This window comes from Fusobacterium sp. FSA-380-WT-3A (genome assembly GCF_012843705.1).
GTDB lineage: Bacteria > Fusobacteriota > Fusobacteriia > Fusobacteriales > Fusobacteriaceae > Fusobacterium_B.
Window position 1 is genome coordinate 346,027 of record NZ_JABAFQ010000001.1, and the last position, 47,320, is coordinate 393,346.

The window sequence follows — 47,320 nt, forward strand, 5'->3', positions numbered from 1 at the left end:
TAAAAAATTTAAATAGAAATTTTGATAAAAAACATTTTGATGAAATGTTTGCAGAAATTAAAAAACTTGGCTTTGTGGTTAATATGGACTTTATAATTGGACTTCCTGGAGAAAATATTGAGGATATATTAAGAACTTTTGATGAGGTTAGAAAATATCCTATTGATAATCTAACTATACATTTCTTAGCAGTAAAAAATGGTTCTAATTTAATAAAGGATAAATATAAAATAACAGAAATAGAAAGTCAAAAAATAGAAGAAAAGATAAAAGAAGTTATAGAAGAAAAAAATATGAATCCTTATTATCTTTATAGGCAGAAAAATAGTATGAATTGGGGAGAAAATGTAGGATACTCTGTTGAAGGAAAAGAATCTATATTCAATATTGAAATGATAGAAGAAAATCAATCTACCATTGCACTAGGTGGAGGAGCCATAAGTAAAAAAGTTAAATACATAGATGAAACTAGAGTATCTATTGAAAGATATATTAATCCAAAAGACCCATATATGTATATTTGTGAAATGAAAGATAGAATGAAACAAAAAGAGGAATTTTTCTCAAGTTTGTAGGAGGAAATTATGATAAAAAAGATAATTTTTTCTATGATATTTTTTATTATGAGTTTTCTAAGTTTTTCATTAGAAACAGAATACAAAGTAATTTATAGTGATAATAATTTTGGAAAATTGGATATTAATAAAGTTACTCAAGAAGAGATGCTTAAAGCTGGTGTTGCTCCTAGTTATGTTTCTAAAATAATAAATTTTAGAGATATAAAAGGAGGAATAGAATCTATTGAGGAATTAGATAGAATTAATGGAATTGGTAAAAAAACTTGTGAAAAATTAGAAAAATATTTTTTTATCAAAGAAAATTATCAAATAAATCCTTTAGAGATAAATAAAGCAGATGAAACAACTCTTGTTTATTATGGATTTTCTAAAAAAGAAATAAAATCTATATTGAAATACAGAGAAGAAAATAGAAGAATAGATGGAAATATTCAGTTAAAGAAACTTATTTCACAAAAAAATTATGAAAAATACAAAGATTTAATTAAATATGATATATTTTAGGAGGAAAAATTGAAAAGTAGAATAATAAGAGGAGTTAGTAAAAATGCTAGATTTTTTGTTGTAAACTCTACAGATGTTGTTCAAAAAGCTTTGGATATTCACCACTGTAGTCCTACATCAATAGCAGCTTTTGGAAGACTTTTAACAGCTGGACTTATAATGGGAGCTTCTTTAAAAGGAGATGATTTATTATCTCTTATAACTCATACAGATGGTCCTGTAAATAATATGGTTGTAACTGCAAATGCTAAAGGGCAAATAAAAGGTTACCTTTCAAATCCACAGAAAGATTTACCATTAAAAGCTATTACTGGGCAACCTGATATAGAAAATCTAATTGGAAAAGGAAGTCTTAGAGTTATAAAAGATATGGGATTAAAAGAACCTTATGTGGGACTTTCTGAAATTCAAAAGGGAGATATAAAATCAGATATGGAATATTACTATGAAACATCTGAGCAAACTCCAACTATAATGGAATTAGGAATAAAATTATCAGAAGATAAAAAAACAGTTAAATTTGCTGGTGGATATATGATTCAATTATTTCCTGGAGCAGATAAAAAATTTATTGCTTCTATTATAGAAAAAATGGATGCAATTAGAAGTGTTACAGAATTATTTGAAGGTGGAATGGACTTAGAAAGAATCGTAAAACTTCTATATGAAGATATGTCTGATGAAAAATTAGAAAGAGTTGTAGAAGATTATGAAATATTAGAGGAGAGAGAAGTTTCATATTACTGTGATTGTAATAAAGATAAATATTACAGAGGACTTATAACTTTAGGTAAAAAAGAAATTCTTTCATTATTAGAAGAGCTTGATGGAGTTATTGAAACTCAATGTCAATTCTGTGAAAAGAAATATCAATTTACTAAAGAAGATTTTAAAGATTTATTTGAAGATAAATAATAATTGACATTATATAAAAAATATAGTATCATACTAAAATGAAAAAACATTGCTGAAAGACCCTTAAAATGAGCCTGTTGCAGTGCAAGGATAAATTAACCGTTTTGAGAGGTTTTTCTCAAACGGTTTTTTTTATCAAGTTATTTTAGGAGGGATAATGTACTCATTTTATAATCCAATAGAAGCTATTGAAGTTATTGGAAGAACTAATCTAAAAAGAGCTCAAGAGGAAAAAAACAAAATTTTACTAACAGGAATTTTAGGAGGAATGTTTATTTCTTTAGCTGGAATTGGACAACTTACTATATTACAAAATATTAATCCTCAAAATGAAACTATGATAAAGTTTTTAGGAGCAGCTATATTTCCTGTTGGTTTATTACTTTGTTTATTATTAGGAGGAACTTTATTTACAGGAAATTCACTAATAATTTTAAATCTGATTAACAAGGAAATTGGATTAAAAGAGGTTGTGAGAAATTTATCTATCACTTGGATAGGAAATTTTATAGGTGGTGGAGTTGTAGCTTCTATAAGTTATTTTGCTGGAATTTTTAAAACTTTGCCTATGCAAGCTGCGTCTATAAATATAGCAATGACTAAATTAAGTTTAAATACTTATGAATGTATATTAAGTGGTTTTTTATGTAATATATTAGTTATTGCTGGAATTTGGTTATCTACATCATCAAAAGATTCTAGTGGAAAAATTTATGGTTGTTGGTTTCCAATTATGTTATTTGTTATAAGTGGTTATCAACATGTTGTAGCAAATATGTTTTTTATAACTATAGCAAAGTTAATTTCTCCAGAAAATATAAATTTTTTACAAGTTTTATTAAGTCACTTTCTACCTGTTACTGTAGGAAATTTTTTATCAGGAGGAATTTTCTTCCCAATTGTTTTTCATTATTTATATGTTCATAGAAAATAAAAGGATAAGGGAAATTTATGAGAAAAAAAGTCTTGAATATATTTTTGGTTTTTGGATTTATTTTTATACTAAATGGTTGTACTGTATTGGATAATTATTTAGGAAAGAAAAATATAAAAAGTGCTACTGAAATATATAATGAAGAGGGCATTACTTTAAAGGGAGTTGAAAAATTAGTTGATGGCTTAGAAAATGTACCACATTCTTTAGAGGGAACAACTCTTTTTAATGTACAATACTCAAAAATAATAGCTGATAAAAATAATGTTATGAAAAAATCTAATCTTTCTTTTGAAGATATTGAAAAATTAAAATTATATGTATTTTCAAATGAAGAGGCAAAAAAATTATCTCTAAAAAATAAAAGTATAATTTATGATAGCAAAGATTACAATAAAGATAAAAATATAGTTATAAAAAAAATTGAAAATTTTATACTTGCTGAAAAAACAGATTTTTATTCAAGAGATATGAAAATAAAAAAGATAGAAGAATATCAAAAATTTTTAGAGTATGTACCTAGTAATAAAATTTTTGAAAAAAAAGTTACTTTAGAAAAAGAGGTCACTATTGAAATAGGTCTTTTAACTGATAATTTTGGTTTTGATACTATTTCTAACATAGTTAGAGATGAGGTAAATAAAATCTCTAATAGAAATTTTAATTTATTACTAGATAAATATATTTATTTTAAGGGGGCCAGTAGATTTTATAACTCTCTAAACACAGATTATATAATTGAAATGAGCATTACAAGAACAAATATATTCCCCTTCTCTATAACTACTGAAGAAAGAGATGGAAAAACAATAATTATAAAAGAAAATAGAATTTCTGTAGATGGATATTTTAATCTTTTTAAAGTTTCTGATAGAAAGCTATTAAATAGAAGACATTTTTCTTTTGACACTGATTATATAGTTCGGACTATAAAAGGAAATGGAAATGTAATTTTTGAAAATGAAAGACAAATTATAGAAGATGAAATAAGAAGAAAATTTGACCTATTTTTCTTAGATGATATACGAACTCTTGTAAGAACTACAAAATTTTAAAATAAAAAAGGGAGATTACACTCCCTTTTTTTCTTTTAATTTAGAATATATCATTGTTCCTGCACCAGAAAGAAGTCTTTCTCTTATTTCTTCATCTGTAGGATTTATATATCCTGTAGCAATTAGAGTAGAATATCCATGAGCAAATATCCAACAATCCATTAAAAGGTCTTCTTTAAACTCTGTAGGTAATCCTTCAAATCTCTCATCTTTTTCTATTTCTTCTCTAGTAGCATTTCTAAATCTTCTTATTAAATCTGTAAAAGATTGCTCTCTTAAAAATATAGATGTGAAAAGTTCTTTATTTTCTCTAGCAAATACACAAATTCCCATACCAATATTAAGATATGTAAATTCAGTAAATGGTTTTTTTATATATTCCATAAATCTATTTTTAGCTACTGAAATTAACTCTTCTTTTAACTCATCAATAGAACCATAATTTGAATAGATAGGAGCTGGTGAAGCTTTTAATTCTTTTGCAAGATTTCTAGCTGTAATGAAATCTAAACCATGTTTTTCAAACATCTCAAAAGCTTTATCAAATACAATCTCTTTTCTAAAAACAACTTTTTTTGGCATAGCCAACCCTCCAAAAACTTATTACATGATTATTATAATACTACATTTTTATAAAAAAGTAAACAAATTTTTTTGCTTTTTTTAAGATAAAATTTTATTTAGTCATTAAAAAGATGAGGTAATTAACCTCATCTAAATAATTTTTTATAAAATTAGAATTTTTTTACGAAGTTAAATCCTATACTTCTTATATCTTTTTCATATTTAATTCCATTAAATGTAGTAGAATCATAGAAGTAGTGGCTATAACCTATTGTCCATTCTGTATTTTCATCTTGTTTAATTTTAAATCCTGTTCCAAGCATTATAGAACCTATTGAATATTCTGTAGCTGCATATGTAGTTTCTTTTGCTCCTGTATCAGCATAGTTAATTCCTGCTAACCAAGATACTTTATCATTTAATTTATATTCAGAACCTAAAGAAATTTCCCATCCATTGTCATAAGCATATCTTCCAGGATTAGTTCCAACTCTATCCATTTTTGCGTCTTTATTGAAATAGTAGTTTCCTCCAATAAATGCTGTCCAATCATCAGTTACTTTATATGAAGCTCCTAAAGCCATTAAAGCTGGTAAATCTCTTCTAGTTTTTAATCCATCAGCATAAACAGGATAAATTCCTAATAATCCTCCTGAAATACTGTAATCTTCTCCTAAAACTAAAGTATCATCATTTATAGTTGCATCAGTTTTAAAATCTAATTTTACTCTACTATCATATCTAAAACCAATATTTAATCTATCATTAGCAGTATAGTTTAAACCTAATTGAACTCCTACACCAAAGGCTGTTCTTTCAGAATCTATTGATGCTTTTTTTCCAGCTCCTAATATAGGAAAATTAGTATTTGTAGTAGTATTTGCTTCTAAAGTTCTTAATCCATAAACTGCTCTTAATCCTAATGACATTGATAATTTTTCATTTACATTCCAAGCTTTACCAATAGTTGTTTGAGCATATTGATTTGAACCTTTTATATTAGTTCCATCTAACATTCCATTCATCCCTGCTGGTAAAGGAATACTATTTTTATATTCTAAAGAAGCTCCTCCAGCTACTGCACCAAAAGTCCAGAATAAAGCTCCATCATCAGTTTTTTTATAAACAGCAAAGTTAGGAATTGGAGATGATAAATCTGAATCAAATTCTTTTCCATTTTGAGTCATTGATTGGTCTCCAAAAGCATATTGAAGCCCACCAGTGAAATATGTTCCATTTTCTAATCTCATTAATCCTGCTGGGTTGAAGTTAACAGTTGTTCCATAGTTAATTGCTCCTTGTTGAGCTGGGTTTGCTCCATACTCAGCTGTATAATTTTGTACATGGTCTATTGAAGCACCAAAAGCTGTTGCACTAATTAATAAAGATGCTATAGTTAATTTTTTTAAAATCATTTCTATATTTCCTCCATAAAATAACATTCGTAATCGTACATATATAATATAACATATGTTTCTATAAAAAATCAAGAAAAATTTTTTTAAATTCAAAAATATTTTTAATTTTTTCTTATTATTAAATAAAAAAATATATCTAACAAAGTTAGATATATTCCCTATAAATAAAATTATTAAATTTTTTTTCTAAAATTATTTTATAATCTTTAAAATTAATCTTTGGAAAATAGGTGTCTCCTAAAAAATCTCCATCAATATGAGAGATACAAAGTTTATGAAAATTTTTCTTTTGAATAAACTCATTATATATACTTCCACCACCGATTATATAAATGTCTTTATCATAATTATTTTTAAAATTAATTTTTTTATAAAATTCTAGTCCATCTTCAATATTAGAAAAAACTATAATTTTATTTAATAAATCTTCAAATTTATAAATTTTATTTTCTTCTATTTTAAAATCTGAATTTAAACTTTTACTTATAACTATATTTACTCTATTAGGTAATGGTTTTCCTATACTCTCAAAGGTTTTTCTTCCCATAAGTAAAAAATTATCAGTAGTTTTTTCTTTAAAAAGTTTCAAATCTTCTGGAATATTCCAAGGAATTTTATTTCTGTTTCCAATAAGATAATTTTTATCTATTGCAACAATAATATTTATCATATTATTCTCCAAAATTAAAATCAGTTTGTCTTAAAGCTTCATATAATATAATTGCTGCTGAGTTTGAAAGATTTAAAGAACGTCCCATTTCTATCATAGGAATAGTTATACATTTATCAGGATTAGCTTCTAAAATCTCTTTTGGTAATCCTCTTGACTCTGGTCCAAATATTATAAAATCATTTTCTTTAAACTTTACATCACAATATCTATTTTTACATTTTGTAGTTGCATAGTAGAAATTACCATCAGGATTTCCTTTTAAAAAATCCTCATAACTATCCCACTCTTTAATTTTTACTAAATGCCAATAATCAAGCCCTGCCCTTTTAACATTTTTTTCATCTAAAGAAAATCCTAAAGGTTTTATAAGATGAAGAGTAGAGTTTGTAAGTACACAAGAACGTCCAATATTCCCTGTATTGTAAGGAATTTCTGGTTCATATAAAACTATATTCATATATCCTCCTAAAATTAATTGTTTTATTATTTTTACATTACATTTTATCATATTTTTTAAATAATATCATTAAATTTTCTAAATTTATACTAATAAATAATTTACAAAAAATAAAAAAGGTGCTGTATTTTATAGATTGTTAATAATAAATAAAATTTACAACACCTTATTATTAAAAATTAATTTTTATCCTATACTTCCAAATATCATACCAAGAATTAATACTAAAGCTGTTCCAGGTACAAATATATATTTTCCAATAGTTAAGACATATTTTCCTTTTTTAGAGTGAGCTCCTTTATCTATTTCAGCTATAATTTTTTGATTATCTATAAAGAAATAATAGAAGAATAAAACAATTAAAGCCCCTAAAGGAATTAAAATTACAGACATAAAGTCAGCAAATTTTCCAAATAAATCCATATTTAAGTCAAGAGGAATTCCTATTAAAACTAAAATAGTTCCTACTATAACACTTGCTTTTTTTCTTGAAACATTAAATTTATACATAAATGCTTCTACAGGTACTTCCAATTGATTTATAGCTGATGATACAGCAGCAAATATTACACTTAGGAAAAATATTCCAGCTAAAATTTTTCCTCCAGCTATTTGAGAGAAAATTGCTGGTACTGTGATAAATAATAGTCCTGGCCCAGCTCCTGGATTATGTCCCAAAGCAAAGGCAGCAGGAATAATTACAAATCCAGCTAGTAAAGCTGCTATAGTATCTAATACACAAGTATGAAATACTCCATTTGTAATATCCATATTATCATCAACATAGCTTCCATAAACAAGTAAAGCTGAACCACTAAGTCCAACTGTAAAGAAAGATTGTCCTAAAGCCATAACCCAAGTCATTGGATTTGCTAGAGCTTCCCATTTTGGAGTAAGTAAATATTTTATACCTTCTGTTGCTCCTGGTAAAGTTATAGATTTTATCATAAGCCCTATAAATATAATAAACATTAAAGGCATTATGATTTTATTTAATTTTTCTATTCCTTTAACAACACCTAAAGAAATAACTCCAATACTTATTACACCAGCTAATATATGCCAAATAATTGAATCAGGTGTCCCTACAAAGTTTCCAAAATATTCTGGATAATTAACACTATTCATATCAATAGTTATATAAGAATAAAAGTATTTTATTATCCATCCAAAAACAATTACATAAAATGTAAAAATTCCTGAAACAGATATTATAGATATAAGTGGTAAATATTTAGCAAGAGGGAATTTTTTTTCTTGCATAAGTTCAGAAACTCCCATTACACCTTTTTTTATCATTCTTCCAAAAGAAATCTCTGATATAAGTCCAACATAAGCAAAGAAAGCCATAAATAAAAAGTATGGAATAAGGAAAGCTCCTCCACCAAAAGTACCTAGTTTCCAAGAGAACATCCAAATGTTTCCAAGCCCTACAGCTGCTCCTACACATGATAGAATGAATCCAAGTCGGTTACTAAATTTTTCTCTTTTCTCTTTCATTTTTCTGTCCTCCATTAAAATTAAAATTATATATAAAAAAATGACTATCAAATGTATCTGATAGTCATTATTAATTACTTTAAATATTACACACAGATACAAATTATTGAAATTTCCAAAACAAAATTAGTTTGTATCTGTTTTATCAAACAATTACAAACTTATCTTAGAAACTCCACCACCAAAATGTATCTACAGAGGAAATATTTTGTCTAGTATTTAAATTGTAAATTTTCATAAATATCCCTCCTTTTAGTTTGTAATTTTATTTCTTGTATTCTATCACTATGATATTTCATTGTCAAGTTTTTTTTGTTTAATTTAATAATTTTTTTTGTCCTAATCTAATTCCAATAACTCCAATAGGAACAGAAACTATTATAGACAAAACTCCAATAGCAAGTAATATTTCTCCATGTGGTACTCCCATCATCAATGGAATTCCTGATATAGCTGCTTGTACTGTAGCCTTTGGAATATAGGCAAGTCCACAAAAAAGTTTTTCATTATTAGTTAAATCAGAACCAAATAAGGCTACACGAACTCCTATCATTCTCCCAATAAGTCCTATTATAATTATTATAACTCCTACAATACTAGAAGCAAATACAACTTTAATATTTACAGCTGCTCCTATTAAGACAAATAATAAAACTTCAGCAAATACCCAAATTTTATTAAATTTTAATGAAAGTCTTTGGGCAAGTTCTGGATATTTTTCTAAAATTATAAATCCCATTGCCATTATTCCTAAAAGACTAGCCATTGGAAATAAATTTAAAACTTCTATTTGATGAAAAACTATGGCAATCATTAAAAATAAAATTGCTTTTCTTGTATCTCTTATATGATAAGTTTTAAAAAGTTTAACAAGTAAGATTCCTACTCCAATTCCTAAAACTAATCCACTTATAATACTCATAGGAATTTTTAAAAGTTCTTTGTAAATATTTACACCTTTTCCTAAGGCTATTGATAAAAATGATGAAAATAAAGTTATAGCAAATATATCATCTATTGAAGCTCCAGCCAAAATTATAGTTGGAATTTCTCTCTCTTTTCCTAAATTCTTTTCTTTTAAATTTAACATCTCTGGTACAACCACAGCTGGAGATACAGCTGCTATTATAAATCCTAAACATCCTGAAATAGCAAAAGAATATCCAAGTAAAATATGAGTGATTAACATAATAGTAAATCCTTCAAAAAGACAAGGTAAAGCAGCCATTTTTATAGCTGTTTTTCCAATTTTCTTCAACACTTCCCTATCTATTCCAAGTCCTGCTCTGATTAAAATCACAATTAAAGCACAAAGTCTTAAGTCAGGAGAGATTTCTAATATTTTATCTGATATAAAAAATGACTCTAAAAATTTTAAATTTAAAGTATTTACAAAATAATCTCTAGAATATTCTCCTAATAAAATTCCTGTAAAAAGCATTCCTAAAAGTCCTGGAAGTCTTAATTTTTCAAAAACTTTAGCTAAAGATATAGCTATTAAAATAAAAACTGCTAAACTAAATAACATATTTCCTCCTTTAAAATAAAAAAACTTCTACAAATGAAAAAAACATTTGTAGAAGCTATCATCTTAGTTATAAGCATTTTACACAAAAGTGTTTGGAGAGCCTCATCTCCAATTATTAATTTTTACAGGATTATTATATCTTATTTTTTTTAAACTTACAAGTAAAAATTTTTTATAAAAATAAAATCATTGGAAATCAATAAGTTTGTTTAGTTTTAAAAAAATATATTGACAAAAAATAAAACTTTTGATAAAATTATTTTGTTGCGGGAATAGCTCAGTTGGTAGAGCGTCAGCCTTCCAAGCTGAATGTCGCGAGTTCGAACCTCGTTTCCCGCTCCATTTTTTATAATTAATATTCACAATCATCTCAAAAGAACTAAATATTTTAGTTCTTTTTTTATTTTTTGAAAAAATATAAAAAACTACACTTCCATTTTTAATTAAAATTGAAAGTGTAGTTTCATACATTCATTATAATAAACTTCTATTTATTTTTTATTTTTTGATTTTCTTCTTTTAGAATTATCTCATATTTTTTTAATTCTGATATAGCTTCTTTTGCTATTGGTGTTAAACAAATAATATTTATAACTGTCATTATTCCTAAACCAAAATCTGCTAATGACCATACAAAGAAGTTTTGTTTTATTCCACCAATATAAACCATTAAAATAATAAGAATTTGATATACAATATTTATTCCTGTTTTTTCTGTCAAATAGTTAAGAGCATTTCTTCCATAGAAGGTTACAGCAAGAATTGTACTTAGTGAGAAAAAGAAAATAACAACAACAGTAAATGGAAGTCCAACTATTCCTATATGACTTTTTATAGCTTCTTGGAATAAAGCCATTCCACTTAATTCTTTTCCATTCAATACCATTCCTTGAACTCCAACTACATTTTTAGCCCCAGCTAAAAGAACTACAAAGGCTGTAGCACTACATACTAATAAAGTATCAACAAAAACTCCTAAAGCTTGAACCATTCCTTGTTTTGCTGGTTGGTCTATATCAACTACAGCTGCTGCATAGTTAGAATCTCCGCTTCCTGCTTCATTAGAGAATAATCCTCTTCTAACTCCTTGCATTATTACAATTCCTATAGCTCCACCAGCTACCTCTTTTGTTCCAAAAGCTTTTGAGAATATGTCTACTATCATCATTGGAATTGAAGATATATTTGTAAGAATTATATAAAGTACAACTCCTAAATATAATCCAGCCATTACAGGAACTATTTTATTAAGTGATGCTATAATCACATCTTTTTTTCCTCTTCCAAATATAATAGCTGCCACTATTATTGTTAAAGCTATCGAAACCCAACTTTGTTTTATATTATAAGCACTAGCCACAGATTCTGTTATAGAGTTTGACATAACTTGAGTAACTCCAATATAACAAATTATAGAAGCTATTGCATATAATCCTCCAAGCCAACCAAGTTTTAATCTTTGTTTTATAATCCATGGTGTTCCACCAATATAATTTCCATCTTTATTTTTCTCTCTATAAATAACTGATAATGTTGATTCAATAAAAGATGTTGCTGCTCCAAATAAAGCTACTAACCACATCCAAAATAATGAACCAGGTCCTCCTACTGTTATTGCAGCCACTACTCCAGCTATATTTCCAGCTCCTACTCTACAAGCTGTTCCTAAAAAAAATGTTTCAATAGAACTTATTCCATCTTCTCTTTTCTCTTCATTTGTAAACACTGATAATATAGGTTTAAGTAATCTAAATTGCATAAATTTTGTTCCTAATGTAGCTAACATTGCTGCACCTATTAATAATACAACTAAGATGTTTTTCCCCCATAACAGGTTATTAACTCCTTCAACTAAGTTTTTAAAAATTTCCATATAAATCCCTGCCTTTTATAATATTTTACTATATAAGTATATCATCATTAAAATTAAAAAAAAAGATAACAATATTTTTTATTTTTTGTTCGGTTAACAATAATTTTTTTATTTAATTTCAATATTTTTTATTTTTTTTATTCTATTATTTGTTCGTTTTGATTTTTCTTTTTCTAAATAAAAATAAATATTAATACAATTTTTTCTACATAATATATCAAATAAAAAATATTTTTTATAGAAATAAATTTTATATAAAAAAAGAAGATATTAATTTATTAATATCTCCTCTAATTTTATTTTAGCTTTTTTAATTGTATTTTTTTCAAAAATTTTAATTCTAATTTTCTAGGGATAACTTTTCCTATGAATACCAAAATTTTATTGAAAAATCCTGGTATTGAAATTTCTTTTTCATTAAAAAAATCTTGTACTATAATTTTAGCAACTTTTTTCGCTTCCATAGTATAAAAACTTTTTTCTTTTTCCATTCCCACAAATTCTGTTTTAGTTGGTCCTGGATAAACTCCCATAACTTTAAAATTTTTATCTCTTAACTCTTCTGTAATACCATTTGTAAAAGATGAAACAAAAGCTTTTGTTCCATAATACACTGCAAAATATGGTCCTCCACTTTGAAAGGCTGCTGTTGATGAAATATTAATTATTCCTCTAATTTTCTCAATATTTTCTTCTAAAGATTTATTTATAAATTTATAAGTTATATGCATAAGAGATTTGATATTTAAATCTATCATTTTTTCATTACTTTTATAATCTATATTATAAAACTCTCCCAAAAATCCAATACCTGCATTATTTATCAATATATCTATAGATATACTATTTTCATCTAAAACTTTAAAAATTTTTTCAATATTTTCTTCTAAAGTAATATCATAATTTAGAGGAATAAAGTTCTCACCATATTTAGTTTTTAATTCTAAAAGTTTTTCTTCTGTTCTTCCAATTCCAAATACTTTATGATTTCTTTTTACAAATTCAGATACTAATTGATATCCTATTCCCTTAGTAACTCCTGTAATTAAAATATTCATAATATACCTCTTAGAAAATTATAAACATAACATTTTCTTGTGGCCTTTGATAATTAGAATTTTGATTTCTCTCATCTCCTAATATCCAATCAAATAAAAATTTTGCATGAGAAACTGTATTTCTTATACATTTTCTAGTTCCTTTAAAGGTTCCAAGTCCATCTTCTTTTTGTTTTAAGAAAAAATCTTCATTGTCTACTTCTACATGGTCAACAGGTGTTCCATGTAAATATCCACCACCACTAAATCTTATAGCATATCTTGCTATTCCCATATCATCTCCATAAATATCTCTATATCCCATTTCATATTTAAGTAATGGAACTATAAAAGACCCTCTAGGAGTTTCAAATCCTAACTGACTTTCTATACCTGTTTTTGCATAGATATATGAAATTAAAGTCCACTCTCCATTAATTTTTTCAAAAGCTGCTAAGTTTTGATTTTCTATATCTACAACAATGGCTTTTTCAAATCCCTCTTCTATTTTGGGATTGTATGAAAGATATCTTTTGTCAATAACCAATGGAGATTCTGGAATTCCTTCCACTTTTACTTTAGCTTTGTTGCCTTTAATTTCTAATACACTTAATACTGACCTATCTGGAATATGTAATTCAATATTTTCTTTTTCATAAACACCAACTATATTTTGGTCTATTGAAATTCCATATTTATCCTTTGTTCTTCTCATATCTTTATTATATGGATTAGGTAAATATGAATTTGTAGAAGCAAGTTTTATATTATTTTGATTATTTTCATCTATAAATTTCTCTACATCTTTTATTCTCTCTACCATTTTTTCAAATCTAAATGTTTTTACGTCAGCACTTTTTTCAAAAACATAACCAATTCCCTTTGAAGTTTTTACCTTATACCAATGAGTTTCTCCAACTTTAACTTTTTCTAAAAGTCTATATTTAGTATTAAAAGGAGCATTGTATATAAGCTCTGCTTTGGGGTTTGGTTCTTTTCTAATAGCAGCATGCAAAGTTTTTATAAAAACATAATCTAATAATTCTGGTAAATCATCCTCTTTATATTTTATATCTACTTTTATATCATTGTGGATTAAGTTATCGTACCTATTTTCTACAACTATATTTGATTTTTTTCCAAATAAAAAAGTACTAAATAAAATAAATATAATTCCAATTATTCTTTTTTTCACAAAACTCCCCCTATAAATTAATTATATTTTTTTTAAACCCTTTTTTTTCTACTAAAGAAATTTTTACCTCTAAATTTTCTTTCTCAATTATTTCCTTAACTTTCTCTAAATAGTTTTCATCTAATTTTATAGCTAATCCACAATTTGCAGAAATCTCTGTAGGTAAAGGTATTATTCTACACTCTATATTTTCACCTTGTAAAGTTTTTTCTACTTTTATTACTAAATGTGTTGATTCAGCTGATACAACTAAAAATCTTTCTTCTAAAACCATATTATCTCCACTAAACTCTTATTATTTTTGTAGCTTTAAATTGTCTATCTATAATAGTATACATATTAGTCAAACTTCCAACTTGTAATTTATCTTGTAATCCATAATAGTTTACACAAGTTCCACAAGCAATCACTTCAACACCCATATTTTCTAATTTTTTTAAATCTTCTATAGTATTTTTATTAACAGTTGCAAGGTATACACCCTTATTATAAAGAATAACAGTTTTTGGTAAAACTTCCATTTCTGTTAAAGAGTATACAAAACCTTTCACTAAAATTTCTCCTAATTCCTTATCTCCTTTTCCCATTTCATCAGAGTCTATTATAACAACAATATTTTCCTCTTTTATTTTTTCTTGCTTTTCTTCTACTTTTATTTTTGTAATCACAACTTTATAATTTTCATCAACTTTTTCAGATTTATAAGCAAATCCTAACTCTTTTCCTAATTTTTCTAAATTTTCCTTAGCAGTTTCATTATCTACTAATATTTCTACTTCTCCCTCTTCTATCTCATTTAAAGCTTTTTTAGTCATTATAACAGGTATAGGGCAAAGAAATCCCACAGCATTTACTTTTACCATTTCATTCTCCTTTTATGTATCTTATATTTTTTCTATTTACCAAAAAATTTATTTTTTCTAGTTTATTTATAAGAAGAATTGCAATATCTCTATTTGTATTTATTAATTGTCTAAATTCTCCTAGAGTTATTCCTTTTTCCTTATTTTCTTCACTTTCAAAATACTCTTTTAATAGTTTCATACTTTCTTTGAAATATCCAGAAAGAATAAATCTATTCTCACCTAAATATTCTAACATATTTTCCTCTACCATATATTTATGAATGGATTTTATGTTATTTAATTGATAACCTTTTTTTATTAAACTTTCCTCTATTATCTCATATTTATATGGTAAAAATCTAGCATTTTTATATATACTAAAAATTTCTTCTTTTATTTTTTTGTCATCTTTAGTAAGTTTTATTTTAAAATCTATAAGAGAGATTTTTCCTTGAATTACTTTTATTTTTTCTAATAATGTAAGTTCATCTATAATTTCTTGTATGTTTTCTATTTTATTAGAAAAAAACTTTTTTAATTCCTTTGTATCAATCCCTTTTTCTAAATAATTTTTTTTATGATAATCTAATAAAAAATTTAAAATTTTATCTATATTTATCTCTTTATTTTTATTTTCAAGACCTAATAAAGTATTTTTTAACTCCTCAATATATTCGCCGTATTCTATAGTTTTTTTTCTTACTTTTTTTCCAAAAACTTTTAAAATTTTTATTCCACCTAAAGTTACAAGTGGAGAATAGTTTCTCATTATTCCTAATTGATTTTGGAAAAAATAATTTTCTTTTTCTAAAATTATTTCACATAAAAAATTATTTTTAGATAATTCTTCCAATACTCTTATTTTTCCTATAATTTCAGAAGTTCCAACATAAATTCTTATTTTTTGATTAGGTTTTATTTTATTTCCCTCAATTAAAGAAAGATACACATTTATAATTTCAGTAGATTTTAAATTATTTTCACTATATAAAAAATCTCCCCGTCTAATATCCTTATAATCAATCCCCGAAATATTTAATGCACATCTATTATTTTTTTCAATATATTCTAATCTTTCTCCATGTTGCTCTATATTCTTTATTTTTATTTTAGTCTTTTGAGGATAAATATATAAAAATTCATCTTTATTTATTTTCCCCTCTCCTATACTTCCTGTAACAACAGTTCCAAAACCTTTAGGAGAAAAACTTCTATCAATATACATCAAAAAATTTTTATCTAAATTTTTATTTTTTATTTTTTCTACATCAAAAAATATCTTTTCTTTTAATTTTTCAAAAGATTTTATATCATCTATAGAAGTTTCTAATATAGGTAAATTATCCATAAAAGAATTTTTAAAAATTTCTCTTATACTTTTTTTTAACTCTTTTATTTTCTCTTCTGTTACTAAGTCTTTTTTTGTTAGAACTATAATTCCATTTTTAATTTCTAGAAATTTTAAAATATTAAAATGTTCCACAGTCTGAGGCATAATCCCGTCATCACAAGCAATAACAAAGATTATATACTCGATACCACTTACTCCTGTAAGCATATTTTTTATAAATTTCTCATGTCCAGGAATATCTACTATTCCAATTTTTTTACCTTCTTTTTCTAAAAAAGAAAAACCAATATCTATTGTCATTCCCTTTTCTTTTTCCTCTGGTAATCTATCAGCATCTATTCCTGTCAAATATTTTATAAGTGTAGTTTTTCCATGGTCAATATGTCCAGCAGTTCCTATAATTACACTCATTATATCTCCATTTCTTTATAAATTGAATGTATAATTTCTCCTAACTCTTCTAACTCTTCTTCAAATACTGTTTTCATATCAAGAATAAATTTTTTATCCTCTATTCTTCCAATTACAGGAATATAATTTTTTCTAAAATTTTCTTCTAATTTATTTGGAGAAATTTTACTTTTTAAAAGTATTCCAAAACTTTCAATAAATTCTTCTGGCATACTTCCACCACCAATAGTTGCTTTAGTTTCTATAACTTCATTATCAATATTTTTATCTTTTAAAATTTTAGAAAACTTATTGGCTCTTTCTTGTACTTTATCTATTTTTTCTGTAATCATTCTTAAAGTTGGGATATTTTCTACAGCTTCCTTTTCATTTTGGTAGATAGAAAATACTTTTTCTAATATAGCTATAGTGATTTTATCAACTCTTATAGCTCTTAAAAATTGATTTTTCTTAAGTCTTTCAATATATTCTTTTTTTCCTACAATAATTCCAGCTTGGCAACCTCCAAGAAGTTTATCTCCACTAAAAGTAACTATATCTATTCCACACTCTAAACTTCTTTTAATTGTAGGCTCATTTTTTACACCATACTTTGAAAATTCTATTAAATTCCCACTTCCTATATCTTCAATAGAAATTATATTGTGTTTTTTTGCCACTTCAGAAAGTTCTTCTACTGTTGTTTCATGAGTAAATCCTTGTATTTTATAATTAGATGTATGAACTTTTAATAAAACTCCTGTTTTCTCTGTAATTTCTCTTTCATAATCCTCTTTATAAGTTCTATTTGTTGTTCCTACTTCTGATATTTTAGCCCCTGCAAATTTTATAATTTCAGGAATTCTAAAACTTCCTCCTATCTCTACAAGTTCCCCTCTTGAAATTATAACCTCTTTATCTTTAGAAAATTCATTTAAACAAAGAACCACAGCAGCAGCATTATTATTTACCACTAAAGCTCCTTCACTTCCTACAACACTACAAATCAATCTTTCTAAATTTTTATATCTACTTCCTCTTTTTCCAGTTTCAATATCATATTCAAGATTGTTATAACCAGATAAAATATTTCCTACAATATTTCCTATATCTTTTGGAAAAACACTTCTTCCTAAATTTGTATGAATAATTGTTCCTGTACAATTAAAAACTTTCTCAATATTTTTTCTTTTTTCTATTTTTAACTTTTCTATTATTTCAATTAAAATTTTATTTTTTAAATCTTCTTCACCAGAAAAATCTTCTAAATCTTTTAAAATTAGATTTCTATATTTTTCTATAGTTTCTTTTATACACGACAAAAAAGTGTAGTAATCTACACTTTCCTTATATTTTTCTAATTTTTTTTCACTTAAGATGTAGTCAATTTTTGGTAAAGCTCTTAATAATTCTCTCTTCATTATTATCTCCTTGAAGCAATAGTTATCTTACAATAATTATAAAATCTTTTAAATTTTCTACACTTCCTACTATTGCAGATTTTATTTTAAGCTCTCCTAACTCTTTCATAACATCATTTACATATTGAACAGGTATTGAAAATAAAAGTCCTCCAGATGTTTGTGGGTCAAATAAAATCTCTTCCATTTCAAAAGGTATATTTTCAAATTTTACTTTTCCCTCTAAAGATTTTCTATTTTTTTGTCCACTTCCTGTAATATAAAATTCTTTAGCATATTCTTTACTACCACTTAAGCAAGGAATATATTGAGACTCTATTACAAAAGTTTTTTCTGAAGCACTAGCCATTTCATATAAATGTCCTAAAAATCCAAATCCTGTTATATCTGTACAAGCTGTAACAGGATATTTTGCTATTATTTCTCCAGCATATTTATTTAAAGTCGTCATATTTTCAATGGCTTCTTGAATTTCATTTTCTTTTACAACTTTCATCTTTGAAGCAGTTGTAATTATCCCTGTTCCTAAAGGTTTAGTAAGGATTAATATATCTCCCTCTTTTGAACCATAATTTTTAAAAATTTTATTAGGGGAACAGATTCCTGTTACTGATAATCCATATTTTATCTCATTGTCATGAATAGAATGTCCACCACTTAGGACAGCACCTGATTCATAAATTTTTTCAGCTCCACCTCTTAAAATTTCTTCTAAAACTTTTATATTTTCTTTTTCTGGAAAACAAACTATATTCATTGCTGTAATAGGTTTTCCTCCCATAGCATACACATCACTTAGGGAATTAGCAGCAGCAATTTGTCCAAAAATATATGGGTCTTCCACCATTGGTGTAAAGAAATCTAAAGTTTGAATAAGAGCTATGTCATCTAAAATCTTATATACTGCAGCATCATCAGACTTTTCATATCCAACTATTAAATTTTTATCTTCCTTTACTGGAATTGTTTTTAATATATCTGAAAGAACCTCTGGTCCTATTTTACTAGCTCAGCCACCTATTGAACATCTATCTAATAATAGTTTCATTTTTCTCACCTCATTATAAAATTACATTTAATTATATCATACTTTACTAAAAATTTCTTTTTTATTTTTTTTACCTAGATATAATATAATTCCATTTATAAAATATGATGAGATAGAAATATAATTTCCCACACTTCCACCAACCATTTTTCCAATTAGTGCAACAACTCCTCCTACAACAATAGAAGTTATTACTATCTCCTCTTTTGCTCTAAATCCAAAGATTCCTAAAAATGTTGGAACTATAAAAGCTCCTGAATAAATTGAAAGAGCTAATAGAAGAGTTGCTAATATATATTTCATTTTTATAGCTACTAAAATTGATAAAAATCCAAATACAACTATTAAAATTCTTGTTACAAAAATAGAATTTTCTTTTTTCAAATCTTTTATAAATACTTGAGCAAATAGAGATGAAGCTGTAAGTAAAGTTGTATCAGCTGTAGAAATAACAGCAGATAAAATTCCAAAATATAAAGCTAATGCTAAAAATTTTGTTAACTTTTCTTGAGCTATAACCAAAAGAACAGAATCTCCCACTCCATTTCCACCAAAAATTTGTTGCCCATATATTCCTATTTTTGCTAAAATATAAGACAATGGTAATAAAACCAAAATTGTTAATATTATGGAATTCTTCATTGTTTTTTCATCTTTTGCACAAAAAAGTCTTGAATAAATATCAGGTCCAACGACAAAAGTTGTAGAATAAGAAAGCATCATAACTATTAAATCTATAATTTGAAATTTTTCATTAAACATAGGAGCAACATTTATAGTTATTGGCTCTTGATTTATAAATAAAAATGTTGAAAGAACTCCAAAAATGATAAATCCAAGTTGGACTACATCTGTTTTTATAATTGAAAGTTGTCCACCTAATAAAGTATAAATAATAAAAATAACCCCACTTAAAATCACTCCCTCTGTATAAGTTAGAGTTGTCATTATACTTATTATTTTAGCTGCTCCCATAATTTGAGAGGCTATTACTCCAAGCCAAGCTATTGGAATTAAAAGAGAAGCTGCTTGTTGTACTTTTTCTCCATAAAAACTTCCAAGCATACTTGGTAAATTATATCCTTTAAAATCTTTTATATATTTTACAAGAGGTAAAAGCCCACAGAAACCTAATGAAGCACAAATAACCAACCACATTCCAGCCCAACCAGAAGAATATCCAAAATCAACACTTCCTAGTATAACAGAACTTCCTACAACAGAGGCCAATAAACTTCCTGTAACTTGAATTATTCCAGCTTTTTTTCCAGCCACAAAAAAATCTTTATCATCTTTTATTTTTTTAAAAGAAAGTCCTCCCATTAATAACATAATTAAAAAATATAAAAATAAAAATTGTTTATTCATAAAAATTTCTCCTTTTTTGAAATACAAAAAATTATATCATATTTAAATTTAATTTTTTATTTTTTATTTTAAAGAGGTTTACATTTTTATTTTAATGTTATTTTATTTTACTCATAATTGACTTATCTATATATAAATTGTATAATATATTATTGAAAAATAATTACTTATTGAAAAGAACAATTTATGTTATTTTATAAATTTTTAAAGGTGGTACTTAAATGAAAAAAAAGATTTTGCTTCTTTGCCTTTCTCTTTTTATTTTAGGTTGTTCCAATCAAGATACTAGAAAAAATATTGACAAAGAAAATACTCTAACGGAAAAAGAATATTTAAAAAAATATGGAGATACTCTGTCTTTAGAAGAAATTTTAGAGATAAATAGAGACAGAAATTTAGATTTAAAGATAAAACAATTAGAAAGAGAAATTGCTACTTTAGACAAAAAAATTACCTTTGGAAATTTTTTGCCTTCAATTAATATTTTAGGAGGCTATACAAAATTAGATAATAATATTGATATAAATATTGATACAAGTTCTCTTACTAGTTTTTTCCCAATCCCAATACCTCCAGGAATTTTACCTAATTCACTTTCTTCAAGACTTGTTGATGAAAGTTTTTATACTTATGGAGTAGGAGCACAAATTCCTATTTTCGTTCCATCATTATGGTTTTTATATTCTGCTAGACAAAAGGGAGAAAAAATTAGTGAGCTTGTAGAAAATCTAACAACTAAACTTACAACTTTACAAGTTACAGGAGAATATTATTACATTTTAGCTCTACAATCTGAAGAAAAATATTTGCTAGATGATTTAAAGGCAGCAAAAGAGTTAGAAAGAAAAGCTAAAGTTTCTTTAAAAGTTGATGCAATACTACCTTGGGAACTTGATAAAGCTTCTACATTAGTAAAAGCTAAAGAGTCTTCTTTAAGAAATAATCAAAGAGATTTATTAGTAGCTAAAATGAATCTTATGAAATCTTTAAACCTTAGTCCTTTGACTAATTTTACTTTAGAAGATGTTGAAGTTGGAAATATCTCTCCTCTTCCTCCTCTAGATGAATGTATATTTCAAGCAATTTCTGGAAATGAAGTTTTAAAAATTACTTCTCTTTCTAAAGATATTAGTAAAGATGTTAAAAAAATTGCTATATCAAATTTTCTACCTAAAATAATTTTGGGTGGTGGCTATATAAATAATAGTAATGAAATTTTTGCTGACCCAAGCTTTTTATATGGAAATGTAAGTGGAATTTTATCAATTTTTAATGGCTTTAAAAATGTAAATGAATATAAAAAAGCTGTTAGACAACAAAAAATATCCGAATTAAAATTGGAAAAAGAATTTTTAACAACAGTTATTGAAACTACAAAAGCTTATAATAATGTTGTAAAATCTATGGAAATGTGTGAAATAGCAAATCTTAATTTTAAAGCTGAAGAGGGAAAACTTAGACAGAAAAAAGTTGAGAAAAAAGTTGATATGATAGATGATGAAGAATATTTTAAAACTTTAGCTAGTTATAATCAAGCTTTAAGTCTAAAGAAAAAAGCAGATTTTCAATATGAAATTGCTCTAGGAGCTTTAAATATAGCTATGGGAAAAGAACCTCTTAAGAAGGGAGAGAAAAATAATGAAATATAAATTTTTAGGATTTTTAATGTTTTTAATTTTAATATCTGGTTGTAAAAAAGATATCGAACCTACTATTAGACCTGTAGAAACTTTTCAGGCAACTTTAATTCCAAAAACTTTAGAATATCAATATCCTGGAGTTGTATCTCCTGAGAAAGAAGCTAATCTATCTTTTAGAGTAGCTGGACCTATAGATGAATTTAATGTGGAAATTGGTTCTTTTGTTAGTGAAGGAACTATAATTGCTAAACTTGACCAAAGAGATTATAATTTACAATTAGAAGCTTTTAAAAATAAAGAAGCTATGGCCAAAAATGGATATGAAGCAGCTAAAGCTATATCTGACAATGCAAAAAAACAATTTGCTAGAGTTGAAATCTTATATAAAGAAAAAGCTATTACAAAGAAAAAATATGATGAAGCTTTAGCTAGTTACAAAGCAGCTATTTCAAAAGAAAAAGCAATGTTATCTCAATATGACGAAGCTAAAAAAGGTGTTGAAAATTGTCAAAACCAATTAAAAGATACTTATTTAATAGCTCCTTATGATGGTTATATTCATAAAAAATTTGCTGATAATGGTTCTATTGTAGGGGCAGGTTTACCTGTAGTAGGTATTTCATCTTTAGGAGAAACAAGAGTAAAAATTAATATTTCTGAAAATGATATAGATAAATTCTTGGATATAAAAGAGGTTTTCTTTATCCATAACGATAAAAAATATCCTCTTAAATTATCTGAAGTAAGTAGGGTTAAAAGCACTCTAAATTTAACTTATCCTGTTATTTTTAATTTTGAAGAAAATTCTGATATTCCCATAGATTCTCAAGGAATTGTATCTATAATTTTTGATTCTACAGATGAAACAGGAATTATAATTCCAGCTGAATCTATTTTTGAAAAAAATAATGAACCTAACGTTTGGATATATAAAGACGGAGTTGTAAATATTAAAAATATTAAAATTGTTAAGCCTTATTTAAATGGAATGGTAATTGTAAAAAATATTAATCCAGGAGATAAAGTTGTAACTAAAGGTGTTCATGAATTATCTGAAAATCAAAAAGTAAATTTATTAGAGCCTTTTTCTAAAACTAATGTAGGAAATGTTTTATAGAGGTGGCTTATGAAATTTATAGATTACTCAATTAAAAATACAATTGTTGTAAAATTTATGGTTTTCCTTTTAGTAATAGGAGGATTATTTTCCTATTTTAAACTTGGAAAATTAGAAGACCCTGAATTTAAAATAAAAGAAGCTTTAGTAGTTACTTTTTATCCTAATGCTGATGCTCATACTGTAGAATTACAAGTCACAAATGAAATAGAAGAAGCTTTACAAAAAATTCCCAATATAGATTTTTTACAAAGTGTATCTAAACCTGGTTACTCTCAAGTAAAAATAAAATTAAAAGAATCTTTACCTAGTGAGGAACTTGAACAATATTGGGATAATTTAAGAAAAAAAGTTGAAGATGCTAGAATAAATTTGCCTTTAGGTGCTTTACCTCCTATTGTGCTAGATGATTATGGAGCTGTTTATGGAATTTTTCTAGCTGTTACAAGTGATGGATATTCTTATTCGGAGCTTAGAAAATATACTGATTACATCACTAAAGAATTAAACTCTATAAATGGAATCGCTCAAGTTACTCAATTTGGAAAATTAACTGATGCTATTGAGGTTATAATTGATAGAGAAAAAATAAATTCTATGGGACTAAGTCCAAAACTTATTGCTACTTCCCTACTTAGTGAAAATATTATAACAGGTGGAGGGACTATTGATTATGGAAATTTAAGAGTCAATCTTAGACTTAATAATAAAGTTAATACCATAGAAAAGCTAGAAAATCTTATAATATTTTCTAAAAAACTTCCTGATGGAAATGATGAAATTGTCCGTCTAAAAGATATTGCAACTTTTAAAAGAGATTATATAAAGCCTATATCTCAAAAAATGTTTTATAATGGCAAAATGTCTATGGGAATTTCTCTTTCTCCAGAAGCTGGAAGTAACATAGTAAAAACAGGAAAAGTAATTGATAAAAAAATTATTGAATTAAAAGAAAAATTACCAACAGGAATAAACATTGAAAAAATTTATTATCAACCTGATTTAGTTACATCAGCTATAAATAATTTTATATTAAATCTTATTCTCTCAATAATTACTGTTGTAGGAATATTACTTCTTACTATGGGAGTAAAAAGTGGCCTTATAATTGGAACTAACCTTGTACTTTCAATTTTAGGAACTTTAATTTTTATGCTTGTTATGAAAATTGACATGCAAAGAGTTTCATTAGGTTCTTTTATAATTGCTATGGGAATGTTAGTTGATAACTCTATTGTTATAGTTGATGGAATTTTGGTAAGAAGAAATTATGGAATGGATATGGAGCAAGCTCTTTTAGAATCTACTCATAAGCCAGCTCTTCCTCTTTTAGGAGCTACATTTATAGCTGCTATTGCATTCTTACCAGCTTATTTAATGGCTAGCTATACTGGAGAATATGTAAGTTCTTCTTTCTGGGTAATTGGAATTTCTCTTATGTTAAGTTGGATTTTATGTCTTACTCAAACTCCTGTATATTGTAAATTATATTTAGAAGATGAACCTATCACTACTCCTAGTGAGAGAGAAGAAAAAATATATAATAAATTGAGAGATTTATTATATTATTTATTAAACAGAAAAAAATCTACTCTATCTATTTTAGGACTGGCTTTTATAGTTTCTCTTTTAATTTTTATAAAAATTCCAAAAACTTTTTTCCCTGATTCAGATAAAAAAGGGTTTACTATGAGTCTTTGGGCACCAGAAGGAAGTAAAATAGAAGTTGTAGAAAAAGCCACAAAAGAACTTGGAGATTTTTTACAAAAAAATGAAAATGTAACAAAAGTAGTATCTACAATTGGAGCTTCTCCTGCTAGATATTATGTTTGTACTATCCCTGAAATGCCAAATTCATCTTATGGAGAACTTATAATCAATATTGATAAATTAAAAAATCTTAAAAAAGTTTCAGACTTAGCTCTTGATTATGCAAATAAAAATTTATCTGGAATAGTAGTTACTTCAAAAAAATATCCAAATGGAGTTCCCACTGAATATCCAATAGAAATAGCTTTCTCAGGACCAGACCCTCAAATTCTTAGAGATTTAGCTGATAAAACTATTGATATTGTAAAAAAATCTCCATATATTTTAACTGCCAAAACAGATTGGAGAAATAAACTTTTAGTTTGGGAAGGAGATTATTCTCAATCAAAAGGTATTCGAAATAATGTAACACCTATTGATATTACAACAGGTCTTATGAGAACTACAAATGGAATTCCTATTGGAAGAATTCAGGAAAATGATAACTCTGTGGCTGTTGTCTTAAAAGAAACTAGTGACATTGAAAATCAAATCAATAATATTAATCAAACTCCTATTTGGGGAGTAAATATGCAAGCTTTACCCCTTTCAAATATGTTAAACAATGAAAAATTAACTTTTGAAGAGGGACAAATTTGGAGAAGAAATAGAGTAAGAACTATTACTGTTCAATGTGATATTCCTATGGAGGTAAATGCTGAAGAAGTAAGAGCTGAATTTAAAAAAGAGATAAATTCTATATCATTGCCAAAAGGATATAAACTTACTTGGTTAGGTGAATATGAGGAACAAACAAAAAATGTCTTAGCTCTATTAAAAGCTGTACCTCTACCTGTAATTATAATGTTTACTATTTGTGTTTTACTTTTTGCTAGTATAAAAATTCCTCTTTTAATATTCTCTGCTCTTCCGTTAGCTCTTATTGGAGTAGCACCTGGATTATTTATTACTGGTAAAAGTTTTGGATTTATGTCTACTATTGGATTAGTTTCTCTTTCTGGAATGATGATAAAAAATATGATAGTTCTAGTTGATGAAATTAACTATGAAATTAATATTTTGAAAAAAGATAAATTTATAGCACTTATTGATTCTGCTATCAGTAGAATTAGGTCTGTAACTTTAGCTGCTCTTACTACTATTCTTGGAATGATTCCACTTTTATGGGACCCATTATATGGAGATATGGCAGCAACAATTATCTTTGGATTATTTGTTTCTACTGTATTAACTCTATTTATTTTCCCTGTGGCATATGCTGTATTTTTTAATATAAAAGAGAAAAAAGGTGAAAGTAATGTTTAATATAAGAGAGATGATACCAAATGATTGGAAGTTTGTAAAAGAAATTTATGAACAGGCTCTTATAGAGGGAAAATCAACTTTTACTAAAAAATCCCCAACTTTTGAAAATTGGGATAAAAATCACTTAAAAAACTGTAGATATGTACTTGAAAAAGATAAAAAAATTATAGGTTGGTGCTCCCTAAGTCCTACTTCTTCAAGAGATGTTTATAAAGGTGTAGTAGAAATTAGTATTTATATTCATCAAGAATATAGAAATATTGGAGCTGGAAAATTTTTACTTAATTATTTAATCAAAGAAAGTGAGAAAAAAGGTTATTGGTCTTTAATATCTTCTATAATTAGTAGTAATATAAATAGTATAAAATTACATGAAAAATGTGGTTTTCGTCAAGTTGGATATAGAGAAAAAATAGCAAAGGATATTTTTGGAGTTTGGCAAGATACTTTTTTATATGAAAAAAGAAGTAAACTAATATTTTAAATCAATAAAAAGAGGTTGTTACAAATTCTTTATTATAAACTGTAACAACCTCTCTTCTTTTATTTCATTAAATAAAATTTAAAAATACTTCCCTCTTGCTCTTTAGATTCAATTTTTATCTCTCCACTAAACTGTTCAACCACTTCTTTAACTATTGATAAACCTAAACCTGTTCCACCTAAATTGCTTGTTCTAGCTTTATCCACCCTATAAAATCTTTCAAAAACTTTTTTTATCTTGTCTTCTGGAATTCCAATTCCATTATCTTTTACACAAAATTTATACCTATCTTTTTCTTCATAGACAAATATATCTATTTTTGGTATTGATGAATGATTATAAATAATTCCATTTTCAACTAAATTTTTTAAGATAAGAATTAGTTTCTCCCTATCAGTATTTATAAATCCTTGATTATTTGGAAATAAATTCCAATGAAAATCTATATTGGCATTTTTTTCTTTTTTTATAATCACCACACTATCGTTTACTTGTTTTTCTATTTTATAAATTTCTTCAGGAATAATTTGTAAAATTTTAGAATTTTCAATTTTAGAAATATTTAAAAAATCTATTATAGTATTTTCTAATTTTACAACATTATTTTCTACAATATTTAAAAATTTTTTTCTAATTTCCTGTGGAGCATCTTCTAAAGCGATTAAATATCCTTTTATATTTGTTAATGGAGTCTTCAATTCATGACTTACATTACTTATAAAAGTTTTTTGGACCTCTACTGTTCTTCTGATATTTGTTATATCCTTTATTGTAATCAAAAATTGATTATTCTTTTTTATTTTTTTTATATTTATTATAAAATATTCTTTAATACCATTAATATATATTTCTTGTCTAATATCCTTTTTCTCTTGTAAACTTTTTTTAATTACACTAATAATTTCTATATATTTAAATGCCTTAATATATTCCTTATTATCAACAATCAATAGATGATTTAATGAATTATTTTTTAAAACAAATTTTCCATTTTCATCAATCAACCCTATAAAAGCATCTACTGAGGTAATTATCATTTTTAATAACTTTTTATCATAATCTAATTTTTCTATATTATCAAGATTTCTTTTTTGCCACTCTTTTAAAACTTCCCAAAATTCTAACAACCATTTTTCTTCTTTCTTGTAGTATAAAAGTTTTTCAGTATTTCCTTTTTCAAGATATCTTTTCATCTTTTTTATTTTATTTTCAAAATCTCTTTTTAAATAATTTATATAGAAAAAATGAATTATACAATTTAATACAATAAAAAAAGTTGTAAGAATCGTAGCAAAATATATAAGTTGCTCCCTTTTATCAGAATAATTTGTAGAAGTTCTTATTATATACTTATCTTCACTTCCATATTTAACAGCATAGTAAGCATAATATTCTCCTAAAGTTTTACTTTTTCTTATATGGAATCCCTCATCACCAGCTAAAGCTGATATAACTTCTTGTCTATCAAGGTGGTTATCCATTGAGTTTTCATTTCCTTTAGAATCGAAATAAACTTTTCCTTCATAATCAATTATAGTAAATCTTATATTACTATCTGAAAATAGTTTTCCATATTCTTTAAAAGGTTTTCCTTGTGATATAAGAGTTACTAAAAGACTATCTTCTTTTAATATTTGTTTTTCCCTCTCTTCATATACCTTTGAAAGTAGTTCATAGTTAAAAATAACAAAGATTATTTCAAAAAATAAGATTATTATCCCTGTTATTATTTCTTTTCTTTTAATTTATAACCAACTCCTTTCACAGTGTGAATAGAATCTGATAAAAGAGGAATTTTTTCTCTTAGTTTTGAAATATATACATCTACAGTTCTATCTCCTGTATAATAATTACTATTCCAAACTTCATCTAATATTTTTTCTCTAGTTACTACTAAACCTTTATTTCTAACTAATAATAGCAATAAATCATATTCTTTCTTAGATAATTCTATCTCTTCTCCATTAACTAATACCATATGAGTATCTACATTTATCTCCATATCTAAAAAATTATATAAATTTTCTTCTTTTTGCTCTTTTTTCTCATCTTTTAATAATTTTTTTACTCTTAAAACTAATTCTCTTGGATCAAAAGGTTTTTTTAAATAGTCATCTGCCCCAATTTCTAGCCCCTCTAACACATCTTCAATTTCAGTTTTGGCTGTTACCATTATTATTTTAGGATTTCCATATTCTTCTGGCAAACTTTTTACTATTTTAGTAAAACTTTTTCCATCTATTCCAGGTAACATTAAATCTAAAATTACAACATCACTTTTTTCTTTTTTTAAAATTTTTAATGCTTTTAGTCCATCATCTATTTTATCTACTTTATGATTTTCCTTTTCAAAAAAATATGTTATTAACTGTTGTATTTCTAAATCATCTTCTACTACTAAAATTTTTGCCATTCTTTCACCTCTAGTTTATTATAACATAAAGTAACTCACTTAAAAAATATTTTTAAGTGAGTTATATAAAATCCTATTTATTTTGTTTATACTATCTTTTAATAAATCCTTCTGACTCTACTATTTTTTGTCCATCTAAGGAAATAGCAAATTCAACTAATCCTTTTAAAGTTCCCTCTCTATTTGTTGGAACATACCAATAAATTTCTCTTGCTATTGGATAAGTTTTATTAGAAACATTTTCTCTAGTTGGTAATACTCCATCAATTGCTAGAGCATAAACTGAATTATCCATATATCCCATTCCAATATATCCTATTGCATATTTATTAGATTTTACTTCTTGTTTTATTGCTTCATTTGAAGGCATGTATAATGTTTCATTCCCATATTCTAAATTATTTTTTTCTCCACCTCTAACTACATGCTCTTTAAAAAATTCATGAGTTCCTGATGATGAATCTCTTGATAAAGGAACTATTTTAGAATCTTCTCCACCTATTTCTTTCCAATTTGTTATCTCTCCTCTAAATATTTTTCCAAGAATTACTGAATCTAAATTTTTAATAGGATTTTCTTTATTTACTATAATTGTTATTCCATCAAATCCTAATACAACTTCTTCTATCTCCAACCCTAATTCTTTTGCTTTATCATATTCTTTGGATTTCATAGGTCTTGAAGTCATAGCTATATTTGTAGTTTTATTAAGTAAAGATGAAACTCCAACTCCAGAACCTCCTCCTGTTACAGCAATTTTAGCCTCTGGATTTTTTCCCATATATTTTTCTGAAAGCCTTTGAGTAACATTTAAAATTGTATCTGAACCTTTTATTTGAACTACCTTACTTCTTTCTAGACAACCTGTTAATAAAATTCCCATAACTAATATAGTTATTAAAAATAATTTTTTCATAAAAATTTACCTCCAAAAATTCTTATTCAAATTTTTTATTCAATTAATATTAAACTTTTCTTGTTAAATTATTATTAATTTAATGTAAAAAAATTGTAAAAAATTTTTTACATTTCTTTTACATTGGATTTACTTGGATTTTACATCTCTGTTGTATAATTCCTCTGTAAACAATTTTAAACTTTTAAAACGAGGTGAAATTACTTTATGAACAATCTACGGAAATTTTTAGATTCATCTGTAAAAAAATTTCTTTTAGCAACAGGAATATTAAACATTGTAATAATATTTCTTATATTCTTATTTATATTTATTAATGGAATAGAATTTTTTAAATATTCCAAAATCTCTGACTTTTTGTTTGGTACTAAATGGATATCTCTTTCTGGAATTTATGGGCTTATTCCTCTATTAGTGGGTTCTTTTTGGGTAACAATAGTAGCTATCTTAATCTCTGTTCCTTTAGGAATTCTTACAGCTGTTTATATTTTTGAATATGCCCCAATAAAAATAAAAAATAATATGAAAATTCTAATTGAAATAATGTCAGCTATCCCTTCTGTTGTTCTTGGTTTTATTGGATTATATGTTTTATCTGGTCCAATAAAAAATATATTTAACTTAAATAGTGGACTTACAAGTTTTACAGGTTCTATTATGCTTGCTTTTATGGCTTTACCAACAATAATAACAATGACAGAAGATGCTCTTAACACTTTAGATACATCATACAAAGAAGCCTCTTTAGCCTTAGGGGCTACAAAAATAGAAACTATTTTTAATGTTTTATTACCAGCTGCTTTTCCAGGAATTTTTGCTGGTGTTATGTTAGGTTTTGGAAGAATTATCGGAGAAACTTTAACTGTTTTAATGGTTACAGGAAATGCTCCAATTATTGCAAACTCTCCTCTTTCTCCTGTTAGAACAATGACAGCTACTATTGCTGCTGAAATGGGAGAAGTTGTTCATGACAGTGAACATTATTTGGCTCTTTTTGCCATTGGAATTATTTTATTTTTAATAAGTTTTATTACAAATACTGTAGCTGATTATTTTATAAGAAAAGCTCGTAACTTAAAAAATTAGAGGTGAAAAATGTTAATAGTTAAAAAAAATAGAGAAAATTTATTTAAATATGCTATTGGAATAACTACTTTCTTAACTATATTACCTATTTTTATCATTTTAGGTTTTATATCTTTAAAAGGAATTATATCTATAAACTTTGATTTCCTATTTTCAATGCCTACAGATGGAATGAGAAGTGGTGGAATATTTCCAGCTATAGTTGGTAGTATTTATTTAACACTTGGAACAATATTATTTTCTGTCCCTTTTGGAATTTTTACAGGAGTTTATTTAGTTGAATATGCAAAAGATACTCCATTAACAAAATTTATAAATTTAACTATTATAAATCTTGCTGGAATCCCAAGTATTATTTATGGATTATTTGGAATGGCTTTGTTTGTTATATTCTTAAATTTTGGTTCATCTATTTTATCAGGCTCTCTTACTTTAGGGATTATGTGTCTACCTGTCATCATAACTTCCGTAAGAGAAGCTCTACTTAGTGTTCCAAATACTTTAAGAGAAGCCTCTTTAGGATTAGGGGCTACAAAATGGGAAACTACTTATAAAGTTGTTTTACCAGCTGCTGCTCCAGGAATTCTTACAGGAATTATTTTGAGTATATCAAGAGCAGCTGGAGAAACAGCTCCAATAATGTTTACTGCTGCTGCTTTCTATTTTCCTTTTTTACCTGAAGGAATTTTTGACCAAGTAATGGCTTTACCTTATCATTTATATGTTATATCTACTCAAGTTCCTAATATGCCTGCTAGTAATATGTATGGAACATTATTTATCTTAGTATTTATAACTATTGGATTTAATTTATTAGGTGCTTTTGTTAGAAATAGATTTAAAAAGAAATATTAATTAGTATATATGAGGTGAATAAAAATTATGGAAAATAATAGAATAGAAGTTAAAAATTTTAATTTTTACTATGGAGATTTTAAAGCTTTAAAAAATATCAATATGCAAATACAAAAAAATAAAGTTACTGCTCTTATTGGTCCATCTGGTTGTGGAAAATCTACTTTTTTAAGGTCACTTAATAGAATGAACGATTTAATCAATGGAACAAAATATGAAGGAGAAGTATTACTTGATGGTAAAAATATCCTTGATGAGTCCTTTGATGTTACAGAATTAAGAAAAAAAGTGGGAATGGTTTTCCAAAAACCAAATCCTTTCCCAAAAAGTATATATGACAATATTACTTTTGCCCCTATTTTACATGGAGAAAAAGATAAAAATAAATTAGATGAAATTGTAGAAAGTTCTTTAAAAGCTGTGGCTCTGTGGGATGAAGTTAAAGATAAACTACATGAATCTGCTTTAAAATTATCTGGTGGACAACAACAAAGACTTTGTATTGCAAGAGCAATTTCTATAAAACCAGAAATACTTTTAATGGACGAGCCAACTTCTGCTCTTGACCCTATCTCTACATCAAAAATAGAAGAACTTATAAGACAGTTGGAAAAAGATTATAGTATAGTTATCGTTACTCACAATATGCAACAAGCTGCTAGAATTTCTGAATATACTGGATTTTTCTATCAGGGAGTTTTAGAAGAATTTGATAAGACAGAAATTATTTTTACTGCTCCAAATAATAAAAAAACAGAAGATTATATTACAGGAAAATTTGGATAAAAAGAATTTTTATTAATTATATTTTTTAGGAGGAAAAAAATGAGAAATTTACAAGAAAGTTTAAAAGGGTTAAATGAGCATTATTTAGAAATGTTAAAACATTTAAATAGAATGTTAGAAATAAATTTAGAAGCTATACATGATGGAAAAGTATCTTCTAAATTATATGGAGAATGCTTTATAGTAGAAGATGTTATAAATGCTTTTGAAGTTAAAGTAAAAGAAGATTGTATAAATACTATTGCTAGATTTCAACCAGCTGCTAAAAATCTTAGAGAGCTTATAATGCTTATAGATGGAGTAAGATTAATTGAAAGAATGGCTGATATATTAAAAGCAAATTTTAGAGCCATTAAAGATATTGAATCTAATAATCCTGAAATAAATTCTAGATTAGATGGAGCTTTTTATGAATATTTAATAAAAATAAAAAAAATATTTGATTCTTATGTAACATCTTTTGCTACTTCTGATGAAACTATTCTTTATGAATTAATATCTGCTGATGAAGAAATCAATAAAAAAACTGATGAAATAGTTGCTAAAATAGCTAGCTGTATTAAAGAAAATCCAAATGAAACTGAAATTTTATTGGAGGTTGTTTCTTTGGTTAAGAAGTATGAAAGATTTTCTGACCATATAATCCATTTAGTGGTAGATTTAGTATATACTTTAAAAGGTGAAAATCTTAGAAAAAAAGAACTGTTAGAAGAACAAGAAAAATAAAATTTTACTTTTATATAAAAAAGGACTGTTACATTTTATAATAAAATATTTGTAACAGTCTCTTTTATATTTTTTATAAAAATTTTAATTATACTAAAAGATTTTGTTCTGATATTTTTATTTTTAAATCTTTTATAACTTTTTGTACAACCAATAATCCTACTATAAAAGTACAAATATCAGCAAAAGGTTGACAATATTGTAACCCTCTTATTCCAAAAATATTAGGTAAAACAAAAAGAGCTGGTATTAAAAATATTCCTTGTCTTCCCATAGCTACTAATGTAGCCCAGAATCCATATCCTATTGATTGAGTTAACATATTAGCCATAACAATTGAAGCTTGAATAGGTAAAGTTAAACATTGATAACGTAAAGCTATTGTTCCTATTTCTATTACTTCTAAATCTTCTTTTCTAAATAAAGCAATTATCTCTGGAGCAAAAGTAAAACATAAAACTCCTAAAATAGTTAATAGTATAACTCCCACTTTTAAGCAAAAATAATAAGCTTCTAAAACTCTTTCATATTTTTTTGCTCCATAATTATATCCACATACAGGTTGAAAACCTTGTCCAAACCCTATCAGAGAGGAATTTATAAATAACATTATTCTCACAGTAATTGACATTGCTGCTATAGCTGCATCCCCAAAAGGACTTGCACAAACATTTAAGGCTACAGCTGCCATACTCGCTAATCCTTGACGAGAAAGGCTTGGAAGTCCAGCTTTAAAAATTTCTTTATATACCCACGGTTTCAAAGTAAATTTACTAATTTTTATTGTTACATTTTTCTTATTTCTTTGGCTCATAAAAAATAAAATTCCAAAACTTATAAATTGGCTAAATATTGTTGCTATAGCTGCTCCTGATATTCCCATATTAAACTTAAAAATTAATATAGGGTCAAGTATCATATTTAATATTCCACCTGTGACTAATCCAAGCATAGAATAAAAAGCATTTCCTTGTGACCTGTGTAAATTATTTAAAACAAAAGCACAACACATATATGGAGTTCCTATTAAAATATATTTTGCATAATCCTTAGCATAAGGAACTATTGTTGGAGTAGCTCCTAAAATTTTTACAAATTTATCTAAATTTAAAAGTCCTATAATTGACAAAGTTCCTCCTAAAATCAAGGCTGTAAAAAAGGCTGTAGCTGCTGCTCTGTGAGCTCCTTCACCATCTTGATTTCCTAAACTTCTTGATACATAGTTTCCACTTCCCATTCCCAAAGTAAAACCAATTGCTTGTATCATTGCCATAAGTGAAAAATTAATTCCTACTGCTGCTGAAGCAGAAGTTCCTATTTGACTTACAAAAAATGTATCAGCCATATTATAAATAGAGGTTACTAACATTGTTATTATAGTAGGAATCGCTAATCTTGGAATTAATTTTGAAATTTTAGTTTCTGTCATTTTGATATACATATCATTATTCATAATTATCACCAAAAAATTAATTTTGTATACTATTATTATAGCATATTTTTTTAATTTCATAAAATCGTTTATATTAAATATTAAAGAAGTATTTTTTTTAACTATAAAAAAATTACACTTTCTATCTTAAAATTTTAAGATAAAAAGTGTAATATTTTTTTTATTTTTTATAAATTATTTATTTTGATTGTAATGAGCAATTAATTTTTCTACAATACTATCTGATTTTTTTACTACATCAGCAATTTTTACTCTAACTATTTTCTTTCCAGTAAATCTTTCTTCATTTTTTATAGCAACTTCTTTAGTTAATACTACATAATCTGTATTTGCTAAATCTTCAGCTGTTATAACATTTTCAATTCCAATTGCTCCTTGAGTTTCTACTTTTACTTCTACTCCTGCTTTTTCTGCTGCCTTTTTAAGAGCTTCTGCTGCCATATATGTATGTGCTACACCAGAAGGGCATGATGTTACTGCTACTATTTTCATTTTTATTCCTCCAAAATTTTTATTTATATTTTTAGTCGTTATTTTTTATATTTTAGTCAAAATCTAATTCAACTTCTTCTGAATCATCTGCTGCATCTGTAGTTTCTATTTTTTCAACTATTGGTTTCTTTAAAAAGTTTACCATTAATGCTGTTACAAGAGAACCTGCTATTGTTGCTATAACATATCCTAATTTTCCTTCTACTACTGGAAGAACAATCCATCCTCCCCAAGGTGCATGGTTAATAACATTCATAACAAATCCTATTATGTTTCCAACCATTCCTCCTACAACTATTGAAGGTAAAACTCTTAATGGGTCAGCTGCTGCAAAAGGAATTGCTCCTTCAGAAATTCCAATTAATCCCATTAGTATTGCTGCTTTTCCTGCTTCTTTTTCTTCATGAGTATATTTTTTAGGTCCTAATATTGTTGCTAATCCCATTCCAATAGGTGGTGTACAAATTGCAACTCCAACTCCTCCCATTAACCATGGATGTGTATCAACTTGAGTTTGAGCAAATAATGTAGCAACTTTATTTATTGGTCCTCCCATATCAAATGCTGTCATTCCTCCAAGAATAGCTCCTAAAGCAACTTTCCCTGTATCTCTCATACTACTTAACCAGTTATTTAATCCTTCCATCATTAAAGCTATTGGAGTTCCTATAACCCACATAACTATTCCTGAAACTATTAATGTTCCAAATAAAGGACAAATAAATATTGTAGATAAAGATCTCATACTTGCTGGTAATTTTATTTTCTTTAACATATTAACAACATAACCAGCTAAGAATCCAACTATTATAGCTCCTAAAAATCCTGTCTTATATTGAGAAACTGCTATCCAAGAACCAATCATACCAGGAGCTAATCCAGGTCTATCTGCTATAGAGAAAGCTATATATCCCCCAAGAACTGCTGTAAATAATGTAAGTCCTGCAATACCCATATTTGAAATATCTTTTAATATTCCTGTATCAGGTACAGCTCCTTTTCCACTAATCATAACTGCAAGTGAAAGTAAAACTCCTCCAGCAACTATAAATGGTATCATATGGCTTGTACCAAATAATAAATGTTTTCTTAATTCTAATAAAGTATTTTTCATTTTTATCCCCCTATATATAATCTATTTTTTATTCGTTTATTGCTTTTACAATTTCTTCTGTAGAAGTTGCTTTTGTTATTAAATCTCTAAAATCATCATCTAATATTTTTTTAGAAAGATTTACTAAAATATTTATATGCTCATTGCCTGCTGCTGCATTAGGTATAGCTAACATAAATATAAATTTAGCATTTTCATTTTCTTCGCTATCCCATAAAATTTCCTCATTAAGTCTTGCAAAAGCAACAGCTGGTCTTGTTACTGCATCACTTTTACCATGAGGTAACCCTACTTCATATCCAACAGCTGTAGGAGCTATATTTTCTCTTTCAAATAAAGATTCTACATATTTTTTATAATCTTCTACTATTCCCTCTTCTAAAAAAAGTTTTGCCATCTCTTTTATAGCTTCTTCCTTGTTTGAAAAAGTTTTGTCTAATAACACACGATTTTTAACTATTAATTCCATTATACTCTCCTTTATATTAATAAAATAAATTTTTTATAATTATGAATATCTCACTAGGTGTTTTAACATCTTTTAATAATTTTAAAATATTTTTTTCTCTTATAATATTAATAAATTCCATAAGTCCATTTAAATGTTCTCTTTTATCTTTACTAGCAAGTGTTATAACTAAATATACCTTTTCTTTATCTGGAAAATCTATTCCATCTTCAACATAAAGAATTCCTATCCCTGTTTTTCTAACACCATCTTCTGGATTTGCGTGAGCTAAAATTATTCCTTCTTGAATAACCATATAACTTCCAAATTTATTGATAAGTTTGATTATCTCATCTGCATAATCTTTATTTACCATATTTTCATCTACAAGTTTTTTACTTCCTAAAAATATAGCTTCTTGCCAATCATTAACATTTTTTATTAACTCAATTCTTGATAAAGACATCATATCTGTAAATTTAAGTTGTTTTAATTGTTGTCTATCATCAAAAATTTCTCCTTTAAATTTTTCTTTTAATTCTTTTATGAACTTTTCTTCATCTAAAGAAATTGTACTTTCTTTTACAACTTCTAATAATTTAGAAAGTTTTATTTTGCTTTTTACTTGTGAAAGATTTAATTTCTCTAACTTTTGAATGTCTTCTTTATTTAAAATAGGTGAGACTGTAACAACTGGAACATAAGTATTTTCAAGATTATCAATTGTTGTTATTATTAAATCTACTTCATCTAAATTATTATAAGTATCTAACAAATTATAAGGAATAGTGTCAATTATATTTACAGAAAATTTTTCTTGTATACTTTCTGCTAAAAACTTTGAAGTACTATATCCAGAACCACAAACAATTAATATATTTTTTAGTTTTTTCTTTCTAGTTCTCTTTATAGCTAACTGAAAGTGCATTGCTATATAAGCTATCTCTTCATTTGACATATTCAAATTTTTGAAATCACATTTAGACCAAGCTTCTTCTACTTGAGAAAGAATTGTAGGATAACTTTCTCTAAACTCTTCATAGATATGAGTATCTAATTTCCCACCCATCTTAGCTCTATATATTGCTGGTTTTATATGATTTATAAGTCCTTCAAGTAAAGTAAAATCTTTTTCTAAGTCTGAATAACCAAACTTACTAATCTCTTTTATTAAAGACATTATAAAAGTTTCAACTTGTACCCAATTTCCATAAAAAGAATCATCAAAATTAAAAGTATGACTTCCTAAAAAATATTCTGTAAGACTTAAAAGTTCTCCCTCTTTTAAATCAAATTTTTCTAATGTATTTTTTACACTTAGATACTCTTCAGTATTTGAAAGAAATTGTTTATTTTTAAAATGTTCTATGGAATGTTTTTCATATCTGTTTAAAACTATTAAAATATAGAAAAATAAAACTTTATATGCTTCATCACTTAATTTTTTATTATTTTTTTCTAATATACTTTTTAATATTTCAGAGGCAAGTTTTATTTTTTCTGTTTCAAAGAAAATATCCATTTCTTCCCAAGGAATAAAATAGCCATAGTAATAAGTTTTTGATACAAAAATACCTTCATTTTTAAAACTTATATCATAATTCTTTAGTAAAATATCAAGCATTAATTTTCTAACATTTTCTTCTTCCCCAGAAAGTTCTAGATATCTATTAGTTTCTGCTGATAAATCTAACATAAAAGTTTTTACATATTTTTTTATTTTCTTTATATCTGATTTTAAAGTAACACTACTAACTCCTAAGAAATCACTTATTTCATCTATAGTTAGTTTTCCTTTTCCAAAAAGATATAAAGTTAAAATAATCTTTTCTCTTTCATCTTGTGAAAAATTGTAAGTATTTATATTTTCTTTTATCTTTTTTACTACCTCATCTAGTGAGGAAGAAAAAGAAATTTTCCCAAGTTTAAGTTTTAGTTCTGGAAGTTCAAGACCTTGTAGATGATAATTACAATCTTCTATTTTATATCTTATACTTCTCTCACTAACACCCATAAGTTTTGCATTTTCTTCTAAAGAATTTATTTTATTTTCTGTTATACTTTTTATAAGATTTAGAACATCTCTTGTTATGGCCATATTGTTCACCTCTTTATTTCTTATATTCAAAGTATACTTTTTTTATATACACTTTCAAGTAAAAAACCATTCCACTTTTTTTTGAAATATTTTTTATCATATCAAAAAATTATTTTTCTTATCTTTTTGATTTTTTTCCATACATATAACATATGTATTTTCTATTTTCCTATTCATAAATAGAATTTCTTTTAGTTATTCCTACATTTTTTTAAAATTTTTCTTTAATTTTTCTTGAAAGTTTTTTGTTATTTTTTAATTTTTTTCTTTTAAGTAAATTTTTCAAAAAATTTTTGAAAAATCAATTTTTTATCTTTTTTAAAAAAATTATAATAAAAAAGCTAGTTAATATTTTCTTAACTAGCTTATCTTAAATAAATATTTTTCACTATTTTTTGAAGTTATTAAAGAATTTTTTATTAATATTTTTCTAGTAACTCAAAATTAAACATATCCATTCTATAATCTTTCCAAATAGGGTACTCTTCTCTAGTTTTTGTTACTTCATCTAAATCAATTGTAATATTTAAAATTTCCTCTTCTGTATCTGAGGCTTTAGCTACAACATCTCCAAAAGGAGATATTACTTCACTATCTCCACATATATTCTGCCCAAGAGGATTTAACCCTACTGTATTAACTCCAATAACATAGTAAAGATTATTGATAGCTCCAGCCATAAGGCTAGAATGCCATCTATTTTTTAACCATTCACTCCAAACAGAAGGACAAATTATTAACTCTGCTCCTTTAAAATGCAATATTCTAAAAAGTTCTGGAAATTCTATATCATAACAATTTAATAAACCAATTTTTCCAAACTCTGTATCACAGGCAAATAATTTATCTCCTTTAGTAAATGTCCTATTTTCTTCTTCCCAACAATAAATTTTTCTATAATTACATAATAGATTTCCTTTGTTATCCACAAACATCAAACTATTATAATAAGTATCCTTCTCTTTTTCAGAATACCCCATTATAATATAAATATTATTTTTTATAGAAATTTCTTTTAATTTATTAAAAAGATTTCCATTTTTTTCTTCAGATAATTCATGAAAAGTTCTTCTTCTGTTAAAATATCCTGTATAAAACAGTTCTGGAAAAACAACTAAATTACTTCCATTTTTAGAAACTTCCTCTATAATTTTAATTGCTTTCTCTAAATTTTTTTCAGGCTTTCCATGTATAGATTTTACTTGTGCTATAGTTATATTTATTTTTCTCATAATTTTTATTTCTCCTCTTTAAAAATTGAAAAATTAAAATAAGTATTTAATGTTTTAAACCAATATTTAAAATATTTTCTATTTTTTAAATTATAATATTATTGTAAATATAAAGCAACATCAATTATATATTTTTATTTTAATAAACTATGTTTTAATAAAATTTATCTTAAAAATTTTAATTATTTATGTTAATAAAATATAAATTCTATAACTATTGACTATGGTATTGAGATAATTTTTCTACCAAAGGCAAAAAATAAAAAATACTATAAAACTTGTACCTTCAACGACTAAAATATAAGATTATTTCTAAAGAAATTTTAAAAAAAATATGGTATAATTATCAAAAAAAAGTGAGGTCAAAAAATGAAAATAATTTTTTCACCAAGTAAAACTATGTTAGACAAAAAACTTAATTTTTTAGAAACCCCAAAACTATTATTTGAAAATAAGACTGATATTATTATAAAAAAATTAAAAGAATTTTCTATTGAAAACATAGAAAAAATTTTTAAGATAAAAGGAAAAATATTAGAAGAGACTTTTAAAAATATTCAAAAGTTTGAAATATTAGAAGAATATCCAGCTATTTCTCTATATGAAGGTGTTACCTTTAGGCAATTGGAGCTTAATAAATATTCTAAAGCTCAGTTAGAATATCTAACAAAAAATTTATTTATTTTATCAGCTTTTTACGGTCTTCTTTCTCCAAATACTAAAATAAAAAAATATAGATTAGATATGACTATCAATATATTAGAAAATAATTTATATAAATTTTGGAGTTCTGAGATAAATGATTATCTAAAAAAATATTCAGATGAAATTTTTATAAATCTTGCTTCAAAGGAGTTTTCTAAACTTTTAGATTATAAAAAATTTAATGTTATTGATATAGAATTTAGACAATTAGTAAATGGCCAAGAGAAAAATATAAGTACTGAAGCTAAAAAAGCTAGAGGATTATTATTAAATTATATGATTACCAATAAAATTTTAAATATTGAGGACATAAAAAAATTTAATGAAAATGGATACGTTTTTTTAGATAATAGGTCTGATGAGAAAAAATTATTTTTTCTAAAAAAATAACTTATAAATATTTCCTATTTCTATTCTATGTAACTAAAATTCATTATAAAAATAATATATTTTAAATAAAAAGTTGGACCAATTAAAGCCCAACTTTTTTCTTTTCCATTTATAATTAAAATTTTTTTACCGTTTAATCAAACATTTTTCTTTCTATCATTTTTCTTATTACTTTTTTCACTAATTCTATTCTTTCTTCTATACTTGATACTTCTAAATATTCTCTTTTACTGTGAGCTTCTCCACCTATTGGTCCTAATCCATCTATTACACCAACTCCTAGTACTCCTAAGAAATTTCCATCAGAACATCCCCCTGCTATCTCCCAATCACATTGAATATTTAATTCTTTTTTACTCTCATCAAAAATATTTTTTAATAATTCAGATTTTTCATTTAATACCAAAGGAGCTCTAAATCCTCCTCTTTCTATATTTATTTTTATCCCTTTAACTACAGGATTTTTTTCTAATTCTTTTATTTTATCTTCAATTTTATTAAAGAATTCTAAATTATGTGACCTTCCTTCAAATTCAATAGCTGCATAGTCTGGAACTATATTAACTCCCACTCCTCCCTCTATAATTCCTACATTTATAGAATTTTTTATTTCCCAATTATGTAATTTAGAAATTTCTGTAATCCAATATGCTGTTTCTAATATAGAATTTATTCCTTCTTGAGGTGCATTTCCTGCATGAGATGCTTTTCCAAAAAATTCTACTTTATATTTTATAATCCCTTTTCTCTCTATAACATTATTTCCATTTTTTCGTGCTGGTTCAAATACCATTGCATATTTTGTATTTTTTCCCACCTCTTCTATAATTGATTTAGAAAATTTAGAACCAATCTCTTCATCAGTATTCATTATCATAGCTATATTTATATTTTCTTTTCTAAACTCCTCTGCTATCTCTACCATAGATAATACTCCTGCTTTCATATCACAACATCCAGGTCCAGTAACTATATCTTTTTCTAGTCTATATTTCCAATCTTTTGTTGTTCCTTTTGGAAAAACTGTATCATTATGCCCTAAAAATAATAAATCTATTTTTTCTGAATTATTATTTTTTAATAATAAAACTGGATTTTTTCCATTATTTTCTGGATACTCTTTGATTATCCAATTTTCTTTTAATCTCTCTTTAAAAAAATCAGTTACTTCTCTTAATCCTTCTGGTACATTACTTCCACAATCTATATTTACTAACTTTTCTAAATCATCTAAAAATTTTTCTATATCCACTTTTTTCCTCCAATATAATTTTGTATAAATATAATAGCACTAGAGTATAAATAAAGTAAAGATTTAATTTTTTCATCCTCTAATTTTTAAATTACTATGTTCTATATATTAATATGACATATCAACTAAAAAAGGATTGAAAATTCAATCCTTTTTTAATTATCATTTATTTCTTAGGGTATTATTTGACAGCTATTAATTCTATTTCTACTTTTACATCTTTTGGTAATCTTGCTACTTCTACACAAGCTCTTGCTGGTTTTACTTCTCCTAAATACTCATTATATACTTCATTTATTGCTCCAAAATCATCCATATTTTTTATGAAACATGTTGCTTTTACTACATCTTTAAATATATACCCTGCTTCATCTAGTATTGCTTTTAAATTTTCTAATGATTGTCTTGTTTGAGCTTTTACATCATCTGATACTAATGTCATTGTTTCTGGTACAAATGGTATTTGTCCTGATATGTATAAAGTTCCATTTACCTCTATTGCTTGTGAATATGGTCCTAAAGCTGCTGGGGCTTTTGAAGTATTTATTATCCTTTAAATATAAATTTTAATTTTTAGGAATAAATTTTTTCCTAATAAAACGAAATACTGCTACTACTACAGCTATTACTCCTACCCATCCTGAAACTGAAACTAATACATTTATAATTTGAGCATAAGAACCTAAAAAGCTTACTGCAAGCTCTGTTAAAACAAGAGTAGTTCCTATCACTTTAAATTTTATTGTTCCTTCTTCAGCAAAATATTTTGCTGCTATAACAGCAACTGGTGCTGCAGTCGTAAAAGAAGCTAAAACAACAAGTAAAACAAGTATCCCTGCAAGCTTAGGAACATGATATGTTGTTATTGCTAAATTAGGAGCTGGTGTTCCTATTGCTATACTAATATTTGATACTTGTGCAAAAATCATTAAAGCAATCATTAGTGTTAATAATATAAATGATACTATTACCCAAATCGAAGTTTCTTTCATTGTAGCAGTTGTATCAGCCATATAACATGTTACAAAATATGGTAAAACAAATAATATTATATAACTTGAATGTAAAAATGTTGACCCCAACCAATTATTATGTAACCTTGATATTTCTGTTGTTGTACTTGCTATTTCAGCTCCCTTTTGGAATCCATCAACTGGATTAATACTACTGAATACAAAACTAATCATTAATACAACCATAATAAATGGTGCTATAGCACTTATTATTTCAATTACTCTCTTAAATCCAAATAAAACAGATATTATGCAAAGAACTGACAAAAGAACTGCTCCTACATAATAATTAAAACTATAATATTGTGTAAGCATACTTCCTGTACCAGATATTAATTGTACCATAAAACAAACTACAAAGGCTACTGTATAAAAGTGGACGGCTGTTCCTACATATTTTCCACAAAACCAAATAAAACATTCTTTAGCACTTGAGAGATTAAATCTTTTACATGAATAAATTACAATTAATGCAAGAGCAGCAGTAAAAATATGATAAAGAATTATTCCTATCATTCCATATGTTCCGTGACTTGAATATGCTTGTAAAAATTCTTGTCCTGTTCCTGTTGCAGAACCAATATAATATGCAATCATTCCTCCTATCATACTTAATAAAAATAATGGACGAACTGTTTTTCTTTCCTCTAACATAATTATCCTCCTTTTTAATTAATAATTTTTAGCAAGAAAAGCATAAAAACTTATAGTTTTATATATATCTTCTAAACTACATTTTTCATTTTTCATATGAGCTAATTTTAAATTTCCAGGTCCAAAAACTATTGTTGGAATTTTAAACTCCCCATTTGTTGCAAACCCATTTGTTGCAAAAGGTAATTTAAATAAAGTTGTTTCTTTATTAAATAATTCTTTATATGTTTTGGATGCAGTCCTAGTTAAATAGTCATTTTCTAATATCTCCCAAGCTGGTAAAAAAACATTTAATATCACATCTTTTCCAGTATAACTTTTACCTTTAGCTTCGTATAATTCATATGTAGCGTCAATTCCTTCTATAAATGATTCCATTTCTTTATTAATTTTTTCTTTTGTTTCTCCTAATGCAAGTCTTCTATCTATATAAATTGTACACATATCTGGAACTGCATTTAAAGAAGCTGTTCTTGCTTTTATATCTGAAACAACAATTGAACCTTTTTCTCCTTCAATTTTATCAAATTCTTTTTGTTTATTTTCTATTCTTTCTAGAATTTTAACCATTTTGTAAATTGCATTATCTCCCTTTTCAGGTGCAGAACCATGTGCTGAAATTCCATTAGTTATAATTTTATACATAGCTCTTCCTCTATGTCCTAAGCCTATTTTTAAATCACTAGGCTCTCCAATAACTACATACTTTAAATCATATAAATTATTTTCTTTTAATACTCTATATAATAATTCTCCATCAAAATCCTCTTCCATAATTGAAGTGGAAATATAAATTGTTTTATCTGGACATAAATTTAATTTTTTAATTAAATATCCTGCATAAATCATTGAAACAACAGACGATTTTGTATCTACACTTCCTCTCCCATGAAGAATTCCATTATATATCTCTCCTGAAAAAGGTGGAAAATCCCATTCTTTTTCATCTTTAGCTTCTACAATATCTAAGTGAGCATCATATAACACTTTTGTTTTTCCATTACCTATTATTCCTAAAACATTTCCATAATCATCTATTTTAACTTTATCATATCCTAATTTTATCATTTTTTGTTTTACTAACTCTGCAGCATCTTTTTCATATCCTGTAAAACTTTTTATTCTTATAAGTTCTTTACTAAAACTATTAATATCATTTTTTATTTTATTTAATTCAAATTTTAATTTATCCATATTATTTTTAGCTGTAATCAAGAAATTTTATATTTATATAAAATTCTTCTTAATTGTCCTCCTACTCTTATAATATATATTTTTCTATTAATTATAATATAACCAGGACCATAAATAAATTAATACTAATCTAAATTAAAATAAAGAAAGCTTTATCTATATATCCTGGTTATAATCCATACTTTATAAAAATTTAATTTTTATTTTTTAGTTTTTATTCTATGTAATTTTCTACTTCCACCAGATAAACATTCACAACCATCTTTTGTTATTACAAAGTTTTCTTCTAAATCAAAAACTCCATTTTCATTAACTACACCTGGTTCTAGATTAATTATCATTCCTTCTTGTAATATAGTTTTATCATAAATTGTTACTGAAGGTGGTTCTGTACTGCTTAATCCCATTCCATGTCCCATTCTTCCACAATCAAAAGTTGCTTCAAATCCTGCTAGCTCCATAAGTCTAGCACATTCTCTAGCTACATCTGCAACTGGAACCCCTGGTTTCATTATTTTAGATGCTTCCATTGTTATTTCGTGAATTTTATCTTGTAATTCTATTGATTCTTTTGAAAGTTCTTCTGTAACTATTCCTGAACGACAAAAATCTGACCAGTATCCATTATATCTAGCACCTAAATCTAGCCACAACATATCTCCTTTTTCTAACTTTCTATCTGTACTTGTCTTACTAATTCTTCCATAATTTTCAGTACCTGATGTAATTATTACAAATCCTGGATATTCAGCCCCTCCATCTAACATATATTTTTGAACTTTTTGAGAAATTTCTCTCTCTGACATTCCTTCTTCAACAACATCAAAAATATGATCGTGTGCATAACTTGTTGCTTGACACGCTCTTCTAATACATTCAATTTCTTTTGGAGATTTTATTAATCTTTGAGACCAAATAATATCAGTTGCATCTACAAATTCAACTTCTGGCATAATAGCTTTTAATTCATCATATTGTCTAACTTCAAAACTTATTCTTTGTTCAAATCCAAGTTCTAATCCAACTTTTCCCTTACCCATATTTAAAGAAATCATAACATCTTTTAATTCTTCTGAGGTAGGTCCTAAAAGACTTTTAAACTCTATCACTTCGCAACAAAATGAAATTACTTCTGCTTCTGGGGCAACAAATGTTTGTACTAATAATTTAGGTCTTCCTTCTACTGGTATAAATAAAAATGATGGTCTAGTAAAAGTTGACCAAGGAGCATGAGTATTATAGTTAGCATAATAATTTAAGTTTGCTTCTGCAGTCACTAGCATCCCACACATATCTTTTTCTTTCAATTTTTTTTGAGCTAATTCTATCCTATCTTTTATATCTTTTTCTGTAAATTTTATCAATTCCATATAATCCTCCTATATTAATATTTTTAGTTTATAAAATTTCTTTTATATAAAGTTTTATAAATTACTATATATTCCGTCCCAAACTACTTTTCTATATCCTTCTACATCTGTATCTCCTTCTGTACTGATACAAAGTATTCTTGAGTTTTCATC

Annotated in this window: 43 protein-coding genes, 1 tRNA gene and 1 riboswitch (1 of these 45 cut by a window edge); of the genes, 15 read left to right on the forward strand and 29 right to left on the reverse strand. The window is 25.9% G+C overall.

The features are described 5' to 3' along the window. From HF862_RS01660 to HF862_RS01680, 5 genes are all read left to right on the forward strand, one after another. On the forward strand, positions 1-575 hold the end of the coding sequence (locus HF862_RS01660) for a coproporphyrinogen III oxidase (RefSeq protein WP_170186176.1). It extends 826 nt beyond the left edge of the window; 575 of the gene's 1,401 nt are visible here — the last part of the coding sequence; its start codon lies beyond the left edge, outside the window; it ends in the stop codon at positions 573-575. Positions 576-584: 9 nt separating this feature from the next. Further along, positions 585-1,082, forward strand: a complete 498-nt coding sequence (locus HF862_RS01665) for a helix-hairpin-helix domain-containing protein (protein ID WP_240934742.1) — start codon at positions 585-587, stop codon at positions 1,080-1,082. A gap of 9 nt (positions 1,083-1,091) precedes the next feature. After that, positions 1,092-1,997, forward strand: a complete 906-nt coding sequence (hslO, locus tag HF862_RS01670) for an Hsp33 family molecular chaperone HslO (protein WP_170186177.1) — start codon at positions 1,092-1,094, stop codon at positions 1,995-1,997. A gap of 157 nt (positions 1,998-2,154) precedes the next feature. Continuing rightward, the gene (locus tag HF862_RS01675; RefSeq protein WP_170186178.1) at positions 2,155-2,931 is read left to right on the forward strand and encodes a formate/nitrite transporter family protein; all 777 of its coding nucleotides are present in this window, start codon (positions 2,155-2,157) and stop codon (positions 2,929-2,931) included. Positions 2,932-2,948: 17 nt separating this feature from the next. Then, positions 2,949-3,986 carry a hypothetical protein gene (locus HF862_RS01680; protein WP_170186179.1) on the forward strand — a complete coding sequence of 346 codons (1,038 nt, stop codon included), beginning with the start codon at positions 2,949-2,951 and terminating at the stop codon, positions 3,984-3,986. Between the two features lie 15 nt (positions 3,987-4,001). Here the strand turns inward: HF862_RS01680 and HF862_RS01685 are convergent, their stop codons facing one another. The 6 genes from HF862_RS01685 to HF862_RS01710 all read right to left on the reverse strand — a co-directional run bounded on the left by HF862_RS01685 (position 4,002) and on the right by HF862_RS01710 (position 10,126). Further along, positions 4,002-4,568, reverse strand: a complete 567-nt coding sequence (locus HF862_RS01685; protein ID WP_170186180.1) for a TetR/AcrR family transcriptional regulator — start codon at positions 4,566-4,568, stop codon at positions 4,002-4,004. A 152-nt stretch (positions 4,569-4,720) separates the two neighbouring features. Further along, the gene (locus tag HF862_RS01690) at positions 4,721-5,965 is read right to left on the reverse strand and encodes an OmpP1/FadL family transporter (protein WP_206038972.1); all 1,245 of its coding nucleotides are present in this window, start codon (positions 5,963-5,965) and stop codon (positions 4,721-4,723) included. A gap of 148 nt (positions 5,966-6,113) precedes the next feature. Then, positions 6,114-6,638 carry a dihydrofolate reductase gene (locus HF862_RS01695; RefSeq protein WP_170186181.1) on the reverse strand — a complete coding sequence of 175 codons (525 nt, stop codon included), beginning with the start codon at positions 6,636-6,638 and terminating at the stop codon, positions 6,114-6,116. 1 nt (position 6,639) lies between these two features. After that, complete coding sequence (locus tag HF862_RS01700; RefSeq protein ID WP_170186182.1) at positions 6,640-7,098, reverse strand: tRNA (cytidine(34)-2'-O)-methyltransferase; 459 nt, start codon at positions 7,096-7,098, stop codon at positions 6,640-6,642. Between the two features lie 186 nt (positions 7,099-7,284). Then, on the reverse strand, positions 7,285-8,598 hold the full coding sequence (locus tag HF862_RS01705; RefSeq protein ID WP_170186183.1) for a sodium-dependent transporter: 1,314 nt from the start codon (positions 8,596-8,598) through the stop codon (positions 7,285-7,287). Positions 8,599-8,914: 316 nt separating this feature from the next. Continuing rightward, a complete protein-coding gene (locus HF862_RS01710; protein ID WP_170186184.1) occupies positions 8,915-10,126 on the reverse strand; it encodes a cation:proton antiporter in 1,212 nt (403 codons plus the stop codon). Between the two features lie 42 nt (positions 10,127-10,168). Further along, positions 10,169-10,245: riboswitch (Fluoride riboswitch) on the reverse strand. Positions 10,246-10,392: 147 nt separating this feature from the next. On the opposite strand from HF862_RS01710, the gene HF862_RS01715 reads away from it, so the two are divergent. Then, a tRNA-Gly gene (locus HF862_RS01715) sits at positions 10,393-10,468 on the forward strand. A 145-nt stretch (positions 10,469-10,613) separates the two neighbouring features. Here the strand turns inward: HF862_RS01715 and HF862_RS01720 are convergent. The 9 genes from HF862_RS01720 to HF862_RS01760 all read right to left on the reverse strand — a co-directional run bounded on the left by HF862_RS01720 (position 10,614) and on the right by HF862_RS01760 (position 20,654). Beyond that, the gene (locus HF862_RS01720) at positions 10,614-11,999 is read right to left on the reverse strand and encodes a sodium:alanine symporter family protein (protein WP_170186185.1); all 1,386 of its coding nucleotides are present in this window, start codon (positions 11,997-11,999) and stop codon (positions 10,614-10,616) included. Between the two features lie 296 nt (positions 12,000-12,295). Further along, positions 12,296-13,057 carry an SDR family oxidoreductase gene (locus HF862_RS01725; protein WP_170186186.1) on the reverse strand — a complete coding sequence of 254 codons (762 nt, stop codon included), beginning with the start codon at positions 13,055-13,057 and terminating at the stop codon, positions 12,296-12,298. Positions 13,058-13,067: 10 nt separating this feature from the next. After that, entirely contained in the window at positions 13,068-14,231 is a 1,164-nt protein-coding gene (locus tag HF862_RS01730) for a L,D-transpeptidase family protein (RefSeq protein WP_170186187.1), read from the reverse strand. 10 nt (positions 14,232-14,241) lie between these two features. Next, positions 14,242-14,505, reverse strand: a complete 264-nt coding sequence (locus HF862_RS01735; protein WP_170186188.1) for a DUF3343 domain-containing protein — start codon at positions 14,503-14,505, stop codon at positions 14,242-14,244. Positions 14,506-14,515: 10 nt separating this feature from the next. Next, positions 14,516-15,094, reverse strand: a complete 579-nt coding sequence (gene yedF / locus HF862_RS01740) for a sulfurtransferase-like selenium metabolism protein YedF (RefSeq protein ID WP_170186189.1) — start codon at positions 15,092-15,094, stop codon at positions 14,516-14,518. 1 nt (position 15,095) lies between these two features. Continuing rightward, the gene (gene selB, locus HF862_RS01745; RefSeq protein ID WP_170186190.1) at positions 15,096-16,838 is read right to left on the reverse strand and encodes a selenocysteine-specific translation elongation factor; all 1,743 of its coding nucleotides are present in this window, start codon (positions 16,836-16,838) and stop codon (positions 15,096-15,098) included. Further along, positions 16,838-18,238: an L-seryl-tRNA(Sec) selenium transferase gene (selA, locus tag HF862_RS01750; RefSeq protein WP_170186191.1), complete on the reverse strand. Its 1,401-nt coding sequence runs from the start codon at positions 18,236-18,238 to the stop codon at positions 16,838-16,840. Before selA ends, selB begins: the two co-directional genes overlap by 1 nt. A gap of 22 nt (positions 18,239-18,260) precedes the next feature. After that, positions 18,261-19,238 carry a selenide, water dikinase SelD gene (selD, locus tag HF862_RS01755; protein ID WP_370456838.1) on the reverse strand — a complete coding sequence of 326 codons (978 nt, stop codon included), beginning with the start codon at positions 19,236-19,238 and terminating at the stop codon, positions 18,261-18,263. Positions 19,239-19,322: 84 nt separating this feature from the next. Further along, the gene (locus HF862_RS01760) at positions 19,323-20,654 is read right to left on the reverse strand and encodes a sodium:solute symporter family protein (protein ID WP_170186193.1); all 1,332 of its coding nucleotides are present in this window, start codon (positions 20,652-20,654) and stop codon (positions 19,323-19,325) included. A gap of 221 nt (positions 20,655-20,875) precedes the next feature. Here HF862_RS01760 and HF862_RS01765 point away from each other — a divergent pair, with 221 nt between their 5' ends. The 4 genes from HF862_RS01765 to HF862_RS01780 are packed head-to-tail and all read left to right on the forward strand — an operon-like array spanning position 20,876 to position 26,970. Then, on the forward strand, positions 20,876-22,303 hold the full coding sequence (locus HF862_RS01765; RefSeq protein ID WP_170186194.1) for a TolC family protein: 1,428 nt from the start codon (positions 20,876-20,878) through the stop codon (positions 22,301-22,303). After that, a complete protein-coding gene (locus tag HF862_RS01770; protein ID WP_170186195.1) occupies positions 22,293-23,411 on the forward strand; it encodes an efflux RND transporter periplasmic adaptor subunit in 1,119 nt (372 codons plus the stop codon). Before HF862_RS01765 ends, HF862_RS01770 begins: the two co-directional genes overlap by 11 nt. Before the next feature lie 9 nt (positions 23,412-23,420). Beyond that, positions 23,421-26,486 (forward strand): efflux RND transporter permease subunit, encoded by a 3,066-nt coding sequence (locus HF862_RS01775; RefSeq protein ID WP_170186196.1) that lies wholly within the window; start codon positions 23,421-23,423, stop codon positions 26,484-26,486. Further along, positions 26,479-26,970, forward strand: coding sequence for a GNAT family N-acetyltransferase (locus HF862_RS01780; RefSeq protein WP_206038973.1), 492 nt, complete (start codon positions 26,479-26,481; stop codon positions 26,968-26,970). The genes HF862_RS01775 and HF862_RS01780 overlap by 8 nt, the downstream gene beginning before the upstream one ends. A gap of 59 nt (positions 26,971-27,029) precedes the next feature. On the opposite strand, the gene HF862_RS01785 is transcribed toward HF862_RS01780, so the two are convergent. From HF862_RS01785 to HF862_RS01795, 3 genes are all read right to left on the reverse strand, one after another. Next, the gene (locus HF862_RS01785; RefSeq protein WP_240934743.1) at positions 27,030-28,451 is read right to left on the reverse strand and encodes a cell wall metabolism sensor histidine kinase WalK; all 1,422 of its coding nucleotides are present in this window, start codon (positions 28,449-28,451) and stop codon (positions 27,030-27,032) included. 245 nt (positions 28,452-28,696) lie between these two features. Further along, positions 28,697-29,383, reverse strand: coding sequence for a response regulator transcription factor (locus tag HF862_RS01790; RefSeq protein ID WP_170186197.1), 687 nt, complete (start codon positions 29,381-29,383; stop codon positions 28,697-28,699). A gap of 91 nt (positions 29,384-29,474) precedes the next feature. Further along, positions 29,475-30,299, reverse strand: a complete 825-nt coding sequence (locus HF862_RS01795) for a phosphate ABC transporter substrate-binding protein (protein ID WP_170186198.1) — start codon at positions 30,297-30,299, stop codon at positions 29,475-29,477. Positions 30,300-30,506: 207 nt separating this feature from the next. Between HF862_RS01795 and pstC the strand changes: the two genes are divergently transcribed. The 4 genes from pstC to HF862_RS01815 are packed head-to-tail and all read left to right on the forward strand — an operon-like array spanning position 30,507 to position 33,752. After that, on the forward strand, positions 30,507-31,385 hold the full coding sequence (gene pstC / locus HF862_RS01800; RefSeq protein WP_170186199.1) for a phosphate ABC transporter permease subunit PstC: 879 nt from the start codon (positions 30,507-30,509) through the stop codon (positions 31,383-31,385). Positions 31,386-31,394: 9 nt separating this feature from the next. Then, positions 31,395-32,240, forward strand: coding sequence for a phosphate ABC transporter permease PstA (pstA, locus tag HF862_RS01805; RefSeq protein ID WP_170186200.1), 846 nt, complete (start codon positions 31,395-31,397; stop codon positions 32,238-32,240). A 27-nt stretch (positions 32,241-32,267) separates the two neighbouring features. Continuing rightward, entirely contained in the window at positions 32,268-33,026 is a 759-nt protein-coding gene (gene pstB / locus HF862_RS01810) for a phosphate ABC transporter ATP-binding protein PstB (protein ID WP_170186201.1), read from the forward strand. A 39-nt stretch (positions 33,027-33,065) separates the two neighbouring features. Further along, on the forward strand, positions 33,066-33,752 hold the full coding sequence (locus tag HF862_RS01815; RefSeq protein WP_170186202.1) for a PhoU domain-containing protein: 687 nt from the start codon (positions 33,066-33,068) through the stop codon (positions 33,750-33,752). A gap of 88 nt (positions 33,753-33,840) precedes the next feature. On the opposite strand, the gene HF862_RS01820 is transcribed toward HF862_RS01815, so the two are convergent. The 6 genes from HF862_RS01820 to HF862_RS01845 form a co-directional block, all read right to left on the reverse strand. Then, on the reverse strand, positions 33,841-35,205 hold the full coding sequence (locus HF862_RS01820) for an MATE family efflux transporter (protein WP_240934744.1): 1,365 nt from the start codon (positions 35,203-35,205) through the stop codon (positions 33,841-33,843). A 174-nt stretch (positions 35,206-35,379) separates the two neighbouring features. Next, positions 35,380-35,697: a PTS fructose-like transporter subunit IIB gene (locus HF862_RS01825; RefSeq protein ID WP_027129299.1), complete on the reverse strand. Its 318-nt coding sequence runs from the start codon at positions 35,695-35,697 to the stop codon at positions 35,380-35,382. 52 nt (positions 35,698-35,749) lie between these two features. Continuing rightward, positions 35,750-36,811, reverse strand: a complete 1,062-nt coding sequence (locus HF862_RS01830) for a PTS fructose transporter subunit EIIC (protein ID WP_170186203.1) — start codon at positions 36,809-36,811, stop codon at positions 35,750-35,752. A gap of 28 nt (positions 36,812-36,839) precedes the next feature. Next, the gene (locus tag HF862_RS01835) at positions 36,840-37,280 is read right to left on the reverse strand and encodes a PTS sugar transporter subunit IIA (RefSeq protein ID WP_170186204.1); all 441 of its coding nucleotides are present in this window, start codon (positions 37,278-37,280) and stop codon (positions 36,840-36,842) included. A 16-nt stretch (positions 37,281-37,296) separates the two neighbouring features. Then, positions 37,297-39,357, reverse strand: a complete 2,061-nt coding sequence (locus HF862_RS01840; protein WP_170186205.1) for a BglG family transcription antiterminator — start codon at positions 39,355-39,357, stop codon at positions 37,297-37,299. Positions 39,358-39,776: 419 nt separating this feature from the next. Beyond that, entirely contained in the window at positions 39,777-40,589 is an 813-nt protein-coding gene (locus HF862_RS01845; protein WP_170186206.1) for a carbon-nitrogen hydrolase family protein, read from the reverse strand. 369 nt (positions 40,590-40,958) lie between these two features. Here HF862_RS01845 and HF862_RS01850 point away from each other — a divergent pair, with 369 nt between their 5' ends. After that, the gene (locus tag HF862_RS01850) at positions 40,959-41,684 is read left to right on the forward strand and encodes a YaaA family protein (RefSeq protein ID WP_170186207.1); all 726 of its coding nucleotides are present in this window, start codon (positions 40,959-40,961) and stop codon (positions 41,682-41,684) included. A 133-nt stretch (positions 41,685-41,817) separates the two neighbouring features. Here the strand turns inward: HF862_RS01850 and HF862_RS01855 are convergent, their stop codons facing one another. The 5 genes from HF862_RS01855 to HF862_RS01875 form a co-directional block, all read right to left on the reverse strand. Continuing rightward, a complete protein-coding gene (locus HF862_RS01855; RefSeq protein ID WP_170186208.1) occupies positions 41,818-42,936 on the reverse strand; it encodes a M20 family metallopeptidase in 1,119 nt (372 codons plus the stop codon). A 181-nt stretch (positions 42,937-43,117) separates the two neighbouring features. After that, complete coding sequence (locus tag HF862_RS01860) at positions 43,118-43,486, reverse strand: RidA family protein (protein WP_170186238.1); 369 nt, start codon at positions 43,484-43,486, stop codon at positions 43,118-43,120. A gap of 16 nt (positions 43,487-43,502) precedes the next feature. Then, positions 43,503-44,603 (reverse strand): hypothetical protein, encoded by a 1,101-nt coding sequence (locus tag HF862_RS01865; RefSeq protein WP_170186209.1) that lies wholly within the window; start codon positions 44,601-44,603, stop codon positions 43,503-43,505. Positions 44,604-44,621: 18 nt separating this feature from the next. Next, positions 44,622-45,797, reverse strand: a complete 1,176-nt coding sequence (locus HF862_RS01870) for a YgeY family selenium metabolism-linked hydrolase (RefSeq protein ID WP_170186210.1) — start codon at positions 45,795-45,797, stop codon at positions 44,622-44,624. Between the two features lie 200 nt (positions 45,798-45,997). After that, a complete protein-coding gene (locus tag HF862_RS01875; protein WP_170186211.1) occupies positions 45,998-47,167 on the reverse strand; it encodes a Xaa-Pro peptidase family protein in 1,170 nt (389 codons plus the stop codon). Positions 47,168-47,320: the final 153 nt, after the last annotated feature.

What these genes read in the sequence shown, in the direction of transcription:
- HF862_RS01850 (WP_170186207.1), top strand. Translation starts at nt 40,959, where the DNA reads ATGAAAATAATTTTTTCACCAAGTAAAACTATGTTAGACAAAAAACTT.
- HF862_RS01690 (WP_206038972.1), bottom strand. Translation starts at nt 5,965, where the DNA reads ATGATTTTAAAAAAATTAACTATAGCATCTTTATTAATTAGTGCAACA.
- HF862_RS01725 (WP_170186186.1), bottom strand. Translation starts at nt 13,057, where the DNA reads ATGAATATTTTAATTACAGGAGTTACTAAGGGAATAGGATATCAATTA.
- pstA (WP_170186200.1), top strand. Translation starts at nt 31,395, where the DNA reads ATGTTAATAGTTAAAAAAAATAGAGAAAATTTATTTAAATATGCTATT.
- HF862_RS01760 (WP_170186193.1), bottom strand. Translation starts at nt 20,654, where the DNA reads ATGAATAAACAATTTTTATTTTTATATTTTTTAATTATGTTATTAATG.
- HF862_RS01705 (WP_170186183.1), bottom strand. Translation starts at nt 8,598, where the DNA reads ATGAAAGAGAAAAGAGAAAAATTTAGTAACCGACTTGGATTCATTCTA.
- HF862_RS01675 (WP_170186178.1), top strand. Translation starts at nt 2,155, where the DNA reads ATGTACTCATTTTATAATCCAATAGAAGCTATTGAAGTTATTGGAAGA.
- HF862_RS01770 (WP_170186195.1), top strand. Translation starts at nt 22,293, where the DNA reads ATGAAATATAAATTTTTAGGATTTTTAATGTTTTTAATTTTAATATCT.
- HF862_RS01790 (WP_170186197.1), bottom strand. Translation starts at nt 29,383, where the DNA reads ATGGCAAAAATTTTAGTAGTAGAAGATGATTTAGAAATACAACAGTTA.
- yedF (WP_170186189.1), bottom strand. Translation starts at nt 15,094, where the DNA reads ATGGTAAAAGTAAATGCTGTGGGATTTCTTTGCCCTATACCTGTTATA.
- HF862_RS01685 (WP_170186180.1), bottom strand. Translation starts at nt 4,568, where the DNA reads ATGCCAAAAAAAGTTGTTTTTAGAAAAGAGATTGTATTTGATAAAGCT.
- HF862_RS01835 (WP_170186204.1), bottom strand. Translation starts at nt 37,280, where the DNA reads ATGGAATTAATAGTTAAAAATCGTGTGTTATTAGACAAAACTTTTTCA.
- HF862_RS01700 (WP_170186182.1), bottom strand. Translation starts at nt 7,098, where the DNA reads ATGAATATAGTTTTATATGAACCAGAAATTCCTTACAATACAGGGAAT.
- HF862_RS01820 (WP_240934744.1), bottom strand. Translation starts at nt 35,205, where the DNA reads ATGAATAATGATATGTATATCAAAATGACAGAAACTAAAATTTCAAAA.
- selB (WP_170186190.1), bottom strand. Translation starts at nt 16,838, where the DNA reads ATGAGTGTAATTATAGGAACTGCTGGACATATTGACCATGGAAAAACT.
- selA (WP_170186191.1), bottom strand. Translation starts at nt 18,238, where the DNA reads ATGAAGAGAGAATTATTAAGAGCTTTACCAAAAATTGACTACATCTTA.
- HF862_RS01765 (WP_170186194.1), top strand. Translation starts at nt 20,876, where the DNA reads ATGAAAAAAAAGATTTTGCTTCTTTGCCTTTCTCTTTTTATTTTAGGT.
- HF862_RS01735 (WP_170186188.1), bottom strand. Translation starts at nt 14,505, where the DNA reads ATGGTTTTAGAAGAAAGATTTTTAGTTGTATCAGCTGAATCAACACAT.
- pstB (WP_170186201.1), top strand. Translation starts at nt 32,268, where the DNA reads ATGGAAAATAATAGAATAGAAGTTAAAAATTTTAATTTTTACTATGGA.
- HF862_RS01785 (WP_240934743.1), bottom strand. Translation starts at nt 28,451, where the DNA reads ATGGATAACCACCTTGATAGACAAGAAGTTATATCAGCTTTAGCTGGT.
- HF862_RS01840 (WP_170186205.1), bottom strand. Translation starts at nt 39,357, where the DNA reads ATGGCCATAACAAGAGATGTTCTAAATCTTATAAAAAGTATAACAGAA.
- HF862_RS01795 (WP_170186198.1), bottom strand. Translation starts at nt 30,299, where the DNA reads ATGAAAAAATTATTTTTAATAACTATATTAGTTATGGGAATTTTATTA.
- HF862_RS01815 (WP_170186202.1), top strand. Translation starts at nt 33,066, where the DNA reads ATGAGAAATTTACAAGAAAGTTTAAAAGGGTTAAATGAGCATTATTTA.
- HF862_RS01870 (WP_170186210.1), bottom strand. Translation starts at nt 45,797, where the DNA reads ATGGATAAATTAAAATTTGAATTAAATAAAATAAAAAATGATATTAAT.
- HF862_RS01775 (WP_170186196.1), top strand. Translation starts at nt 23,421, where the DNA reads ATGAAATTTATAGATTACTCAATTAAAAATACAATTGTTGTAAAATTT.
- HF862_RS01845 (WP_170186206.1), bottom strand. Translation starts at nt 40,589, where the DNA reads ATGAGAAAAATAAATATAACTATAGCACAAGTAAAATCTATACATGGA.
- HF862_RS01710 (WP_170186184.1), bottom strand. Translation starts at nt 10,126, where the DNA reads ATGTTATTTAGTTTAGCAGTTTTTATTTTAATAGCTATATCTTTAGCT.
- HF862_RS01830 (WP_170186203.1), bottom strand. Translation starts at nt 36,811, where the DNA reads ATGAAAAATACTTTATTAGAATTAAGAAAACATTTATTATTTGGTACA.
- HF862_RS01825 (WP_027129299.1), bottom strand. Translation starts at nt 35,697, where the DNA reads ATGAAAATAGTAGCAGTAACATCATGCCCTTCTGGTGTAGCACATACA.
- HF862_RS01695 (WP_170186181.1), bottom strand. Translation starts at nt 6,638, where the DNA reads ATGATAAATATTATTGTTGCAATAGATAAAAATTATCTTATTGGAAAC.
- HF862_RS01680 (WP_170186179.1), top strand. Translation starts at nt 2,949, where the DNA reads ATGAGAAAAAAAGTCTTGAATATATTTTTGGTTTTTGGATTTATTTTT.
- HF862_RS01665 (WP_240934742.1), top strand. Translation starts at nt 585, where the DNA reads ATGATAAAAAAGATAATTTTTTCTATGATATTTTTTATTATGAGTTTT.
- HF862_RS01780 (WP_206038973.1), top strand. Translation starts at nt 26,479, where the DNA reads ATGTTTAATATAAGAGAGATGATACCAAATGATTGGAAGTTTGTAAAA.
- pstC (WP_170186199.1), top strand. Translation starts at nt 30,507, where the DNA reads ATGAACAATCTACGGAAATTTTTAGATTCATCTGTAAAAAAATTTCTT.
- HF862_RS01720 (WP_170186185.1), bottom strand. Translation starts at nt 11,999, where the DNA reads ATGGAAATTTTTAAAAACTTAGTTGAAGGAGTTAATAACCTGTTATGG.
- HF862_RS01865 (WP_170186209.1), bottom strand. Translation starts at nt 44,603, where the DNA reads ATGTTAGAGGAAAGAAAAACAGTTCGTCCATTATTTTTATTAAGTATG.
- HF862_RS01875 (WP_170186211.1), bottom strand. Translation starts at nt 47,167, where the DNA reads ATGGAATTGATAAAATTTACAGAAAAAGATATAAAAGATAGGATAGAA.